We start from the raw sequence: 48,190 nt of genomic DNA, 5'->3' as shown, positions 1-48,190 counted from the left end.
AACGCACGCGTATCCATCGCCGTCACCTTCTGGGCCATGAACCACTCTGGATCCACCCAGCCCGATCAGGTGTACGCGATGTCCCGAGACATACCCCTGTACGCGATGTCCTGAGACTTCACACCGGACTGAGATCCGAATAGCACGCCGAAATCGCGAGTTGGCCGACGTGCAAGGATGGCGTACGTGCGCGTTGCCGTCTTGTCCGTCCACACCTCGCCGCTGGCTCAACCCGGTACCGGCGACGCCGGCGGGATGAACGTCTACGTGCTGCAGACCGCACTGGAGCTGGCGCGCCGCGGCGTCGACGTCGAGATCTTCACCAGGGCGACGACGTCGGCGGACGAACCCGTCGTCCAGGTGGCGCCCGGCGTGCTGGTGCGCAACATCGTGGCGGGCCCCTTCGAGGGGCTCGACAAGAACGACCTGCCGACGCAGCTGTGCGCGTTCACCGCGGGCGTGCTGCGGGCCGAGGCGACGCACGAGCCCGGCTACTACGACGTCGTCCACTCGCACTACTGGTTGTCCGGTCAGGTCGGCTGGCTGGCGCGCGACCGCTGGGCGGTGCCGCTGGTGCACACCGCACACACCCTCGCCGCCGTTAAGAACGCGTCGCTGGCCGAGGGGGACCCGCCTGAGCCACCGCTGCGGTCGGTCGGCGAGCAGCAGGTCGTCGACGAGGCCGACCGGCTGATCGTCAACACCGAATACGAAGCGCACCAACTGGTTTCGCTGCATCGCGCCGACGCGGAGCGCATCGACGTCGCGCACCCGGGCGTCGACCTCGAGACGTTCACCCCCGGCGACCGAACGGCCGCGCGACGGGCCCTCGGGCTCGACCCCGGCGAGCAGGTGGTGGCGTTCATCGGGCGCATCCAACCGCTCAAGGCGCCCGATGTGCTCCTGCGTGCCGCGGCGAAGTTGCCCGACGTGCGGGTCGTGATCGCGGGTGGCCCGTCGGGCAGCGGGCTGGCCAATCCCGACGCGCTTGTTCGACTCGCCGACGATCTGGGTATCAGCGACCGCGTGACGTTCCTACCGCCCCAGACCCGCGACCAGTTGGTGCAGGTCTACCGAGCCGCCGATGTCGTCGCGGTGCCGAGTTACGCGGAGTCCTTCGGGCTGGTCGCGGTGGAGGCGCAGGCGTGCGGCACGCCCGTCGTGGCCGCCGCGGTGGGCGGCTTGCCGGTCGCGGTGAAGGACGGTGTCAGCGGCGTCCTCGTCGACGGACACGATCCCGACGACTGGGCGGCGGCGATCGCCGGAGTGTTCGAGCGCGGCCCGCAGACCATGAGCGCCGCGGCCCATGCGCACGCCGCGACGTTCTCCTGGGCGCACACCGTCGACGCGCTACTCGCGAGCTACGCCCACGCAATCACCGACTACCGCGCCCGCCACCAGCGCGCCGACGTGCCACCGCGCCGGGCTCGCAGGTTCTCGCTGCGGCGGGGAGTGCGCGCGTGATCTCCAGCGAGGAGCCGAAGGCGGATCGCGCATGATCTCCGCGGCCGCCGAGGAGGCGCACCGGCTCATCGAAAGCGCTGTCAAGGAAGCGGAACTCGATTACGCCCTGCACGACAGCGAGCGCAACGGGCTTCCGGGCATCGTCGTCGCGGTGCCCGCCGAGCGCCGGTTCATCACCAACACCGTCTTCACCGTCAGCGTGCACGGGGTGCGCATCGAGGGGTTCGTCTGCCGCAACCCCGAGGAGAACCACGAGGGTGTCTACCGCTACCTGCTGAGGCGCAACCGCAAGCTGTACGGGCTCGCCTACACGCTGGACAACCTCGGCGACATCTACCTGATCGGCCGGATGTCGCTGGAGTCGGTCACGGCAGACGAACTGGACCGCATCTTCGGCCAGGTCGTCGACGCCGTCGACCGGGATTTCAACGCGCTGCTGGAACTCGGTTTCCGCTCGTCCATCCAGAAGGAGTGGAAGTGGCGGGTGAAGCGCGGCGAGTCGCTCAAGAACCTGCAGGCGTTCCAGCACCTCGTCGAGGACGAACAGGACTGAGCCGGAGCACGAAGAAGGGGCACCCGTTTCCGGGTGCCCCTTCTTCGTGGGGTGCGTCAGCGGCCGTTGCCGAAGGTCGACTGGGCCGAGCCGACCGTCGCCTGCTGCTGGATGTCGCTGATCCACTGGTGGTGGGTGACGTCCGCGTTGGCCGGGGCGGCGAGGCCGAACAGGGCGGCCGCGAAACCGGTGGCGATGGCGGTGGTGATTCCGAACTTCTTCATGATGGTCCTCTTTCCTTGCGACTGTTTGTCGTTGTCTGGTGGTGTAAGCAAGCAGGTCAGGCGTTACATTTCCGTCGGCAGCAATTGAGCGACGGCTGGCAGTATCGGCTCGGTTCGACGTTGCCCCGCACCCGTTCGGACGCCGTGAAAGGATGGGCTCATGGCGACGCTGGTGCTGCTCCGTCACGGCGAGAGCGAATGGAACGCGCTGAATCTGTTCACGGGTTGGGTGGACGTCGACCTCACCGACAAGGGCAGGGCGGAAGCCGCCCGCGGCGGTGTGCTGCTCAAGGAGCAGGGCGTGCTGCCCGACGTGCTGTACACGTCGCTGCTGCGCAGGGCGATCAACACCGCGAACCTGGCACTCGACAAGGCCGACCGGCACTGGATCCCGGTGCATCGCGACTGGCGTCTCAACGAGCGGCACTACGGCGCGCTGCAGGGCCTGGACAAGGCCGCCACCAAGGAGAAGTACGGCGAGGAGCAGTTCATGGCGTGGCGTCGCAGCTACGACACCCCGCCGCCGCCCATCGAGAAGGGCAGTGAGTTCAGCCAGGACACCGATCCGCGCTACGCCGACATCGGCGGCGGCCCGCTCACCGAGTGCCTCGCCGACGTCGTCGCGCGGTTCGTCCCCTACTTCGAGCAGACGATCGTTCCCGACCTGGCCGCGGGCAAGACCGTGATGATCGCCGCGCACGGCAACTCGCTGCGCGCTCTGGTCAAGTACCTCGACGGGATGTCCGACGAGGACGTGGTGGGGCTGAACATCCCGACGGGGATCCCGCTCCAGTACGACCTCGACGCGGACCTGAAGCCCACGGTGCCCGGTGGGGTCTACCTCGACCCCGATGCCGCGGCCACGGGCGCCGCTGCTGTGGCCGCCCAGGGCACCAAGCACTGAGACGGGATATGTCCCTGCAGCGAGCGAAGCGACGGGACATGCCCCCGCATAGACGAACAGCGGGTGAACTCCGGTGAACACGGACCAAACTCCTGTGTTTGGATGTGTGACTTGTACCGAAATGGCCGCACGCTGCTGGGATGACGTTCACCGGAAACGTACGATTCGCCCGTGAGTGTGTGGTCCGCACTGCTGCTGACGGCAGTCGTGGCGATTCTCGCGCTGGCGCTCGGCGTCGCCGCTGGAATCGTGCTCAGCCCGCGCCTCACCGAGAGACGTCAGCGCCGCTCCGTCGAGCAGGACGGCATCACGATCTCGCAGATGCTGCAACACGTCGTGTCGCTGTCGCCGGTGGGCATCGCCGTGGTCGACACCTTCCGTGACGTCGTCTACCTCAACGACCGGGCGCGCGAGCTGGGTCTGGTCGGTGACAGGTTGCTCGACGACCGCGCCTGGGCCGCTGCGCAGCGCACGCTGAACACCGGTGCGGACTCCGAATTCGACCTGGTGCCGACGCGGCCGGGGCGCTCCGGGCGGTCCGGCATCTCGGTGCGCGGCCACGTTCGACTGCTCACCGAGGAGGACGGCCGCTTCGCGGTGCTCTTCGTCGACGACCAGTCCGAGCACGCCCGGATGGAGGCCACCCGACGGGACTTCGTCGCGAACGTGAGCCACGAGCTCAAGACGCCGGTCGGCGCCATGGGCGTGCTCGCAGAGGCGCTGCAGGCGTCGACCGACGACCCGGAGACCGTCAGCCGCTTCGCCGACAAGATGCTGATCGAGTCGAAGCGACTCGCGAACATGGTGGGCGAGCTCATCGAGCTGTCCCGGCTGCAGGGCGCCGAGCCGCTGCCCGACCTCGAGGCCGTCGACGTCGACACCGTGGTGGCCGAGGCGCTGTCGCGCTACAAGGTGGCCGCCGACAACGCCGACATCGGCATCACGACCGACGCGCCGACGGGCTACCGCGTCCTCGGCGACCAGTCACTGCTCGTCACCGCGCTGGCCAACCTGGTGGCCAACGCAATCGCCTACTCGCCCAACGGTTCCCCGGTGTCGATCAGCAGACGGCGCCGGGGCGACAACATCGAGATCGCGGTCACCGACCGCGGTATCGGCATCGCCCGCGCCGACCAGGAGCGGGTGTTCGAGCGGTTTTTCCGCGCCGATAAGGCGCGCTCCCGAGCCACCGGCGGCACGGGACTCGGATTGGCCATCGTCAAGCACGTCGCGGCCAATCACAACGGGACCATCCGGCTGTGGAGTCAGCCGGGCACCGGGTCGACCTTCACACTGTCGATCCCGGCTTATCCGGATACCGATGACGAATCGGACTACAAGGAGGCAACCCCTCAATGACCAGTGTGCTGATCGTCGAAGACGAGGAATCCCTCGCGGACCCTCTCGCCTTCCTGCTGCGCAAGGAGGGTTTCGAGGCCACGGTCGTCGCCGACGGCCCCTCGGCACTCGCGGAGTTCGAGCGCGCCGGCGCCGACATCGTCCTGCTCGACCTGATGCTCCCCGGAATGAGCGGAACCGACGTCTGCAAACAGTTGCGGTCTCGTTCGAGCGTGCCTGTGATCATGGTCACGGCGCGGGACAGTGAGATCGACAAGGTGGTCGGCCTGGAGCTCGGCGCCGACGACTACGTCACCAAGCCCTACTCGGCGCGCGAGCTCATCGCTCGCATCCGTGCGGTGCTGCGCCGCGGCGCGGACAACGACGACGCGAACATCGCGGACGGGGTGCTCGAGGCCGGGCCGGTTCGGATGGACGTCGAACGACACATCGTTTCCGTCAACGGTGAGCAGATTACGTTGCCGCTCAAGGAGTTCGACCTCCTGGAGTACCTGATGCGCAACAGCGGGCGGGTCCTGACGCGCGGCCAGCTGATCGATCGGGTGTGGGGGGCGGACTACGTCGGCGACACCAAGACGCTGGACGTTCACGTCAAGCGACTGCGCAGCAAGATCGAAGCCGACCCCGCCAATCCCGTTCATCTCGTCACCGTGCGCGGGTTGGGCTACAAGCTGGAGGGCTGACTCGAAAAAGTTCCTGAGAGTGCAAATCTAGCAACTCTCGCGAACTTAGCCAGAACTTGTTAGTCTGACCGCGCAGCTACGCGTGCAGGCTTCTGTGTTGGCAGTTCCGGCCGCGTGCTCTCGCGTGGACCGTGCCGGTGTCCGCGTTCGTGGACAACGGGAAAGAGCCCGCCGATGCCGTGCCGTGTGTGTGAATCCGACCGCCTGGTGAGCGTGCTGGACCTCGGGGCCACCCCACCCTGCGAGAAGGTCCTGACCGCCGAGGCATTGGACCTGGTAGAACCCACGTATCCACTGCATCTTCGGGTCTGCGAGGAATGCCTGCTGCTGCAGATTCCGGCGCTCATCACGCCGGAGGAGACGTTCACCGAGTACGCCTACTTCTCGTCGTTCTCCGACAGTTGGGTGAAGCACGCTGGCGACTTCGTCACCGACGCCGTCGACCGGCTCGGCCTCGGCGGTAACTCGTTTGTCGTCGAAGTCGCCAGCAACGACGGTTACCTTCTCAAGCACGTCACCGACGCCGGCATCCGCTGCCTGGGCATCGAGCCCTCGGTCAACGTGGGCGCCGCGGCGCGGGAGCGGGGCGTACCGACGCTGACCGCGTTCCTCGACGAGGAGACCGCCGCCGCCGTGCGCGCCGAGCACGGCCCCGCCGATCTGGTCGTCGCCAACAACGTCTACGCCCACATCCCCGACGTGCTCGGGTTCACCAGGGGGCTGCGCGGGCTGGTGGCGGACGACGGCTGGGTGTCGATCGAGGTGCATCACGCGCTGAACCTGATTGAACTCGCCCAGTTCGACACGGTCTACCACGAGCACTTCCAGTACTACACCGTCGCGTCGGCGGCGACGGCGCTGGCGACCGCGGGGCTCAAGGTGGTCGACGTCGAACTGCTCGACACGCACGGCGGGTCGATCCGCGTGTGGGCCCGACCGGAGGCCGTCGCAGGCGTGCCCACCGCGCGCCTCGTCGACACGCTGGCCGCGGAGTCCGACGCCGGGTTGCACGACGTCACCGGCTACGTCGGCATGCAGGCCAGGGTCGACCGTCGGCGCCGCGATCTGCTGCGCTTCCTGCTCGACTGCCGCGCCGAGGGCAAGCGGGTCGTCGGCTACGGGGCGCCGGGCAAGGGCAACACGCTGCTGAACTACTGCGGTATCCGCACCGACCTCATCGAGTACCTCGTCGACCGGAATCCGTACAAGCACGGCATGTTCACGCCGGGCGTCCGCCTGCCGATCCATCCGGTGGACCGGCTCGACAAGGACCGGCCCGACGTCATCGTCGTCCTGCCGTGGAATCTCGAAACCGAGATCACCGAACAGCTGGCCTACACAGCGGAGTGGGGCGCCCAGCTGGCCTACCCGCTCCCCGAACTACACGTCATCCGTCCAGGCGACGGCAATCCGGGTGAAGGGAAGATCCGATGAAGGTCGTATTGTTCTGCGGCGGTTACGGAATGCGCATGCGCAACGGGGACGACGACACGATCCCCAAGCCCATGCAGATGATCGGGTCGCGGCCGTTGATCTGGCACGTGATGCGCTACTACGCGCACTTCGGACACAAGGACTTCATCCTCTGCCTCGGCTACGGCGCCACGCACATCAAGAACTACTTCCTGAACTACCAGGAGTCGGCGTCCAACGACTTCGTGATCCGCGGCGGTCAGGTGGAAATGCTGCAGACCGACATCAGCGACTGGTCGATCACGTTCGTCGACACCGGTCCCGAGTCGCCGATCGGCGAGCGCCTGCGCCGGGTCAAGCAGTACGTCGAAGGCGAGGAGTACTTCCTGGCCAACTACTCCGACGTGCTGACCGACGCCCCGATGAACGACATCATCGACGAGGTCAGGGAATCCGGCGCGAAGGCCTCGATGCTGATCGTGCCGCCGCAGTCGTCGTTTCACTGCGTGGACATCGAGGACTCCGGCAACGTCACGGGCATCACGCCGGTGTCGCATCTGCCCATCTGGGAGAACGGCGGCTACTTCGTGCTGTCGGGCGACGTGCTCGACATGCTCACCGAGGACTGCGATCTGGTCGAGGACGTCTGCGGCAAGCTGGCGAGCCAGGGCAAGCTCCACGGGCACAAGCACCTCGGGTTCTGGAAGCCGGCGGACACGTTCAAGGAGCGCGCGGACATCGAGAACGCGTACAAGCGCGGCGACCGGCCGTGGATGCTGTGGGAGCACGCCAAGGAACCGGTCGCCGACCCATCCCCCGTCGCTTCGCTCGCCTCGTCGTGATCGGGTTGCGTACCGGCGATCTCACCGAGATCGCCGTGCTGGGTGCGCACTGCGACGACATCGCGATCGGGATGGGCGGCACGCTGCTGACGCTGTGCCGGCGCAGGCGCGGACTGCGGGTGCACGCGCTGGTGCTCAGTGGCGGTGGCACGCCGCGGGAGGCCGAGGAGCGAAGCGCGCTGGCGGCGTTCTGCCCGGACGCCGAATTGGCCGTCACGGTCGGTGATCTGCCCGATGGCCGTGCACCGCAGCACTGGGATCGAATCAAGGACGCGCTGAGGACGTTTCGCGCAACCTGCGACCCCGACGTGGTGTTCACCACGCAGCCCCGCGACGCCCACCAGGATCATCGAACGCTGGCCGAGTTGGTGCCCACCGAGTTCCGCGATCACCTGACGCTTGGTTACGAGATCCTCAAGTGGGAGACCGACACCCCGGTGCCGAACGTGTACTCCCCGCTGGACGCGGCCACCGCGGAGGAGAAGGTCAAGCTGCTGCACACGCACTACCCGTCGCAACTGGGGCGCGACTGGTTCGACGACCTGTCGTTCCTCGGGTTGTCCAGGCTTCGCGGTGTCCAGTGCCGCAGTCCGCACGCCGAGGCGTTCGTCGCGGACAAGATGGTCATGAGTTTCGGAGGTGGAGATGAGTAAACGCGTTCTGGTCACCGGTCATCTGGGCTATCTCGGCACCGTGATGGTGCCGATGCTGCGGGAAGCCGGTCACGACGTGGTCGGCTTGGACAACGGCTACTTCGCCGACTGCGTGCTGGGCCCCACCCCCGACGACCCGCCCAACCTGGGCGTCGACCTGCGCGACGTGACGGTCGAGCAGTTGTGCGGATTCGACGCGGTGATCCACCTCGCGGCGTTGTCGAACGACCCGCTGGGAGCGCTGGCGCCCGACCTCACGTTCGACATCAACCACCACGCGTCGGTTCGGCTGGCGAGGCTGGCCAAGGAGGCCGGCGTCTCCCGATTCCTGTACGCGTCGACGTGTTCGGTGTACGGCGCAGCGGGTGACGGACTGGTCGACGAGGACGCCGAGCTGCACCCGATCACGCCGTACGCGATCAGCAAGGTGCGCGTCGAGGGGGACGTGGCCGAGCTGGCCGACGCCGGTTTCGTGCCCGTGTTCCTGCGCAACGCAACGGCCTTCGGCTATTCGCCGCGACTGCGCGCCGACATCGTGCTCAACAACCTGGTGGGTCACGCGGTCCTCACCGGCGTGGTGCGCGTGTTGTCCGACGGCACGCCGTGGCGCCCGCTGGTGCACGCCATCGACATCGCCCGCGCATTCACCGTGTGTCTGGATGCCCCCGCCGAGATCGTGTCGTGCCGGGCGTACAACATCGGCAGCGAGACCAACAACCTCACGGTGGCGCAGATCGCCGACGCGGTCTGTTCGACCGTACCGGGTGTCGAACTGCTCATCACCGGGGAGAGCGGAGCGGACCCGAGGTCCTATCGCGTCGACTTCGCCAGGGCGCGTGCCGAACTCGGCTTCGAGGCCATCTGGACGGTGCCCGAGGGCGCGGCTGAACTATACGCCGGGTACACGGCACTCGGATTGAGCCGCAGCGACTTCGAGCAGCGCTTCACCCGACTGGCCCGGCTCGAGGCACTGCGGTCCTCGGGCGCTTTGGACGAGACGATGCGCCGTGTCAGCGCAACCGTGTGAGAAGGTCCGCCCAACTGCCCGCCGCGCTGTCCCGCGCGGACACCACGCCCGCGGGCAACGGCCAGTCGATGCCCACGTCGGGGTCGTCGTACCGGACGGCGAGATCCTCGCTGGCGTCGTGCGGACGGTCGATGCGGTAGCAGACGTCCGCGGTGTCGGTGAGCGCCTGGAAACCGTGCAGCAGCCCCGGCGGCACGTACAGATGCCGAAAGGCGTTGTCGTCGAGGGTGAACGCCTCGTGCTCACCGAACGTCGGCGACCCCGGCCGCGCGTCGACGAGAACGTCGAGCACGGCGCCGTGAGCGCACCGCACCAGCTTCGCCTCACCGCGGCCGCCCCGGCCGTGCATGCCGCGGATCACCGCTTTCGCCGAACGCGACTGGGAGTCCTGGACGAACGACGCCGACGTGCCGGGAACGCCGATCCACTCGTCGAAGAGGTTCGCGTCGAACGTCCGCGTGAACAGCCCGCGATCGTCGCGGAACGGTTCGGGCGTCAGCACCGCGACGCCGGCCAGCCTGGCCTGCTCGATACGCATCAGGAGATGGTCCCATGACGTGCCGCGCCTGCGGAGCCGCCACCCTGCACCGGGCGCTGGACCTCGGGGCGGTGCCCGCCGCCGACTACTTCCCGCCCGCCGAGCAGCCGGTGCACGCCGACGAGTCGACCCACCCGCTGGCGATGGACCTCTGCGGGACATGCGGTCTGGCCCAGCTCGCCGACGACGACACGGTGACCGAGGAGCCGCGCGGTGTCGAACCGCAGGCGCTCAAGGACCAGGCACGTGACGCCGTCGCCCGCGTCGCCGCGTCGGGCTGGCTGACCGGCGAGACGGTGCGGGAGTTCGGCAGCCCGCACGGCGGCAGCTGGCTGGAGCTTCTGGAACAGTGCGACGTGACGACCGACCGCACGACCGCCGATTCCGGCCAGCTCGTCGCCTCCGCCGACATCGTGCTCGACTGCTTCGGCATCATGCACGAGCCCGATCAGCGAGCCGCATTCGCGGCGCGGGCGGAGGCGACTGCGCGGGGCGGTGTCCTGCTTCTGCAGTATCACTCGTTGGCCGCCATCGTCGAGCAGGGGCAGTGGAACGCGTTGCGGCACGGTCACTTCGCCTACTACTCGCTACCGGCGCTGCAACGGCTGCTGGCGGATGCCGGGATGCGCGCCGCGACGGCGTGGCAGTTCGACCTGTATGGGGGCACGACGCTGGTGGCGGCCGTTCACGCCGACGACCCGCGGCCCACCGAGGCCGTGATCGAGCAGATGTGCGCGGACGACGCCGCGATGACCGAGCCGGCGACGGTGGCGCAGCTGCAGGCCGCCGCGGACGGGCAGGCCGCGGCCCTGCGGTCGTATCTGGAGAGGCAGAGCGCCTCCGGCTTAAGGGTTTTCGCGTACGGTGCCGCGTCGCGGGCGGTTGCGCTCTTCGCGCTGGCGGGGCTTGATCACCGCCTGGTCGGGGCCGTCGCGGACGCGTCGGCTGCCAAACAGGGCAGGCGCATGCCGGGCACCGATATCTCGATCATCTCGCCCGACGAGCTGGTCGCCGCCGGACCCGATCGAGTCGTGCTTACGCTGTCCGACCTGTTGCCGGAGGTGTCTGCCCGGTTGCCGGCGCTTGCGGGTCGCTGGGTGACCGACGACTGGATCGCCACGCCGACCGGCTGATCACGACGCTGCGGCGGGCCTGCATCGTCACCGCGCCGACCCAGCCGATCATGACGTCGGCCCACCCGACCCGCCAACCGCTCTCGCGAACGATCCGCCTGCTGAGCTCGACCTGCTGGCCGAACTGCGATTTGGCCGACGTCAGCGCGGTCGCCGTCTCGGCGCTGATGCGGAAGGCCGCCAGCTGATCCGGCATCCCGACGAAGTCGCCCTTCTGCAGCAGACGTGTCCACAGTTCGAGTTCCATCGGATACAGCAGATCGCCGCGGAACCCGCCGACGGCCTGAAAGTCCTTGCGGCGGAACGTGACCGCCGCGGAAGGGCCGATCGGGTTGCCGCCGCTGCGGACGACGTGCCGGACCACGGTGCGGCCGCTGTGCCTCCCGGTCAGCCTGCGCAGACCCGTCGACCTGCGCAGCGGCTTGCCGACGTCGTCGATCAGATCGGTCTTGCACGACACCAGCGCGACGTCCTGATTGCTCTCCAGGATCTTCACCTGATCGGCGACGCAGTTCTCGTCGATCAGATCGTCGGCGCACAGCAGCTTGACCAACGGTGCGCGGCACATCTCGACGACGCGGTTCCAGTTGTCCGGCATCGAGAGCGTTTCGTCGTTGCGCTCGACGCGTAGCCGCGGGTCGTCGGCCTCCTCCAGGATGCGCCGCGTTCCGTCGGTCGTGTTGTTGTCGAGAACGACTATCTCCATGTCCTCATAGGTCTGCGCGAACGCCGCGTTCAGCGTCTCGCGCAGGTGCTTCTCAGCCTGGTAGGCCGGGATGCACAGCGACACAGCGGGTGTGCCTCGTGCAGGCCTCTCCATCAGAATCCCCCTCCTCATGGCAATCTCATTTACCGGCACCGGTCTTGATCCGTGCCGCGCGTCGGCGGGTGGTCAGGATGGCACCGAGCACGTGGGCGCCGGTGCCGCGCAGCGTGCTGAGCGACTTCTCGACGTCGTCCTTCGCGGTTCCCCCCGCTTCGACCACGAGCAGTGCACCGTCCGAGGCGGCGCTGACGATCGCGGCGTCGGCGGCCTTCAGCACCGGAGCGGCGTACACCACGACGAGGTCGAACTCGCCACGAAGCGACTCGAGCACCTTCGGCAGGTGGCCCGATGCCAGCAGCGCGGTCGCGGTGGTACCGGCCGGCACGACGCCCGCGCCCAGGATGTGGATCGCCGGGCTGTTCCAGGTGGGCAGCCGTTCGGCGATCGAGATCGTCGTCTCCGGTTCGCGCAGCAGGTCGGCCAGTCCGTGGTGGCTCGACGGCACCGTGCCGAAGGTCTGCCCGGTCCGCATGTCGGCGTTCACCAGCAGCAGCCTGCTCCCCGCCTCACCCGCGGCGCGGCTGAGATCGACGGCCGCCGAGAACGCCGCCTCCTGGGAGTCGACTCCGACGACGGTGAGCACGCTGCCGGGTCCGCCGACCGACATGCGCAGTCGGCGGAACGCCTCGACGCGGTCGTCGCCGTCCACCCACGCGGTGGTCGCGCGGTTCGGCGGCTCGCAGAGCACCGGAACGCCTGCGCCTTCGACGTCGTCCGGGGTGTGCACCGTGGAGTCGAGGCGATCGCGCACGATGGCGCCGAGCACGCCGATGACGAGGCCGGCGAACGCACCGAACAGCAGGTTCACCGGGGTGCTCGAGCCGGTCTTGGATGCCTCCTTGGCGGCCTCGACGACGGTGAGGTTGGTGAACGGGTTGTTGGTCTGTCCGGTGTTGCGCAGCTCGACCTCGGCGACCATCTGGACGAACTGGCGCGCTGCGGAGTCGGCCATCCGGCGAGCCTCGTCGGGACTGCGGTCGGTGACCGTGATCTCGATGAGCGCGGTCTCCGGCTCGGCGGTCGCGGTGATCTTGCTGGCGACCTCGCCGGCCGGCTGACCCAGCTGAAGGTCGTCGACCACCCGCTGGGCGAGGACGTCGCTCGTCACCAGGGCCGCGTACGACAGTGCGCGGTCCTTGGTGAACATGCCGCACTGGTAGGCCTGTTCGATCGACCCCTCCGCGCACGTCCCGACGAGAACCCTTGTGGAGCTGCGGTATTCGGGCGGCGTGGCCGCTGACACCGCGCCCGCGCCGAGTAGGCCCAGCAGCATGGCGGCGATGATGACGGGCCAACGACGGGCCACCAGTCGAGCGAAGTCGACGAGACCGGCCTGACTGGTTCCGTCGTCGCCGAGTGAGGTCGGCGACGGCGGGACGAGTTGGCGGTCCCTACTTTCTTCCTTGGCGTGCATGGTCATCTTCGGCACTCTTCCTAATCAATCCGCCGACGCCCTGGTGGGCGTCAGCTCGGCACCACCGAGGCCGTCGAGGTCGACGATCTCGGGCGGATCTTCCAGTCGTAGAACCCTGACTACGAGGGGCACACAGTTGAGGGCCATCGCGGTACAGCCACCGATGGCGGCACCGACGGACCCGTAGAGGTGACCGCCGACTCCGATGGCGGACACGAAGACGACGGCGAAACCGACGCCCACCTTGGCGACGAACTGCTCGCCTCCCTGCGCCTGCAGGATCGCGCCGAGGGCGGCGGCCAGCACGGCGAAGGGGATTCCGATGAAGAGCACCGTCAGCGTCAGGCCCGCGGGGCGGTACTCGGGTCCGTAGAGCAGCTGGCACAGCGGCTCGGCGACGAAGTAGCCGACGGGGCCCGCCAGCAGCAGGATCGCAGGCACCAGCAGGATCAGCCGGACGCCGACGCGGCGGGCCTGGCTCGCGGTCGCCCGTGCCGCCGGGGGCAGCACGGTCGAGGCCAGGGTGCCGGGGATGAGGATCAGCGGGCTGGTGACGCGGGAGGCCGCGGCGTACAACCCGGCACTGTGCGCACCCGAGAACACCGACACCAGGAACGTGTCGAGGGTGGAGATCTGTGCGGTCACGCTGTTGACGAAGAACGCGTACGAGTTCTTCAGCACCGTCCGCCACGGCAGCCGGTTCTCGACCTTCACGACCCTGGTTCGCAGGAAGTACGTGCTCTGCAGGTACCCGACCAGCGCGCCGAGAAGCTGCGCCAGCGCGTACGCCCAGAGCGCCGCGACGCCGGCGATGACGAACCCGACGAACACGATGAACTGGACCCCGCGCCGCAGCAGAATCGACGATGCCGGAACGGCTTTCGACTCGGCCGCGATGGGGACCGACAGTCGGTACTCGACGCAGCGGTCAACGGCCACCGAGAGGATCAGTGCGGTCATCGACAGGGGAATCAGGTGCAGGGCCGACAGCCCGAGCCCGACGCCGAGCGCCGACAGCCCGAACACCCACGTCGTGATGGTGGTCCAGCGCAGTGCCGACGCCACCATGACGTGGTCCTCGCGGGCGTACGACTTGGAGATGAGCGTCGACAGCCCGAAGTCGGTGATCGTGAAGAGCACCATGCAGAACCCGATGATCGCCGACGTCATGCCGATGTCGGAGGGCGAGACCGCCCGCGCGAGCACGATGACGTTGATCGCCTGCAGCACGTTCGCGAGGATGCGCGCCGACAGGATCGAGGCGAACTGCGCGTTCACGTCGTGTGCGCAGCCTGCCTGAGCCGTCGAACCGCGAAGGGCGGCCAACTGGCCGCGGCACCGGCCAGTAGTACGGATTTGGCGACCTTGTTCGAGGCGCCTGCGAGAAGGGACTTGCGGTAGAGGCCGAGGCTGAGGCTCTCGGCGCGGATCTTCATGCGCGTGGGCATGGTGAGGTCGTTGACGAACGCCTGCGGCTCGAGGGTGTCGAGTCCGCACGTGCGCCGGTAGTGATTGCGCACGGCGAGCGCGATGTTCACGCGCAGGGTGATCATGCTCGTCGCGTTGATGCCGCTGTCGGCGAAGGTGTAGTCGAGGACGTGCTGATCGAGGTTCGCGAGCTTGCCGACCTCGGCCATGCGCAGGTACATGTCCCAGTCCTCACCGACCCCGTAATCCCAGTACCCGCCGACGAGGTCGAGCGCGGAGCGCCGGATCACGACGGTGGGATGGCAGATCGCGTGCTGACCCCGCAGGAGAGCGGTGACGATGTCGTCGTGCTCGAGCGGGAGTTGGGACGTGGATTCGGCCTGCCCGTTGATGACCCGGCGGATCTGCCCGCCGACCATGACGACGTCGGGGTGGTCGGCGAGGAACGCCAGCTGCGCCTCGAATCGGTCCGGCATGCTGATGTCGTCGGCGTCCATCCGCGCGATGAACGGAGCCGACGCGTAGGCGATGGCCTCGTTGAGCGACGCGGACAGCCCCTTGTTCGGACGCGAGATGACGCGCACCCGCGGGTCCGCTGCGAGGTCGACGACGGCAGCACGGGTGCCGTCCGTGCTGCCGTCGTCGACGATGATGAGCTCTAGCGCGGCAGAAGTGCCGTTGAGCACGCTTTCCGCAGCGGCACGGACGGTGCCCGCTGCGTTGTAGGCGGGCAGCAGAACACTGAGAACCGGCGATCCCCAAGACGTTTCACGTCCCTGATCGCGATCAGTGTCCACGCAGCACCGCCAGGATGAACCTCGCATTGCCGAACAGGTAGCGGCGCCACAGCCGCTTCGGCTCGGAGCAGAGCCGGTAGAACCACTCGAAGCCGGATCTCTGCACCCACGCCGGGGCCTCGCGAACCGAGCCCGCCACGAAGTCGAATGCCGCGCCCACCCCGATGTAAACGCCGGGGAGCCGCTCGGCGAGCCTTGCCGCGGCGAAGTCCTGCTTGGGGGTGCCCATCCCGATCCAGACGATGTCGGGCCTGGCCTTGGCGATCCGATCGACGCACGCGTCGTCGATGGTCTCCTCGACGGGGCCGAACGGCGGAGCGTAGGAGTCGACGATGTGCAGACCGGGGTAACGCTGGCCGGCCTCGTCGGCGAGCTTGGTGAGGGTGTCGTCGGTGGCGCCGAGCATGAAGTGTCGCAGGCCGGCCTCGCGGCCGCGGTCGAGTACCTCGACGAAGAACGACGGCCCGCGGACGCGGCCGGTCTTCTCGGGATCACGTGCCCGGCTGCGCATGGCCCAGGCCACCGGCGCACCGTCGGGGAAGGTCAGTCCGGGCCCCTGGAAGAGGCTGCGGTACTCGGCGTCTTTGCTGGCCAATGCGACGCAGTAGGCGTTGGACAGCCGCACGGTCAAGCTCGAGCTGACGGGCGCGCTGGCCACGGCGATGACGTCGTCAACCGCCCTGTCCATGTCGGTTACCTCGAAGGGCAGCCCGCCGATGAGGACGCACTCCCGTGCGGTGGCGAGGTCGCCGAGGCTCGGCTCTTTGAAGTCTGTCACGTCTGTATCCAGTGATCCCATTTGCTGCATTATTTACCTGCAAATTAATTCAGAGTGTGAAGTGGTGTACCGCTTCAGAGCCTCGGCCGGGGCGCCAGTGACGCCGTTTGACTGTGTCTTGGAAGATCCCATGGCTTGAATCCCTCCGGTTCGGGCCACTTCGCAGTGCATCTAACGGATCTTTCTACACCATCCCGCACGTTCCGTAAATCGGGGGAAGAGTATTTTTCTTGTGATCCAGCCCACCGGAGTGGTCTCGTACTTCCGCTGGCATACGTGTTTCTAGCAAACTTTTGATATGGTGCGGAAACAGTTCTTCAGAAATCTGGTGCCGTGCCGGGCGCTGGGCAGCACGAAATCCGCCCCGGTCCATGTCAGGAGAGGGGTGGGAGGTGACCGTTGACTATCTGCGGCGTCTCTCGCCCGGCGACTGCGGTTGCCGCACCGCGTCAGCGACGCGGGGAAGGCGGCGGCGTCGGTGGCGTGTACGGCGCGGACACGAACCAGCCGGTCACGCCCCGAATCGCGTGCCGAACGGATCCGTCCGTCGTATCGCGCAGTACCGCGGTGCTGCCGACGACCGGCGGAATCGCGAAGTCGCGGTCACTCGCGCTGCGCCTGCCGGGTCCGGAGAGCACCTTGGTGGCGACCCCCTCGGCGCCGACGATCGCGGGCAGCACCGACGGCTCGTCGAGGGCGAGCGCCAGGGAGAACTGGCCCTTGCTCGCGTTGAACACACCCTCGGGTTGGGTTCGGCCCGCCGAGGTGATGAATCGGTCGACCTCGAAGCCGGAACTGGCGTTGACGACGAGCCTGCCGGAATCCGGCCCCTGCTCGACCGCGGTCCCGTACTGCGTCCACCGGGAACTGGTGAAGGTCAGGCCGTCGCCGCGTACGAAGCGGACCGACACCGGTCCCTTCGCCGTCCGCAGGAACCGGCAGCCGCTGAACGTGATCGCCGCGGGTCCCGTCTTCGCATCACCGACCACGATGTCCTCGCCGCGGATCCGCTCGAAGTTCACCCCGTGAAACGACAGCGACCTGCTGTCGTTGCCGAACAGCAGCACCCCCCGGCCGCACTGCGAGAAATCGCCGCCGACCCACTCCATGGTCTCGAGCGCGTTGTCGACGAGCACCGCGACGTCACACTCGACCGCGCTGCAGTTGCGCAGGCCGACCGGCGACGACGGGGCGAAATCGGTAGTGGGGAACCGCCAGCCGGTTCCGCACTCCGTGACGCTGACGCCGTCGTAGCCGCAGTCCCAGCCCGACTCGTGTCGCACGCCGATGCCGTATCCCGTGACGGTCACATCACGCACCGAGAAGCGGTGCGCGAGTGTGACGCTGAGCGCGACCTGATCCGGCTGACGCCTCGCACTGGTGATGCTGAGGCCGGTCAGCTCCCAGTCCGCCATCCACTCGGTGCCGCCGGGCACGCCGTGCGCCGTCACCGCCGGGTCACCGCTCTCGTTGCGCAGCACCGTGACGCCGCGACCCGCGCCGCGCACGCTCACGCCGCCCGCGGTGGGCAGGGTCATGCCGTTGAAGCCGAACTCGCCACCGGGGAGCACCACGTCGGCTCCCGTCTTCGTCGACTCGGTGATGGCGTTGTCGAGTGCGTCGGTGTTGGCTTTCGCGTCGGCCGAGCCCGACAGTTCGGGCTGAATGCTGCGGGCGCTGACGGAGACCTGAACCGTGGCCGGCTTCTGACAGGCGGTGGCCGTAGCCGCGACACCCGCGCCGACGACCGCCGCGGTGAGCAGGCCGCGACGTCGGAGCGACGTGCGCTGCGGGGCGTCGTCCCGGCGCGACGGATCGGCGTCGGAGGAGGCTTCGGTCACGCGGGTTCCTTCGGTCTCGTGTCGAATCCGAACACGCTGTGGGCGCGCCGATCGGCACCGGGCACGACGCCCGTGTCACCAGAGCGACATGTTAACGGCTGGGACGCCCCCAGCCGGATGAACCGGGGTTGGGTGGCGATTTGATACGCATTCGTAGTGTGATTCCAGCGGCTCTGGCCGTCGGGTTGGCAGTGGGTGTCGGTGCGGCGGTCGCCGTGGATCCGCGGTTCCTCGCGGTCGTGGCAGTGCTGGCGTTGACGTTGGTCGCGGTGCTGTTCCCGAACGGCAGGTGGCAGCTCGCCCCACTGCTGGTGATCGTGGTCTCGCCGTCGATATTCGTTGACGCTCTTGGTAATCCGCTGCCGAACGGCGACGCCGTGCAGAAGACCCTGCTGCTGTTGGCGCTGATGTGCCTGGCGATCACGGCGGGTCTGCGCTGGTCGGCGATCGGCGGCATCGCGCTCGCGGCAATCTCAGCGGCGGGCCTGGTGTCGATCCTGAACATCGGCGGTGCGATCGACGTCACCGATGAGTTGGCCCTGCGCGCGCTGCTCGGGTACGCGCTGCCCTGGCTGTTCCTGTTCGTCGACTGGCGCCGCATCGGGCTGTCGCGCGGCCTGGGGTTCCTCGGCACGCTGCCGCTGTGGTGCGTGGGTGCCGGTGTCGTCCTCCAGATCGCCGGGATCTCGACGGTGCTGCGCGTCGACGAGGACAGCGGGGTGCCGCGCCTGCAGGGTGCGTCGATCCCCGCGCACCTGGCGATGCTCGCGCTCGTCGGCATCGCTTCGGGGCTCTGCCTGGTGAGCATGCGGGGGGTGGATCGCAATCCCCGCACCTACCTGTGGGTCGGACTGAACCTGGTGATCCTGGTCGCCACCGCGACCCGAGGCGCACTCGTCGTGGGCGCCGCCATGGTGCTGGCCTTCATCGTGCACGCCCTGCTGGTGAATCGCAGGGTCTCCCGACGCGCCCGCAGCACGGCGTGGCTGCTGTCGGGGATCGGCATCGTCGCGATGGTGGTGGCGCTGCCCGAACTGATCCGGCGCAGTATGGGAAACAGCTACGAGGGCGCGTTCAACACGTCCGGCCGGGACCAGGCGTGGGAGTTCTTCTTTCGCTTGGCGAGCCAGAACCCGTACACCGGAAAGGGTTTGGGCTTCGCCACCGTGGCCGTCGAGTTGTACGCACCTCCGCATGTGCAGAAGCAGTTCGTGGCACCGCACAACGAGTACATTCACCTGGTGCTGGATGGCGGGATATTCCTCCTGATCGGACTGCTCGTGGCGATGCTCGCCGCGTTCTACGCGGCGGCGCGTGCGCAGCGCGGCACGGTGCGGTGGGTCATCGCGGCCTTCGGCGCCGCATTCGTCTTCTGGTCCTCGATCGACAACACCTTCTCCACGCCCCAGTTCACCGTGCTGCTGGTGATCACCCTCGGACTGCTCGCGGCTCATCCGGCGCAGGCGCCGCCGCGCGCGACGCCTCTCGAGGCGCACGGGGAGCGGGTCCTCGTTCCGGCGGGCGCACCGTGACGGAGCCGTCGTTCGAGCGGTCCCGCGAACTGCAGAACCGTCTGCACGAGGTGGTGCCCGGTGGGGCGCACACCTACGCCCGAGGTGCCGACCAGTATCCGGAGTTCATGCCCCCGGTCATCGCACGCGGCAGCGGCTGCCGGGTGTGGGACGTCGACGGCAACGTCTACGTCGAGTACGGCATGGGGCTGCGTTCGGTCACGCTGGGGCACGGCTACGGTCCGGTGATCGACGCGGTCACCCGCACGATCGTCGACGGTGTCAACTTCAGCAGGCCGTCGGCGCTGGAACTCGCTGCGGCAGAGGACTTCCTGGGGCTGGTGCCCGCCGCCGACATGGTGAAGTTCGCCAAGAACGGCTCCGACGTCACCACCGCCGCGGTGAAGCTGGCTCGCGCGGTCACCGGTCGCGAGAAGGTCGCAGCCTGCCGGCAGCCGTTCTTCTCCACCGACGACTGGTTCATCGGCACGACCGAGATGAACAGCGGCATTCCCGCGTCGGCCGTCGCCTCGACCGTGCGCTTCACCTACAACGACCTCGACTCGGTGCGAGCCGCGCTGGCGGCCGACGACGTCGCGTGTGTGATCTTGGAGGCCGCCACCGGCACCGCCGAACCCGCGCCCGGATTCCTGGAAGGCGTTCGCGCGCTGTGCGATTCGCACGGGACGCTGCTGGTGTTCGACGAGATGATCACGGGCTTCCGATGGTCGTCGGGCGGGGCGCAGGCGGTGTACGGCGTGGCGCCGGACCTGTCCTGCTGGGGCAAGGCGATGGCCAACGGCTTCCCACTGTCGGCACTCGCGGGAAAGCGCGAGTACATGGAACTCGGCGGGTTGCGAACCGACCGCGACCGCGTCTTCCTGCTGTCGACGACGCACGGCCCGGAGACGGCGTCGCTCGCGGCGTTCCGCGCCGTCGTGCACGCGTATCGCACCGGCGATCCCGTCGGCCGGATGGAGCACGCGGGCCGGCTGCTCGCACACGGCGTCGGCGAGGTCGTCGCCGAGGCGGGGATGGGAGACTTCGTCGACGTCACGGGCCGCGCGTCGTGCATGGTGTTCAGCACCCGCGGGCCGGATCGCCAACCGTCTCAGGCCTATCGGACGCTGTTCCTGCAGGAGCTGCTGCGCCGGGGCGTGCTTGGCCAGTCGTTCGTCACCTCGGCCGCACACGGAGCCGTCGACGTCGACCTGACCGTGGCCGCCGTCCGCGACGCGATGCCGATCTACCGCAGGGCAATCGAGCAGGGCTCGGTCGACGGGCTGCTCGAGGGTCGGCCCGTCGCGCCCGCGATCCGACGCGCTGCGGACCCGCGGTTCATCCTGCCGGTCTCGAGCTGAGCCGGTTACTGCGCCGCGCGGGTCGCGGGGTGGATGGCGATGAGCCCCAGCGAGCTGCGTTGCCTGCACAGTGCGGCGAGTTCGGCGTAGGCCTTCTCGCCGAGGAGTTCGGTGAGCTCCGGTCCGTACGACTGCCACACCTGACGCGCCCCGATGTGCGTCGCCGGATCGCCGGTGCAGTACCAGTGCAGGTCGGCGCCGCCCTCACCCCAGCCGCGCCGGTCGTACTCGGTGATCACCGTGCGCAGGATCTGGGTGTCGTCCGGCCGGGTGACCCACTCCTGGGTCCGGCGGATCGGCAGCTGCCAGCACACCTCGGGTTTCATGGTCAGCGGCTCGACGCCGAGCTTGAGCGCCTTGCTGTGAAGTGCGCACCCGATGCCGCCGGCGAACCCCGGACGGTTCAGGAAGATGCACGCGCCCTTGTACTTCCGGGTCCGGTAGTTCGGCTTGCCGTCGTACTCGTCCATCTCGAGGTAGCCCTTGCGGCCGAGGCCCTTCTCGCGATACTGCCAGTCCTCGTCGGTGAGCTGCTTGACCGAGTCGTCGAGCTTCGCGATGTCGTCGTCGTCCGACATGAACGCGCCGTGGCTGCAGCAGCCGTCGTCGGGTCTGTTCTCGACGGTGCCCTGGCAGGCGGGCGTACCGAATACGCACGTCCACCGCGACAGCAGCCACGTCATGTCCGCCGCGATCAGGTGCTCGGGGTTCTCGGGGTCGTAGAACTCGACCCATTCGCGCGCGAAGTCGAGTTCCACTTCGCCAGGGTGCGATGCGCTCACGGAAGACAACGGTAGACCCGTTACCGTGGGTTGCGTGCGATTGGGCGTGCTCGATGTGGGCAGCAACACGGTGCATCTACTTGTGGTGGATGCGCGGCGTGGCGGTCATCCGACTCCGATGAGTTCGACCAAGGCGTCCCTGCGCCTCGCCGAGGCGATCGACGGCTCCGGAAAGCTGACCCGCAAGGGTGCCGACAAACTGGTCGACACCGTGGACGAGTTCGCCAAGATCGCCACCAGTTCGGGCTGCGCCGAGTTGATGGCGTTCGCTACGTCGGCCGTTCGCGACGCGACCAACTCCGAGGACGTGCTGGCCAGAGTGAAGTCGGAGACCGGCGTGGCGCTGCGCGTGCTGTCCGGGGTCGACGAATCGCGGCTCACGTTCCTGGCCGTGCGGCGGTGGTACGGCTGGAGTGCGGGCCGCATCATCAACATCGACATCGGCGGCGGATCGCTGGAGCTGTCCAGCGGCGTCGACGAGGAGCCCGAGGTGGCGCTGTCGCTGCCGCTCGGCGCGGGCAGGCTCACCAGGGAATGGCTGCCCGAGGACCCGCCGGGACGGCGTCGTGTCGCGATGCTGCGGGACTGGCTGGCCACCGAGATGGCGGATGCGGGCAAGAAGGTGCTGGATGCGGGTGCCCCGGACCTGACCGTCGCGACGTCGAAGACGTTCCGGTCGCTGGCGCGACTCACCGGTGCGGCGCCTTCCGGCGCTGGACCCCGTGTGAAGAGGACACTGACAGCTGCGGGTCTAAGGCAGCTCATAGCCTTCATCTCTAGGATGACCGCGGCGGACCGAGCCGAGTTGGAAGGGGTGAGCGCTGAGCGGGCGCCACAGATCGTGGCGGGCGCCTTGGTAGCTGAAGCGAGTATGAAAGCCCTCTCCATCGATACCGTGGACATTTGCCCATGGGCGTTGCGGGAGGGGTTGATTTTGCGGAAACTCGACAGTGAGGCCGACGGAACCGCGTTGGTTCAGGCATCGGCCGGCTTGCCAAGGGCCAGAGGCAACAGACCATGACAGATTCAGAAGACCACACCAGCACACGGCCGATCTCGGTCGCCGAATTGCTCGCCCGCAACGGCAGCATCGGCGCTCCGCCCGTCGGCGGCCGACGCCGTCGCCGCCGCGGCAACACCGACTCGGTGACCGTCGCCGAACTCACCGGCGAGATCCCGATCATCACCGATGACACGCCCGCGCCCAAAGCGGAGCCGGCGCCCGAGCCCGAGCCTGAACCCGAGCCGGAGCCCGCGACGAACGGCGTTGCGCCGCAAGCCGATACCGTCGAGTCGATCGAGCAGGAAGACGAGGCCGAGCAGGTAGACGAGGCCGAGTCGGTTGACGAGGCCGAGTCGGTTGACGAGGCCGAGCCGCCCGTCGCCGAGGCCGAGGAGGTCGCCGAGGCCGAGGAGCAGGTCGTAACCGCCGAACCGGTGACCGCCGCCGAGGACGACTACGAGGCCTTCCTCGAGTTGCGCGACGCCGACGACGCACCCGTGGAGTTCGCGCCGCCGCCGCCGCGTCGGCCCAAGGCGGCGTCGCCCCCCGGCTTCTCCGCGCCCGCCGGCGGTGCCGAGGGCATGAGCCCCGACCCGCTCGGCGACGTGGACGACGACCGACCCGAACTCGATCTCAACTCGCTGGACTTCGACACGGAGGCCGACGACGAGGCGCTGGACGAGTCGGACACGTCCGGCGTCCCGTCGTATCTGCATTCGAGTGCCGACACGCTGTTCGGCGGCGGCCAGTCGATGGCCGACGATCTGGCCCGTCGGAAGGCCGCTCCCACGCCGGAGGACATCGACCTCGGTGAGGACCCGCGGCGCGACGGCGACGACATCGACACCGAGGCGCACACCGGATCGGCGTTCCTGCGCGGCGTCTGGGTGGTCGTGCAGTGCATCCTCGCCGTGGCCTTCGGCGCCGGCCTCTTCATCGCCTTCGACCTGCTGTGGAAGTGGAACACGATCGTGGCTCTGGTACTGGCCGTGCTCGTCATCCTCGGCCTGGTCGCGGGGGTGCGGGTGGTGCGCAGGACCGAGGACATCGCCAGCACGCTGATCGCGGTGGCGGTCGGGGCGCTGGTCGCGTTCGGACCCCTGGCGCTGCTGCAGTCGCACTGACGCGCCAAGATATCTCCTCAGTGCGCCCTGCTATCAAGGTCGGTCTGTCGACGGCCTCGGTCTATCCCCTGCGGACCGAGGCTGCTTTCGAGTACGCGGCGCGCCTCGGGTACGACGGCGTCGAGCTGATGGTGTGGGCCGAAGCGGCCAGCCAGGACGTCAAGGCCATCGCGAAGCTGTCGGCCGACTACGACGTGCCGGTGCTCAGCGTGCACGCGCCCTGCCTGCTGATCTCGCAGCGCGTGTGGGGCGCCAACCCCATCCCCAAGCTGGAGCGCAGCGTGCGCGCCGCCGAGGAACTGGGCGCCCAGACCGTCGTCGTGCATCCGCCGTTCCGGTGGCAGCGCCGGTACGCGGAGGGGTTCGGCGATCAAGTGGCCGAGCTCGAGTCGAGCAGCGACGTCATGGTCGCCGTGGAGAACATGTTCCCGTTCCGCGCGGACCGGATCTGGGGCACCGGGCAGCCGTCGATCGAGCGGATGCGGAAACGCGGCGGCAGCCCCGGCCCGGCCATCTCGGCGTTCGCGCCGTCGTACGACCCGCTCGACGGCGGGCACGCGCACTACACCCTCGACCTGTCGCATTCGGCGACCGCGGGCACCGACGCCATCGAGATGGCGCAGCGGATGGGCGACGGGTTGGTGCACCTGCACCTGTGCGACGGCAGCGGCGCGTCCACCGACGAACACCTGGTGCCCGGCCGCGGCTCGCAGCCGGCCGTCGAGATCTGTCAGATGCTGGCCGCCAGCGATTTCGCGGGCCACGTGATCCTGGAGGTCACCACCTCGCGGGCGCGCAACGCCGCCGAACGCGAGGAACTGCTCGTCGAATCGCTCGAGTTCGCTCGAGCCCACCTGTTGCGTTAGTGGCGAAATCACGGAGGGGAGCTATGAACTCGACCCGATTCGACGACGCGATGGCGCTGACCGAGGTGTCGGCCGAGGAGCGGGACGGTACCACGTACGCGGTCTTCGAAGGCGTCCTCAACGAGCACTGGACCATCGGCGAGAAGGTGCACGGCGGCGCGATGCTGGCGCTGATGGCGAAGGCGGCCAGAGCGTCGCTCGGCGGGCAGGAGCGCAGCGACCGGGGGATCGATGGAGCTCAGCCCGGCGTCGAACCGATCGCGGTGTCGGGCAGCTTCCTGTGGGCGCCCGACCCCGGCGCCCTGCGGGTGGTCTGCACGGTCCGCAAGCGAGGCCGCCGGGTGAACCTGGTCGACGTCGAACTCAACCAGCGTGAGAAGACCGCCGTCCGCGCGGTGATCACGCTCGCGCAACCCGAGGGCCACACGGATCCGCTGCTATCGGTCAACCCGGTGATCAACCTCATGACGCCGGATCCGCCGCCCGGCCTGGAGCCGATCGGGCCGGGGCATCCGATGGCCGACATCGTGCACCTGGCCCACGGCTGTGACATCCGGCCGTCGCTGTCGACCATGGCGCCCAGGGCCGACGGTGGGCCGCCGATGATCGAGTACTGGGTCCGGCCGAGGGAGGGCGCCCCGGACGTGCTGTTCGCACTGCTGTGCGGCGACGTGTCGGCTCCGGTGACGTTCGGGGTGAACAGGTTCGGGTGGGCGCCCACGGTGCAGCTGACGGCGTATCTACGCGGCATTCCGGCCGACGGGTGGCTGCGGGTGATCGCGACGACGACACAGATCGGCCAGGAGTGGTTCGACGAGGATCACGTCGTCGTGGACTGTGAGGGTCGCATCATCGTGCAGTCGCGGCAGTTGGCGTTGGTGCCCGCCCCCGCCTGACGCCCGAGGCGTCGATTCAACCGGAGCCGCCCGTCCGAACCGGAGCCGTCGTGCAATGCTTGGCGCGTGGCGAGAATCGCGATCATCGGTGGTGGAAGCATCGGGGAGGCACTGCTTTCCGGGCTCCTGCGAGCGGGGCGGCAGGCGAAGGACATCGCCGTCGCCGAGAAGAACCCGGAGCGGGCGAGGTTCCTGTCGGAGAAGTACTCGGTGCTGCAGACGTCGGTCGCCGACGCGGCGGAGAACGCGACCTACATCGTGATCGCCGTCAAGCCGTCGGACGTGGCGACGGCCCTGGTCGACATCGCCGAGGGCGCGACGCAGGCCGAGAACAACAGCGCCGAGCAGGTTTTCGTCTCCGTGGCCGCCGGCGTCAGCACGGCCTACTACGAGGCGAAGCTGCCCGCCGGTGCGCCGGTGGTTCGGGTGATGCCGAATACGCCCGCGCTGGTCGGTGCGGGCGTGAGCGCGATGGCCCCCGGCAGGTTCGCGACCCCCGAGCAGGTCAAGGAGGTGGCCGCGATATTCAAGGCCGTCGGCGGCGTGCTCGAGGTTCCGGAGAGTCAGATGGACGTCGTGACCGCGGTATCGGGGTCCGGGCCCGCGTACTTCTTCCTGATGATCGAGGCGCTCGTCGACGCCGGCGTAGCCGAGGGTCTGCCTCGCGAGGTCGCCACCGATCTGGTGGTCCAGACGATGGACGGCTCGGCCGCGATGCTGCTGCAGCGCATGGACGCGCAGAAGCAGGGCGACGACACCGTGGTCGACACCAGCGCGGCGCAGCTGCGAGCACAGGTCACGTCGCCTGGCGGAACCACTGCCGCTGGGCTGCGGGAACTGGAGCGCGGGGGGCTGCGCGCGGCGGTCGCGGATGCGGTGTCAGCTGCGAAAACACGCTCTGAGCAGCTAGGAATTACATCAGAGTAGTTAATGAATTTCCAACGGATTCGTCCACACCCGTCGCAATAACCCCACCTGCCACGCTATTCTCCTCGTGTATGCACGCTTCTGCGTCAGCGGTGGGGAAGCCGCTGACGTCGGCGTGCCTGATGGATTGGGTTGCGATGACGTCTATGAACGGGCCATCGGGGCGCGATTCCGGTAAGCCGGCGCGTGACGCCGCTGCCGGCGGAGCTGGCGAAGGCCAGGCCCCCCGAGCTCAATTTCTCACCGTCGCCGAGGTGGCCAGCCTCATGCGGGTGAGCAAGATGACCGTTTATCGACTGGTCCACAACGGCGAACTGCCCGCGGTGCGGGTGGGGCGGTCGTTCCGCGTGCACGCCAAGGCGGTTCACGACCTGCTGGAGACGTCGTACTTCGACGCGGGCTGACAGCCGCCCCGTCGGGTGGGCGGGTCGGGCCATTTCAGTCCGTGGCCCGTCCTCCGGTAGGGTGGCCGGGTTAAGTCGTGTCAAGCAACGTGCTGAGAACGCGTCAGTATCGCGTCTCGCCGTGCAGTCGGTAGGTAGGTAGCGGAGTACATGGGTTCAGTCATCAAGAAGCGTCGCAAGCGCATGTCGAAGAAGAAGCACCGCAAGCTGCTTCGTCGCACGCGGGTGCAGCGCAGAAAACTCGGCAAGTAACCTCGCGCCACTGCCGCTAGGCTGTCCCGATGGATGCAGACGGGCGCTCGGGGGTTCGGCCACCGCAGGGCTCGAATGCCGGCGGTGCGAACGATTCTCAGGACACCGTGCACTACCCGAAGGTGGTGCTGGTCACCGGCGCGTGCCGGTTCCTCGGCGGCTACCTGACGGCTCGGCTGGCGCAGGACCCGCTGATCAACCACGTCATCGCGGTCGATGCCATCGCGCCGAGCAAGGACCTGCTCCGGCGAATGGGCCGGGCCGAGTTCGTGCGTGCGGACATCCGGAATCCGTTCATCGCCAAGGTGATTCGCAACGGCGACGTCGACACGGTGGTGCACGCGTCGGCGGCCTCCTACGCGCCGCGGTCCGGCGGACGGGCCGCGCTCAAGGAACTCAACGTGATGGGCGCGATGCAGTTGTTCGCCGCCTGTCAGAAGGCGCCGTCGGTACGCCGGGTGGTGTTGAAGTCCACGTCGGAGGTCTACGGCTCCAGCGCTCGCGACCCCGTGCTGTTCACCGAGGACGGGTCGTCGCGGCGGCCGCCGGGTGAGGGTTTCGCCCGCGACAGCATCGACATCGAGGGATACGCGCGCGGCCTGGCGCGCCGCCGGCCGGATATCGCGGTGACGATCCTGCGGCTCGCCAACATGATCGGGCCGGGGATGGACACGGCGCTGTCGCGCTACCTCTCGGGTCCGGTGGTGCCGTCGGTGCTCGGGCACGACGCGCGGCTGCAGCTGCTGCACGAGCAGGACGCCCTCGGCGCTCTGGCACGGGCCACCGTCGCGGGTCGCGCGGGCACGTTCAACATCGGCGCCTCGGGCGTGATCATGATGTCGCAGGCGATCCGGCGATCGGGTCGGATCCAGCTGCCGGTGCCGGGTCCGGCGCTGTCCGCCGTGGATTCGCTGAGGCGTGCAACGAAGTACACTGAACTCGATCGCGAGCAGTTGAACTACCTGAGCTACGGCCGAGTGATGGACACCGCGAGGATGCGGAAGGACCTCGGTTATAGCCCGAAGTGGACGACTGCGGAGGCTTTCGACGATTACGTGCGTGGTCGTGGATTGACGCCGATCATCGACCCGAAATGGGTACGCTCACTGGAGAGCCGCGCCGTCGCGGCGGCGCAGCGCTGGGGACGGTAGTCCGGTTGTGGTCGGGGTGGAGGAAGGTGGCGACGTGGCGGGTGAGTCGAAGGCGAAAGTCATTCCACTGCACTCGAATTCGAGCCGAGGTTCGGCTCAGCGGCGGGCCGCCGCGCGGGCCGAGAGTTCACGCAGGCACCCGTCGGTCCTCGCCGATCCGGGAACCAGGGCGTCGGCCGATCAGATCGCGGCCGTCGTCCGCGAGATCGACCAGGCGCGCGCCGGCGGTGGCCTCGGCGGCGCCGCCGACGACGACCCGAACGAACTCGCGCAGCGGATCGCCGCGGTCGCCGAGTTCGTGCGCAAGCGGATGGCCGGCGACTACACCGTCGACGAATTCGGCTTCGACCAACACCTCAACGAGTCGATCTTCCTGCCTTTGCTGAGAGGCCTCTTCCGGCACTGGTTCCGGGTCGAGGTCAGCGGCATCGAGAACCTTCCCGTCGAGGGCGCGGGGCTCGTCGTGGCGAACCACGCCGGGGTCCTGCCGATCGACGGTCTGATGACTCAGGTCGCCGTGCACGACGAGCATCCGGCGCACCGGAACCTGCGTCTGCTCGCCGCGGATCTGGTGTTCGACATGCCGGTGCTCGGGCAGGCGGCACGCAAGGCCGGACACACGATGGCGTGCACGGCCGACGCCCACCGGCTGCTCGGAGCGGGCGAGCTCACGGCGGTGTTCCCCGAGGGTTACAAGGGCCTCGGCAAGCAGTTCCGCGACCGCTACAAGCTGCAGCGGTTCGGCCGTGGCGGGTTCGTCGCCGCGGCGTTGCAGGCAAAGGCGCCGATCATCCCGTGCTCGATCGTCGGCTCCGAGGAGATCTACCCGATGATCGCCGACGTGAAGCTGCTGGCGAGATTGCTGGGGCTGCCGTACTTCCCGGTGACGCCGCTGTTCCCGCTCGCAGGCCCGGCGGGTCTGATCCCGCTGCCGTCGAAGTGGCACATCCAGTTCGGCGAGCCGATCCCCACCGACGGCTACGACGAGTACGCCGCCGAGGATCCGATGGTGACGTTCGAGCTGACCGACCAGGTCCGCGAGACCATCCAGCAGACGCTCTACCAGCTGCTGGCCAACCGCCGGAACATGTTCCTCGGCTAGCGACTTCGGGCCTAGTTCTTCTGCTTCTCGACCATCCGCTTGATCGCGGCGTCGCGCGCCGCGGCGATCTGGGCTGACATCTCGTCGACCTCACCCTCGTGCTCGGCCTCGCCCATCACGGTGACGATGCTGGTGAGCACCGGTTCGCCGTTGTCGTCGGTGACCTCGCCGCGGATCTCGGTGAGGATCGCGCCGTGCGACTCGATGACCGAGTCCAGGTACGAGTCGAACCAGAGTTTGTCCCCGGCGAGGATCGGGCGGTGGAAGACCAGCTTCTGGTCGCGATGCAGCACCCGCTCCATGTTGATCGGCACGTCGAACTGATTGAAGATCTCGGCCTGCACGCGACGGCCCGCGACCGCGACGAACGTCAGCGACGCCACGATCGCGTCGTAGCCGACCTCCTTGGCGGCGTCTTCGGAGTAGTGCGCGGGATGCTCGTCCTTGACGGCCTTCGCGAACTCCCGGATCTTCTCCCGGTCGACCTCGAAGTAGTCCGGGTACCGGTAGTGGGTTCCCACGATGTTGTCGGCGATGCCCATTGCGTGCCTTACTCCCCGATCACTGTCTCAAGCTGTTGGCGGGCGAGCCTACCCGCCGCTCTGCCGCCGAGAAACCACGGCCGCGAGCGCTCCACCTGCGGCGCCGAGCGCCAGCGCCGACGGAACGCCGATGCGCGCGGCCTTGCGGGCGGTGCGGAAGTCGCGGATCTCCCAGCCGCGATCACGGGCGACGTTGCGCAGCGCGGCATCCGGATTGATCGCCACCGCGGTGCCGACGAGCGACAGCATCGGCACGTCGTTGAAGCTGTCGGAGTACGCGGTGCAGCGTCGGAGGTTGAGCCCCTCGCGGATCGCCAGCGAGCGCACTGCGTGCGCCTTTCCGACGCCGTGCAGGATGTCGCCGACCAGGCGGCCGGTGAAGACGCCGTCGACGGATTCGGCGACGGTGCCCAGCGCGCCGGTCAGGCCGAGCTTGCTCGCGATGGTGGCCGCGAGTTCGTATGGGGTTGCTGTGACGAGCCACACCTGCTGGCCGGCGTCGAGGTGCATCTGCGTCAGCGCGCGGGTGCCCTGCCAGATCTTGTCGGCGATGATCTCGTCGTAGATCTCCTCGCCCAGTGTGGCCAGCTCCGACGTCGGCCTGCCCTCGATGAAGGAGAGCGCCTTGCGCCTGCCCGCGGCGACGTCGTCGCTGTTCTCCTTGCCGGTGAGCTGGAACTTGGCCTGCGCGTAGCCGAATCGCAGCAGGTCGCCGTAGGTGAAGTAGTTGCGCGCCGCCAGCCCGCGGGCGAAGTGCACCAGGGAGGACCCCTGCACCAGCGTGTTGTCGACGTCGAAGAACGCCGCGGCGGTCAGATCGGGTGGGGGCGGCGGAGACGGGGTCGCCTCCGCGATGACGCCGTGCTCGTCTGCGAGCTGATCAGCCTCGGCACCGGACTCGGACACGTATCAACATTAGGTCACGGGATACTCGTCACCGTGCGCCACGAGGTGATGTTGCTAACCCGAGCCGGATGCAGCCTGTGCGAGAAGGCGAGAGCGCAGCTGGCTGGCCTCGCCGACGAGCTCGGCTTCGACCTGTCGACCACCGACGTGGACGCCGCCGCGGAGGCGGGCGACGCCGGGCTGCGCGTCGAGTACGGCGATCGGCTGCCGGTGGTGCTCCTGGACGGCCGCGAACACAGCTACTGGGAGGTCGACGAAGGGCGGCTGCGGGCCGATGTGAGTGCTGGGTGAGTGCATCCGGGGCGAGCGAAGCGACGGGGAAAGGCCTGCACATCGCACCGGCGGAATTTGGTAGGCGGGCTGGTGAGCGGCTACCTTAGCCAGGTGGTGATGATGCCGTGAGCGTGTTGCTCTTCGGGGTTTCGCACCGCAGTGCGCCGGTGTCCGTGCTCGAGCAGTTGAGCACCGACGAGTCCGAGCAAGCCAAGATCATCCACGAGATCCTGCAGTCGTCGCTGGTGACCGAGGCCATGGTGCTGTCGACGTGCAACCGCGTCGAGGTCTACGCCGTGGTCGAGGCGTTCCACGGCGCCCTCTCCGTCATCGGCTCGGTGCTCTCGGAGCACTCCGGGATGTCGCTGGGCGACCTCACGAAGTACGCCTACGTGCGCTACGCCGAGGCCGCCGTCGAGCACCTGTTCTCCGTGACCGGCGGACTGGATTCGCTGGTGATCGGCGAGCAGCAGGTGCTCGGCCAGGTGCGCCGGGCGTACGCGTCGGCCGAAGCCCATCACACCGTGGGCCGCACCCTGCACGAACTCGCGCAGCGCTCCCTCGCCGTCGGCAAGCGCGTGCACGCCGAGACCGGGATCGATGCCGCGGGGGCGTCGGTGGTGTCGGTGGCGCTGGAGATGGCGGCACCCAAGGTCGACGGGCTGGCCGGCCGCACCGCGGTCGTGATCGGCGCCGGTTCGATGGGAGCGCTGGCCGCCTCGCATCTGGTGCGGGCGGGAATCGGCCGCGTCCACGTCGTGAACCGCTCGCTGCCGCGTGCGGAGCGCCTGGTCCAGAACCTGCGCGAGCAGGGCGTCGACGCCCACGCGTTCCCGTTCGACCACCTGCCGCCCGTGCTGACCGACGCCGACGTCGTGGTGTCCTGCACCGGGGCCGTCCGCCCGGTCGTGTCGCTCGCGGACGTGCACCGCGGTCTGGCGCACGGCGAGCAGACCAAGCAGCTGGTGATCTGCGATCTGGGCATGCCGCGTGACGTCGACCCCGCCGTGGCAGGGCTGCCCGGCGTCTACGTCGTCGACATGGAGCGCATTCAGCGCGAACCCGCCGCCAGGGCCGCGGCGTCCGACGCCGATGCCGCACGGGCCATCGTCGCAGCAGAGGTCGCCAACTACCTGGCGGGCCAGCGCATGGCCGAGGTCACCCCGACGGTGACGGCGTTGCGGCAGCGTGCCGCCGACGTCGTGGAGGCCGAGCTGCTGCGACTGGACAACCGGTTGCCCACGCTGGACGCCACGCATCGCGACGAGGTCGCCCGCACGGTCCGGCGCGTCGTCGACAAGCTGCTGCACGCCCCGACGGTGCGGGTCAAGCAGCTGGCGAGTGCACCGGGTGGGGACAGCTACGCCGAGGCGCTTCGCGAGCTGTTCGAACTCGACCAGCAGGCCGTCGACGCCGTCGCGGGAAGCGAATTGCCTTACACCGCAACGGATTCTGACGGGACCGATTAGCTCTGTCGAAAAGTGATATCGGTTCGGTGATCCGCATCGGCACCAGGGGCAGTCTGCTGGCCACCACCCAGGCGGGCGTCATCAGGGACGCGCTGAACGCCAACGGACACGCCGCCGAACTCGTCATCGTCAGCACCGACGGGGATCGGTCCGACGCCCCGATCGCCGAAATCGGCGTCGGCGTGTTCACCGCGGCACTGCGCGAGGCCATCGCCGACGGTTCCGTGGACATGGCCGTGCACTCGTACAAGGATTTGCCGACCGCACCGGACCCGAGGTTCGTTATCGCCGCGATTCCCCGACGCGAGGACTCCCGCGACGCGCTCGTCGCCCGCGACGGTCTGGTGCTGGGGGAGTTGCCGACGGGTTCGGTGCTCGGCACGTCGAGCCCGCGGCGGGCGGCGCAGCTTAGAGCACTGGGTCTCGGTTTGGAAATCCGCCCCCTACGAGGCAACCTAGACACCAGGTTGAACAGGGTGAGCAACGGTGATCTCGACGGTGTCGTCGTCGCTCGGGCGGGCTTGGCTCGCATCGGGCGTCTCGGCGATATCACCGAGACTCTGGAGCCGGTGCAGATGTTGCCAGCACCGGCACAGGGAGCTCTCGCGGTCGAGTGCCGCGCGAGTGACACGGAGCTCGCGGCGCTGCTGGCGGAGATGGACGACGCCGACACCCGCGCCGCAGTCACCGCGGAGCGCATCCTGCTCGCCGAGCTCGAGGCGGGGTGCTCCGCGCCGGTGGGAGCGATCGCGGAAGTGGTCGAGTCCATCGACGAGGAGGGCAACATCTTCGAGGAGCTGTCGCTACGCGGTTGCGTGGCGGCACTGGACGGATCCGACGTGATCCGTGCGTCCGGAATCGGGACTCCCGACCGTGCCGCAGAGCTGGGGCTCTCGGTCGCGGCGGAGTTGTTCGAACTGGGAGCGCGGGAATTACTGGTGGATTCCAAAGCGGGACCGACAGAGCGGGAGTGAAGGATGACGACCCGAGTGCGTAAGCACAAGCCCGGCCGCATCACGTTCATCGGCGCGGGCCCTGGTGATCCAGGCCTGCTGACGACACGGGCGCGTGCGGTGCTGTCGCACGCCGCCCTGGTGTTCACCGATGCCGATGTGCCCGAGGCTGTACTGGCCATCGCCGGTTCGGAGCTGCCGCCCCCGTCGGGGCCGACCGAGCCCGCGAAGCCGACCGCCGTCGGCGGCGACACCGCCGACGAGAAGGCACCCGCAACGCAGCTGCCCGCAGGCGCCGAGATCAGGCCCGCCCTCGGCGAGCCCACCGAGGTGGCGAGGCTGCTCGTCAACGAGGCGAAGACCGGAGTCGACGTCGTGCGACTGGTCGCGGGTGACCCGCTGTCCGACGACGCCGTGATCACCGAGGTGTCGGCTGTCGCCCGCGCGCACGGGCAGTTCGAGATCGTGCCGGGTCTGCCCGCGGGCACGGCGGTGCCCACCTACGCGGGTCTGCCGCTGGGCTCGTCGCACACCGTCGCCGACGTGCGCGGCGACGTCGACTGGGGCGCGCTGGCCGCGGCTCCGGGTCCGTTGATCCTGCACGCGACCGCATCGCATCTGCCCGACGCGGCCCGCACGCTCGTCGAGTACGGACTGACGGACACGACGCCGTGTGTGATCACCGCCAACGGCACCACCTGCCAGCAGCGGTCGGTCGAGTCCACCCTCGCGGGACTGCTGGACAAGGCGACGCTCGCAGGCAGCGAGCCGGCGGGTCCGCTGGCCGGTCCGCTGGTCGTGACCATCGGCAAGACGGTTGCCAACCGCGCCAAGCTGAACTGGTGGGAGAGCCGTTCGCTGTACGGCTGGACCGTGCTGGTGCCGCGGACCAAGGACCAGGCCGGCGAGATGAGCGACCGGCTGGTGAGCCACGGTGCGCTGCCCGTCGAGGTGCCGACCATCGCCGTCGAGCCGCCGCGCAGCCCCGCCCAGATGGAGCGGGCGGTCAAGGGCCTGGTCGACGGACGCTTCCAGTGGGTCGTGTTCACGTCGACCAACGCGGTGCGCGCGGTGTGGGAGAAGTTCAACGAGTTCGGTCTCGACGCCCGCGCGTTCTCGGGTGTGAAGATCGCGTGCGTCGGGCAGGCGACCGCGGATGCGGTGCGCGCCTTCGGAATCAACCCGGAGCTGGTTCCCAGCGGCGAACAGAGCTCGCTGGGGCTGCTCGACGAGTTCCCGCCGTACGACGACATCTTCGACCCGGTGAACCGGGTGCTGCTGCCTCGCGCCGACATCGCCACCGAGACGCTGGCCGAGGGGCTGCGCGAACGCGGTTGGGAGATCGAGGACGTCACGGCGTACCGCACGGTGCGCGCCGCGCCGCCGCCCGCGCAGACCCGCGAGATGATCAAGACCGGCGGGTTCGACGCGGTCTGCTTCACCTCGAGCTCGACGGTGCGCAACCTCGTCGGCATCGCCGGTAAGCCGCACGCGCGGACCATCGTCGCGTGCATCGGGCCGAAAACCGCCGAGACCGCAGCGGAATTCGGGCTGCGGGTCGATGTTCAGCCGGAGACCGCTCAGGTGGGTCCGCTGGTCGAGGCGCTCGCCGAGCACGCCGCCCGGCTGCGTGCCGAGGGGGCCCTACCGCCGCCGCGCAAGAAGAGCCGTCGTCGCTAGGCTGGCGACGTGTCCTTCCCCCAGCACCGGCCGCGCCGTCTGCGGACCACCCCGGCGATGCGTCGGCTGGTCGCGGAAACCTCCTTGGAGCCAAGGCATCTGGTGCTGCCGATGTTCATCGCAGACGGCTTGACGGAACCTCGAGCCATCACCTCGATGCCGGGCGTCGTCCAGCACACGCGGGAGTCGTTGCGGCGGGCCGCCGTTGCGGCCGTCGATGCCGGGGTGGGCGGGCTCATGCTGTTCGGGGTGCCGCGCGACGACGACAAGGACGCCACGGGCTCGGTCGGGATCGCCGATGACGGCGTGCTCAACGTGGCGCTGCGCGACCTGGCCGCTGAGCTCGGCGACGCCACCGTCCTGATGGCCGACACGTGCCTCGACGAGTTCACCGATCACGGTCACTGCGGCGTGCTCGACGACGAGGGCCGGGTCGACAACGACGCGACCAACGCGCGCTATGTGGAACTCGCCGTGGCACAGGCGAATTCCGGTGCCCACGTCATCGGGCCCAGCGGCATGATGGACGGACAGGTCACTGCAATCCGCGACGGCCTCGACGCCGCGGGTCACCAGGACGTCGCCGTCCTGGCCTATGCGGCGAAGTTCGCGTCGGGCTTCTACGGGCCGTTCCGCGAGGCGGTGGCCTCGAGCCTGGAGGGCGATCGCCGCACCTACCAACAGGATCCGGGCAACGCGCGGGAGGCGCTGCACGAGATCGAACTGGACATCGCCGAGGGTGCCGACATGGTGATGGTCAAGCCCGCGATGGCGTACCTCGACGTGGTGCGCGCTGCCGCCGACATCTCACCCGTACCCGTCGCGGCGTACCAGGTGTCCGGCGAGTACGCGATGATCAGCGCCGCCGCGGCCAACGGGTGGATCGACATGCGGACCGTGGCGCTCGAAACGCTGACGGGGATCCGGCGTGCGGGCGCCGACATCGTGTTGACCTACTGGGCGGCCGACGTCGCCGGCTGGCTGGCGTGAGCGCGGCGTTGCCACACCAGGAACCCGGCAGCGCGCCGACCGGTAGCCCCGACGCGAGGCCCGAGGACGTCGTCACCGGGTTCTGGTTGTGGGCCGTCGCGCTACCGCTGATGGTGACGGGCTACGTGACCGCGAGCCTCAACGCTCCCGACCCGGCCCCGTCGTGGATCGTCCTCACCTCGACCGCCGTCGTCGCCGTCAACCTCACCGCGGTCGTCATCACCCTGTTGGTCCTGCTGCGCGAGGGCTATCGGTGGGCGCGCACGCTGCTGACCGGAGGCGGTGCCGCGTCGGTGGTGTACGCGGTGACCGGAGTGCTCGGTTACGAGGGGCCCGACGCCGCCGCCGTGGTCCTCGCGATCACGTCGATCGTCGGATCCGTGCTGATCGCGGGCGGCATCTACCTGCTACACCGCAAGGACGCCGGTGAATTCTTCACCCGTTAGGCTGACCCGACGATGACCGACAACGCGCTGCCCACCGGTCGGCCCCGTACCGTCGCCGCCGCCTACTACAGCTGGATGGTGGCCGCGATCGTGATCGCGGCGATGGGCCTGCTGATGCTCACGTACCCGGTGCTGGCCTACAAGCTCGTCGGGGTGCTGCTGCTCGCCGTCGGCCTGGGTCTCGGGTTCCTGGCGGGGCGGGCGCGCAAACGCGATCCGCGCTTCGGCCGCGCCGCCATGGCGCTCGCGATGGCCTCCGTCGCGTTCCTCGGTCTGCTCGTGCTGTTCCTGCCGGTCCCGATCGGGGTGCTTGGGTTGATGGTCATCGCCGTCGTCGCGTTGATCGCCGGTTCCGCGCTCAATCAGCGGCCGGCGTCGATCTCCTGGTACTACCCGGATGGTGACAAGTGACGGCACCGCAGCCGGAGATCCTGTTCCACGAGCCAGGCGCGACCTGGTGGTGGGCGCTCGCGGGTCCCGTAGCAGCCGGCGCGATGGCGGCGATCCAGATCTCCACCGGCTACGGCTTCCAGCCGATCGTGCCCGGCATCTTCCTGGTGTTGGTGACCGGCTTCCTGGCGATTCAGATCAAGGCTGCGCGCATCCACACGTCGGTCGAGCTGACCGCGGTGGCGCTGCGGCAGGGCGCCGAGACCATCCGGATCGAGGAGATCGTCAGGATCTTCCCGCCCGCGAGCGGTCCCGAGGTGCCCAGGTGGCAGTCCTATCGCGCGCTCGGCGAGTTGACCGGGGTGCCGCGCGGCCGAACCGGGATCGGGCTCAAGCTGACCGCCGACCGGTCGGCGCAGGCCTGGGCGCGCAAGCACGCGAAACTGCGGGAGGCGCTGACCGCTCTGGTCGACGGTGCCGAGTCGTGACCGACCGCAGGCTCGGACTGGCCCAGCTCGTCGTCGCCGCCGCGGCGCTGGTGGGAGCCGTGCTGAGCTGGTTGGCGTCGGCGTCGATCGCGGTGGTGCCGCCGGTCGTCGACGGTGAGCCCGCCATGTCCTCAACGGTCTACGACCCGTCGCTGGTCCTGTTGGCGCTGGTGCTCGGCGCGGTGGCGGGGACGGCCGCGGTGGCCGGCGTGGCCCGGTTGCGTCGCTGAGTTCCCCCACGTCCTCCCGCGAGCAGACGCAGAATCCCCTCAATTGCGTGGATCGAGGGGATTTCGCGTCTGCTCGCGCGTTGGGGTGACCCCGCTCACAGGGCTATTGGTACAAAGTGCGAAATCTGTAACACTGTGTCCATGACGGAACTGGCGGAGAACCCTCAGCAGGTCGACGCACTGCCCCTGGGCCCGGAATCGCTGGTGTGGAAGTACTTCGGCGACAACCGGATGTACCTCATCGGACCGCGGCCGGCGGTGCTGCAGAACATGCTCGCCGAACTGGGGCAGGGCGTGCTCGACCACTCGGTGTTCTTCTCCGACACCGCCGCCAGGGTCAAGCGGTCGCTGCCGCCGATCTTCATGACGGTTTACGGTTCGGATGACGACAACCGCGGCATCCAGGTCCGCGACTTCCACAAGGACATAAAAGGGGACATGCCGGACGGGCAGCGCTATCACGCGCTCGACCCGGAGACCTACTTCTGGGCGCACGCCACGTTCGTCGAGCAGGTGCTCTACTTCGCCGACACGTTCGTGAAGCGGCTGACCGAGGCGGAGAAGGAGCAGATCTACCTCGAGTCGAAGACGTGGTACCGGCGCTACGGCGTCAGCGATCGGGTCATGCCCGCCGATTACGCGGAGTTCCAACGCTATTGGGATCGCATGATGGACGAGATCGTCGTCGCGCATCCGACCGCCAAGTACGGCGTCGGATACGTCACCAAGGGCTTCCCCTGCCCCAAGGGGGTGCCGCCGCTGGCGTGGAAGCTCATCGCCCCGCTGTTCAACCCGATGGCAGCGTTCCTGACCACCGGTGGAATGCCGCCCCGCGGGCGTGACCTGCTCGGCCTGCCGTGGAGCGACCGCAAGGAGAAGGCCTATCAGGCGTTCGCGGCGCTGTGGCGGACCAAGCCGGTGAACTGGGCGTGGGATCGGCTACCGATGTCGGTGCGTTACAACACCTTTGCGCAGCAGGGCTATGCCCGCGGCTGATCACGCCACGGAGGCGATCCTCGACGCCGCGCTGGTCGAGTTCGAGCGGCACGGTGTGCACCGCGTCGCGCTCGACGACGTGGCGCGGCGCGCAGGCGTCAGCCGCACCACGATCTACCGCCGCTTCGCCAACCGCGACGAACTGGTCGAGGCCGTCATCGAGCGCGAGAACGTCGCCCTGTTCGCCGATATCGCCGAGGAGCTGAAGAACGCGGGGCCGCAGGCGAATTACTACGTCGAGGCGTTCACGCTGTCGATCCTGCGGTTCCGCCGTCACCGGGTGCTCGACCAGATGATCACCGAGGAGCCGGCGGTGGTGCTAGCCCAGGCCAAGCGGCACTACCCGAAGGCGATCGAGCGGATGGCGGAGGCGCTGCACGTGATCTTCCCCGCGGGCTTCGCCGAACGCATCGGTGAGGAGGCCGTCACCGAGCTGGCGGACACCATCCTGCGCTACGTGGCGATGGCGCTGATGCTGCCGAGCACGCAGCCGCTCGACACCGCCGACGAGATCCGCGCGTTCGCCGAACGGCACTTCCTTCCGAGCCTGCCGGCGGCGCTGCGGGTGCCCGTCCGGGCCTGACGCACCTGAGATTCGTGTTTCGTAGGTCACACTTTCGGGCACGCCGTCGGGCATGGCAGACAACGAGCAGGGAACCATTCCGAAGCCGGAAGTGACCGACGAGCACCGCGAGAAGGCCAAGGAGATGGCTAAGACCATCGACGAGGACCGGCCCACCGTGGCGATGCCGGGGACGAGCAACACGGTGACCGGCACGGCCGTGAACGACTGGCTCGACGACGACGGCACCCCGAAGTTCGGCGAGGTCGCCGAGGGCGGAATCAAGCGCGAGGACGTCATGGGCGAGCGACACAACACGATGAGCGAGGACGAAACCGACGCCGAGACGAAGTAGCCGCCTAGGCTGGCCGGGTGACATCGCTCGATCGCATCGCCCCGGCGTTCGTCGACATGGCCCACTCGATCGTGTGGGCCTCGGTGACGACCGTCGACCGCGACGGGAAGCCGCGCAGCCGAATCCTGCATCCGATCTGGGAGTGGGACGGTGTCGACCTGGTGGGCTGGGTCGCCACCGTTCCCACGCCGGTGAAGCGCGCTCACCTCGACGCCAATCCCGAAGTTGCCGTGAGCTACTGGACCACGAACCAGGACACCTGCAGTGCCGAGTGCACCGCGCAGTGGTACACCGACGACGACACTCGCAAAGCCGTGTGGGACAAGTTCGCCAACGGACCGGAACCCGTGGGTTACGACCCGTACATCATCCCGATGTGGGCCGACGGGCCGACGTCCGAGCAGTTCGCGGCACTGCGGTTGACGCCGTATCGCCTGCGCGTGATGGCGGGCACGGTGATGACCAAGGGCGAGGGGGCACCGCTGACTTGGCACCACGAGGACGCCGCGGGCCTGCGTCCGCCGAGCTAGCCTCCGGCGGAGTCGCTGAGTGGCTTCCGAGACGCGCTCGATGAATCGCGCGAACCGTTGCGGTGCCCGCACGGGCCGATCAAACTCGTACTTGATGGCCTACCTCAAACCCCCGTGGTTCACCGCCCGCGTGTTCAACCGGTTGGCGATGTCATTCGGTATCGGCGGTTGTCGAACGCTGACCGTCACTACGCGCAGCACCAAGCGCGAACAGCGGATTCCCGTCGTCGTCCCGGAGATCGACGGCGTCGCCTACCTGGTCTCCACTCGAGGTGAGTCGGAGTGGGTGCGCAACGTGCGCGCCGATCCGAATGTGACGCTGGACGACCGCCGATACGTGGCGACCGAGCTCCCCACCGCCGACCGTGCGCCCGTCATCGCGGCGTATCGGCCGTTGGCGGGCAAGGTGGTCGAGGCGTACTGGCGGCAGCTTCCCGACGACGCGGACCATCCGGTGTTCGCGCTGACCCCAGCCCCGTAGGCCATGGTCGATTCCACGACTACCACGCGCAACGTCCGCGATCTGCCGCTCGTCCCGCGCAATCCGCTACCGATCCTGCGGCTCATCCAGGCGGTGCGCACGCTGGACACCGGGCAGGAGGTCATCCGGGCGGCGGGGGGTTCGGTCACCCGCGTCAGCTTCGGACCGTCGTGGTTGGTGCCGTCGCTGGTGTCGGTGATGTCACCCGATGCCATTCGCGACGTGCTGGGCCGCAACGACGCCCTCGCGGAGCGCTGCATCGTGCACGACGAGGTGCGCCACCTGGCGGGCGACAGCCTCTTCGTCCTGCCCAACGAACCCTGGCGGCCCAGAAAGCGCGCACTGGCGCCGGTGTTCACCAAGGTCAACGTGCGCAAGTACAGCGGCCACATGTCGCGGGCGGCGCAGGCGTTCGCCGATCAGTGGCGCGACGGCGGCGACGTCGACCTCGATGCCGCGTGCCGCACGGTGACCATGCGCTCGCTGGGCCGGTCGGTGCTCGGCATCGATCTGAACGACAGCGCCGCCGCGATCGCCGAGCACATGCACGTCGCGTCGGGCTACACCGCGGACCGGGCGCTGCGGCCGCTGCGCGCACCGCGGTGGTTGCCGACGCCAGCCCGTCGCCGGGCTCGAGCCGCCGTCGCGGCCATGCTCGAGGTCACAGCCGGCATCCTGACCGCGTGCCGCGCCGACCAGGGGATCGACGCGCCGCTGGTGCACGCGCTGATCGGCGCGACGGACCCGGAGACGGGAAAACCGTTGTCGGACAGCGATATCTGCAACGACCTGCTGATCTTCATGCTGGCCGGTCACGACACCACCGCGACGGCGCTGACCTACGCGCTGTGGGCGCTCGGCCACCATCCCGAGGTGCAGGACCGCGTCGCCGCCGAAGCCGCTGCGCTCGGTGACCGGGAGCTGACGGCCGAGGACGTGGCCCACCTGGGCTACACCACCCAGGTGCTGCGCGAGGGGCTTCGGCTGTGCCCGCCCGCCGCGGGCGTCGGCCGGCTGGCGCTGCGCGACATCGAGGTCGACGGGTACCGGGTGAAGAAGGGCACGCTGATCGCGGTCGGCATCTACGCCCTGCATCGCGACCCGCAGCTGTGGCCGGATCCGACGGCGTTCGACCCCGACCGGTTCACGCCCGAGCGCATGCGGGCCCGTGAGCGCTGGCAGTTCCTCCCGTTCGCGGGCGGTGCGCGGTCGTGCATCGGCGAGCACTTCGCGATGCTCGAGACGACGCTGGCCCTCGCGACGATCGTGCGGGCGATCCGGCTGCGCTCCCGCGACGACGAGTTCCCCGTCGACGTGCCGTTCACGACCGTGGCGCGCGGACCGATCACGGCGCACGTCGAGGCCAGGTAGCGCCCTTCTCGCCGGAATAGCATTCCTGGTCGTCAACGCGCGCGAGTGACAGCCGGGAACGCCGTTCCGGCGAAGTGGGGTGCGACCACTACACCCTGTAGTTGACGCATCGGGGGCGGCTGGGACACTGGGGCCATGCGGGTAGACAAGTCGGGAGCTGCGGGCCGGAGCGCAGCGACCAGGGAATCAGCACGGCTGTTCGCCGAGGCGTCGCGTGTGATTCCCGGCGGGGTGAACTCGCCGGTCCGCGCCTTCAACTCGGTGGGCGGTACGCCGCGCTTCATCACTAAGGCCTCGGGCTACCTGCTGACCGACGCCGACGCCAACACCTACGTCGACCTGGTGTGCTCCTGGGGGCCGATGCTGCTGGGGCACGCGCACCCGGCGATCGTCGAAGCGGTCCAGCGGGTCGCCGCCGACGGGCTGAGCTTCGGCGCCCCGACGCCCGCCGAGACGGAGTTGGCGCGCGAGATCATCGACCGCGTCGCGCCCGTGGAGTTGCTGCGCTTCGTGAACTCCGGCACCGAGGCCACCATGAGCGCGATCAGGCTGGCCCGCGGCTTCACCGGACGACCGAAGATCGTGAAGTTCTCCGGCTGCTACCACGGTCACAGCGACGCGCTGCTCGCCGACGCCGGCTCCGGTGTCGCGACGCTCGGCCTGCCGTCGTCGCCCGGTGTCACCGGCGCCGCGGCGGCCGACACCATCGTGCTGCCCTTCAACGACGTGGCCGCCGTCGAAGCGCTGTTCGCCGAACACGGCGACCAGATCGCCTGCGTCATCAGCGAGGCCGCCGCAGGCAACATGGGTACGGTCGCGCCGGCGCCCGGCTACAACGCGGCGCTGCGCCGCATCACCGCCGAGCACGGCGCGCTGCTGATCCTCGACGAGGTCATGACGGGCTTCCGGGTCAGCAGGTCCGGGTGGTTCGGGGTCGACGGTGTCGCAGCCGACCTGGTGACGTTCGGCAAGGTGATGAGCGGCGGCCTGCCAGCCGCCGCGTTCGGAGGCCGGGCCGAGGTCATGCAACGGCTCGCCCCGCTCGGCCCGGTGTATCAAGCGGGCACCCTGTCGGGTAACCCCGTTGCGATGGCCGCCGGGCTGGCCACGCTGCGCGCCGCCGACGACGCGGCGTACGCCACCGTCGACGCGAACGCCGACAAGCTGGCCGACCTGCTCACCTCCGCGCTCACCGAAGCATCGGTGGCGCACCGGGTTTCGCGAGCGGGCAACATGCTCAGCGTCTTCTTCTCGGATGCACCGGTCACCGATTACGCGTCGGCGAAGGCCACCGACACGTGGCGCTTCCCGCCGTTCTTCCACGCCCTGCTCGCCGCCGGGGTCTACCCGCCGTGCAGCGCCTACGAGACGTGGTTCGTCTCGGCCGCGTTGGACGACAACGCGTTCGACCGGATCGCCGCCGCCCTGCCCGCCGCTGCGAAGGCGGCCGCCGAAGCCGAGAAGCTCGCATGACCGACACGACGACCGTGCACGTGATGCGGCACGGCGAGGTGCACAACCCCGAGGGGGTGCTCTACGGCCGGCTGCCCGACTACCACCTGTCCGACCGGGGCCGGTTGCAGGCGCAGTCGGCGGCGGAGTGGTTGGCGCACAACGACATCGTCTACGTGGTGGCCTCGCCGCTGGAACGCGCGCAGGAGACGGCCGCACCCATGGCGGCGTCGCACGGCCTCGCCGTCGACACCGACCGCGATCTCATCGAGTCGTGGAACGAGTTCGAGGGCGAGAAGGTCGCCCCCGGTGACGGCGCGCTGCGCGATCCGCGGAACTGGCCCAAGCTGCGCAACCCGCGCAAGCCGTCATGGGGCGAGCCGTACGACGAGGTCGCGGAGCGGATGACCGCCGCGTTGCACCGGGCCCGGCTCAAGGCGGTCGGCCACGAGGCCGTCTGCGTGAGCCACCAGTTGCCGGTGGAAACCCTGCGCCGGGCGATGACGGGCCGCAAGCTGGCTCATCTTCCGTTGCCGCACAGCAGGTTGTGCAATCTGTCGTCGATCACGTCGTTCACGTTCGCCGGCGATCAGCTGGTGCGATGGGGCTACTCCGAGCCCTGGGGCGTGTAGTGAAACCGGTCGCGGTGAAACACGGTGTCGCTCGGCTGCTCTCGGTGGCGCTTCTCGTGCTGCTCGCCGGCTGCTCCACCGGTAAGGACGCGGTCGCCCAGGGCGGCACGTTCGAATTCGTCGCGCCCGGCGGTAAGACCGACATCCTCTACGATCCGCCCGACACCCGCGGCAAGCCCGGCCCGATCTCCGGTCCCGACCTCATGGATCCCGACAGGACGCTGTCGCTCGACGACTACGCGAACAAGGTCGTCGTCATCAACGTGTGGGGGCAGTGGTGCGGGCCCTGCCGCACCGAGATCAGCGAGCTGCAGAAGGTGTACGAGGCAACCAGGTCGCAGGGCGTCCAGTTCCTCGGCATCGACGTGCGCGACAACAATCGGGACGCCGCAGTCGATTTCATCGTGGATCGCAAGATCACCTTCCCGTCGATCTACGACCCGCCGATGCGCACCCTGATCGCGTTCGGCGGCCGCTATCCGACGACGGTGGTCCCGTCGACGGTGGTGCTGGACCGTCAGCACCGCGTCGCCGCGGTGTTCCTTCGCGAACTGCTGGCCGACGATCTGCGCCCCGTCGTCGAACGGCTGGCCTCCGAAGAGGCGCAGGCGAAATGATCATCGCGGCAACCCTGGACGAGGTCGATCAGTTGATGTCGACGGGGCCGCTGGCGCTCGCGGTGCTGGTGGCCATCGCCGCCGGATTCATCTCGTTCGCGTCGCCGTGTGTCGTGCCGCTGGTGCCCGGTTACCTGTCCTACCTCGCCGCGGTCGTCGGCGTCGACGATCGGAACCCCGACGGCGCGGTGGCCGTCAAAGCCGCCCGGTTGCGAGTCGCCGGTGCCGCCGCGCTCTTCGTGGCCGGCTTCACCGTGGTCTTCGTCGTCGGCACCGTCGCGGTGCTCGGGCTCACCACCGCGCTGATCGCCAATCAGCTTCTGCTGCAACGGATCGGCGGGGTGATCACCATCGCCATGGGCCTGGTCTTCATCGGTCTCATCCCCGCGCTGCAGCGCGAGGTGCGGTTCGCACCGCGCCTCCTCTCGACGCTGGGCGGTGCGCCGCTGCTGGGTGCGGTGTTCGCGCTGGGCTGGACGCCGTGCCTCGGCCCGACGCTGACGGCCGTCATCGCGGTGGCGTCGGCGACGGACGGGGGGACCGTCGTTCGCGGTGTGGTTCTGGTGATCGCCTACTGCCTCGGACTCGGAATCCCGTTCGTGCTGTTGGCGTTCGGTTCCGCCAAGGCGGTTCGGGGCCTGGACTGGTTGCGTCGCAACACCCGTGCCATTCAGTTGTTCGGCGGTGCGCTGATGATCCTGGTCGGCGTCGCACTCGTCACCGGGCTGTGGAACGAGTTCATCTCCTGGGTGCGCGACGCCTTCGTGAGCGACTACCGGTTGCCGCTGTGAAGCTCATCGCATACGCGCGCAACACCTGGCGCACGCTGACGTCGATGGGGACGGCGCTGGTGCTGCTCTTCCTGCTGGCGCTCGCCGCGATCCCCGGAGCCCTGCTGCCGCAACGCAGTCTGAACGAGTCGAAGGTCGACCAGTACCTCGCCGAACACCCGGTGCTCGGCCCGTGGCTCGACCGCCTGCAGGCCTTCGACGTGTTCGCCAGCTTCTGGTTCACCGCGATCTACATCCTGCTGTTCATCTCGCTGGTGGGCTGCCTGACGCCTCGCCTGCTCGAGCACGTCCGCAGCATGCGTGCGACGCCGGTTCCGGCTCCCCGCAACCTGTCCCGGCTGCCCAAGCACCACGAGGCCGAATGCGCGGGTGACGCAGCGCAATTCGCCGAGCAGGTCACCGGCCGGCTGAAGGGCTGGCGCACGGTCACGCGGCTGAACGGCGACACCGCCGGAGCCGCCCCGGCGGCGACATCCAGCTACGAGATCTCGGCCGAGAAGGGCTATCTGCGCGAGTTCGGCAACATCGTCTTCCACTTCTCGCTGCTCGGACTGCTCGTCGCCATCGCCGTCGGCAAGCTCTTCGGGTACGAGGGCAACGTCATCGTCGTCGCCGACGGCGGGCCGGGGTTCTGCTCGGCGTCGCCTGCGGCGTTCGACTCGTTCCGGGCCGGCAACACCGTGGACGGCACGTCGCTCAATCCGATCTGTGTGAAGGTCGACGACTTCAGCGCGGACTACCTGCCGTCCGGGCAGGCGCTGTCGTTCGCCGCGAACATCCAGTACCAGTCCGGCGAGGACCTGGTGACGAACACGTGGCGCGACTACCTGCTGCGGGTCAACCACCCGCTGCGCCTCGGCGGTGACCGGATCTATCTGCAGGGCCACGGTTACGCGCCGACGTTCACCGTCAGGTTCCCCGATGGGAAGATCCGGACGCAGACCGTGCAGTTCCAACCCGAGGTGCTGGAGACGCTGCTGTCGTCGGGCGTCGTGCGGATCGACCCGCCGGGCGGCACCTATCCCGACGAGGCGCAGCGGCGGAAGAACCAGCTCGCGATCGTCGGTCTGTTCGCCCCGACGAAGCAACTCGACGGCACGCTGCTGTCGTCCAGCTTCCCCGCGCTCAACGACCCGGCGGTCGCCGTCGACATCTACCGGGGCGACGCCGGCCTCGACTCCGGGCGGCCGCAGTCGATCTTCGCGCTCGACGAGCGGCTCATCGGCCAAGGCCGGCTGACCAAGGAGGTCAGGGTCAACCTGGCGGCGGGGGAGTCGACGCGGCTGGCGGACGGGACGACGGTGACGTTCGACGGCGCCGTGCCGTTCGTCAACCTGCAGGTGTCGCACGACCCGGCGCAGGTGTGGGTGCTCATCTGGTCGCTGACGATGATGGGCGGGCTGCTGGTGTCGTTGGTGGTGCGCAGACGGCGCGTTTGGGTTCGTGTCAGCCCCGCGGCGGCGGGTACCGTGAGCGTCGAACTGGGTGGCCTCGCCCGCACCGACAACTCGGGGTGGGGCGACGAGTTCGAACGGCTGACCGCGCGGCTCCTGGATGCCGATCACGCGGGAGAGAAGGGCTAGATGAACCCGAACATTGATCTGAGCCTCGCGAGTTACTCGGACTGGGCGTTCACGACGTCCGTCGTGGTGCTCGTCGGCGCGCTGCTGCTGCTCGCGGTCGAACTCGCGTACTCCCGCAGCCGCCGCGTCGAGAGCCGCGAGACCGTCAGCGCGGGCGTGGCCGCCGGCGACGGCAGGCCGGGTCTGGTGGTGGACGCGCCGCGGTCGTTCGACGAGCGGGTCGGCGGCGCCGGGCTGGCGATGGTCTACGTCGGCATCGCGACGCTGTTGGTGTCCATCGTGCTGCGCGGTCTGGCCACCTCACGGGTTCCGTGGGGCAACATGTACGAGTTCATCAACCTGACGAGTTTCTGCGGCCTCGTCGCGGCGGCGATCGTGTTGCGCAAGCCGCAGTACCGGGCGTTGTGGGTGTTCGTGCTCACGCCGGTGCTGATCCTGCTGACGGTGTCGGGGAAGTGGCTGTACACGCACGCCGCGCCGGTGATGCCCGCGCTGCAGTCGTACTGGCTGCCGATCCACGTGTCGGTCGTCAGCCTCGGTTCGGGGGTGTTCCTGGTCGCCGGCGTCGCGAGCCTGCTGTTCCTGCTGAAGATGTCGAAGTTCGGGTCGGCCGAGGGGGACGGTGTGGTGGCCCGCGTGATTCAGCGGCTGCCCGACGCGCAGACCCTGGACCGCATCGCCTACCGCACCACGATCTTCGCGTTCCCGATCTTCGGCTTCGGCGTCATCTTCGGCGCGATCTGGGCCGAGGAGGCGTGGGGCCGCTACTGGGGCTGGGATCCGAAGGAGACGGTGTCCTTCATCGCGTGGGTCGTCTACGCCGCCTACCTGCACGCCCGCTCGACCGCGGGGTGGCGCGACAAGAAGGCTGCGTGGATCAACGTCGTGGGCTTCGTCGCGATGGTCTTCAACCTGTTCTTCATCAACCTGGTGACCGTCGGCCTGCACTCCTATGCAGGGGTGGGCTGAGGTTGGTGCGCCCTCCGGCAGCTGAGGGACCGTCCTCGTTCCGATCGCAGCAGCGGTTCAGCGATCCCGCGCAGTCGATACCCCCGGAGTGGACCGCGCCGACGCCGCCGCACGGCATCCCCGTGGTGAACCCGGATACGACCGGCCCGATCGCGGTCCTCGAGCAGCCGTACCTGGACCTGTCCACGGTGGCGCTGCTCGGGCAGCCGAAGCGCAAGCCGACGAAGG

General features: G+C 68.8%; 54 protein-coding genes (1 of these 54 only partly in view). 43 read left to right on the top strand and 11 right to left on the bottom strand.

Annotation, left to right across the window (positions count from 1 at the left end):
* The first annotated feature begins 177 nt into the window (after positions 1–177).
* Both mshA and NM203_RS19085 read left to right on the top strand, forming a co-directional pair.
* Positions 178–1,464, top strand: a complete 1,287-nt coding sequence (mshA, locus tag NM203_RS19090; RefSeq protein WP_255061702.1) for a D-inositol-3-phosphate glycosyltransferase — start codon at positions 178–180, stop codon at positions 1,462–1,464.
* A 31-nt stretch (positions 1,465–1,495) separates the two neighbouring features.
* Positions 1,496–2,017 carry a type III secretion system chaperone family protein gene (locus NM203_RS19085; protein WP_255061701.1) on the top strand — a complete coding sequence of 174 codons (522 nt, stop codon included), beginning with the start codon at positions 1,496–1,498 and terminating at the stop codon, positions 2,015–2,017.
* 56 nt (positions 2,018–2,073) lie between these two features.
* On the opposite strand, the gene NM203_RS19080 is transcribed toward NM203_RS19085, so the two are convergent.
* On the bottom strand, positions 2,074–2,241 hold the full coding sequence (locus NM203_RS19080) for a hypothetical protein (RefSeq protein ID WP_255061700.1): 168 nt from the start codon (positions 2,239–2,241) through the stop codon (positions 2,074–2,076).
* Between the two features lie 160 nt (positions 2,242–2,401).
* On the opposite strand from NM203_RS19080, the gene NM203_RS19075 reads away from it, so the two are divergent.
* The 7 genes from NM203_RS19075 to NM203_RS19045 all read left to right on the top strand — a co-directional run bounded on the left by NM203_RS19075 (position 2,402) and on the right by NM203_RS19045 (position 9,122).
* A complete protein-coding gene (locus NM203_RS19075) occupies positions 2,402–3,145 on the top strand; it encodes a phosphoglyceromutase (RefSeq protein ID WP_255061699.1) in 744 nt (247 codons plus the stop codon).
* 171 nt (positions 3,146–3,316) lie between these two features.
* Positions 3,317–4,504, top strand: a complete 1,188-nt coding sequence (locus tag NM203_RS19070; RefSeq protein ID WP_255061698.1) for a sensor histidine kinase — start codon at positions 3,317–3,319, stop codon at positions 4,502–4,504.
* Entirely contained in the window at positions 4,501–5,187 is a 687-nt protein-coding gene (gene regX, locus NM203_RS19065; protein WP_255061696.1) for a two-component sensory transduction protein RegX, read from the top strand. The genes NM203_RS19070 and regX overlap by 4 nt, the downstream gene beginning before the upstream one ends.
* 174 nt (positions 5,188–5,361) lie before the next feature.
* On the top strand, positions 5,362–6,621 hold the full coding sequence (locus NM203_RS19060; protein WP_255061695.1) for a class I SAM-dependent methyltransferase: 1,260 nt from the start codon (positions 5,362–5,364) through the stop codon (positions 6,619–6,621).
* Positions 6,618–7,442: a glycosyltransferase family protein gene (locus tag NM203_RS19055; protein ID WP_255061693.1), complete on the top strand. Its 825-nt coding sequence runs from the start codon at positions 6,618–6,620 to the stop codon at positions 7,440–7,442. The genes NM203_RS19060 and NM203_RS19055 overlap by 4 nt, the downstream gene beginning before the upstream one ends.
* On the top strand, positions 7,439–8,095 hold the full coding sequence (locus NM203_RS19050) for a PIG-L deacetylase family protein (protein WP_255061690.1): 657 nt from the start codon (positions 7,439–7,441) through the stop codon (positions 8,093–8,095). Before NM203_RS19055 ends, NM203_RS19050 begins: the two co-directional genes overlap by 4 nt.
* The gene (locus NM203_RS19045) at positions 8,088–9,122 is read left to right on the top strand and encodes an NAD-dependent epimerase/dehydratase family protein (protein WP_255061688.1); all 1,035 of its coding nucleotides are present in this window, start codon (positions 8,088–8,090) and stop codon (positions 9,120–9,122) included. Before NM203_RS19050 ends, NM203_RS19045 begins: the two co-directional genes overlap by 8 nt.
* Here the strand turns inward: NM203_RS19045 and NM203_RS19040 are convergent.
* The gene (locus NM203_RS19040; RefSeq protein WP_255061686.1) at positions 9,106–9,660 is read right to left on the bottom strand and encodes a dTDP-4-dehydrorhamnose 3,5-epimerase family protein; all 555 of its coding nucleotides are present in this window, start codon (positions 9,658–9,660) and stop codon (positions 9,106–9,108) included. The two genes, NM203_RS19045 and NM203_RS19040, sit on opposite strands and share 17 nt — an antisense overlap.
* 14 nt (positions 9,661–9,674) lie before the next feature.
* Here NM203_RS19040 and NM203_RS19035 point away from each other — a divergent pair, with 14 nt between their 5' ends.
* Positions 9,675–10,793 (top strand): class I SAM-dependent methyltransferase, encoded by a 1,119-nt coding sequence (locus tag NM203_RS19035; protein ID WP_255061683.1) that lies wholly within the window; start codon positions 9,675–9,677, stop codon positions 10,791–10,793.
* On the opposite strand, the gene NM203_RS19030 is transcribed toward NM203_RS19035, so the two are convergent.
* The 6 genes from NM203_RS19030 to NM203_RS19005 all read right to left on the bottom strand — a co-directional run bounded on the left by NM203_RS19030 (position 10,696) and on the right by NM203_RS19005 (position 17,877).
* The gene (locus tag NM203_RS19030) at positions 10,696–11,613 is read right to left on the bottom strand and encodes a glycosyltransferase family 2 protein (protein WP_255061680.1); all 918 of its coding nucleotides are present in this window, start codon (positions 11,611–11,613) and stop codon (positions 10,696–10,698) included. The two genes, NM203_RS19035 and NM203_RS19030, sit on opposite strands and share 98 nt — an antisense overlap.
* A gap of 25 nt (positions 11,614–11,638) precedes the next feature.
* A complete protein-coding gene (locus NM203_RS19025) occupies positions 11,639–13,039 on the bottom strand; it encodes a tyrosine-protein kinase domain-containing protein (protein ID WP_255061679.1) in 1,401 nt (466 codons plus the stop codon).
* 18 nt (positions 13,040–13,057) lie between these two features.
* Entirely contained in the window at positions 13,058–14,311 is a 1,254-nt protein-coding gene (locus tag NM203_RS19020; protein ID WP_255061673.1) for an oligosaccharide flippase family protein, read from the bottom strand.
* Positions 14,308–15,258, bottom strand: a complete 951-nt coding sequence (locus NM203_RS19015; protein ID WP_255061672.1) for a glycosyltransferase family 2 protein — start codon at positions 15,256–15,258, stop codon at positions 14,308–14,310. Before NM203_RS19015 ends, NM203_RS19020 begins: the two co-directional genes overlap by 4 nt.
* Positions 15,248–16,036: a WecB/TagA/CpsF family glycosyltransferase gene (locus NM203_RS19010; RefSeq protein WP_255061671.1), complete on the bottom strand. Its 789-nt coding sequence runs from the start codon at positions 16,034–16,036 to the stop codon at positions 15,248–15,250. The genes NM203_RS19015 and NM203_RS19010 overlap by 11 nt, the downstream gene beginning before the upstream one ends.
* Before the next feature lie 449 nt (positions 16,037–16,485).
* Positions 16,486–17,877, bottom strand: a complete 1,392-nt coding sequence (locus NM203_RS19005) for a hypothetical protein (RefSeq protein ID WP_255061669.1) — start codon at positions 17,875–17,877, stop codon at positions 16,486–16,488.
* Positions 17,878–18,035: 158 nt separating this feature from the next.
* Between NM203_RS19005 and NM203_RS33355 the strand changes: the two genes are divergently transcribed.
* Both NM203_RS33355 and NM203_RS18995 read left to right on the top strand, forming a co-directional pair.
* A complete protein-coding gene (locus NM203_RS33355) occupies positions 18,036–19,409 on the top strand; it encodes an O-antigen ligase family protein (RefSeq protein ID WP_255061666.1) in 1,374 nt (457 codons plus the stop codon).
* Complete coding sequence (locus NM203_RS18995; protein ID WP_255061664.1) at positions 19,406–20,749, top strand: glutamate-1-semialdehyde 2,1-aminomutase; 1,344 nt, start codon at positions 19,406–19,408, stop codon at positions 20,747–20,749. Before NM203_RS33355 ends, NM203_RS18995 begins: the two co-directional genes overlap by 4 nt.
* A gap of 5 nt (positions 20,750–20,754) precedes the next feature.
* Here NM203_RS18995 and NM203_RS18990 read toward each other — a convergent pair whose 3' ends face one another.
* On the bottom strand, positions 20,755–21,531 hold the full coding sequence (locus NM203_RS18990) for a DUF3109 family protein (RefSeq protein ID WP_255061659.1): 777 nt from the start codon (positions 21,529–21,531) through the stop codon (positions 20,755–20,757).
* Between the two features lie 34 nt (positions 21,532–21,565).
* On the opposite strand from NM203_RS18990, the gene NM203_RS18985 reads away from it, so the two are divergent.
* The 9 genes from NM203_RS18985 to NM203_RS18945 all read left to right on the top strand — a co-directional run bounded on the left by NM203_RS18985 (position 21,566) and on the right by NM203_RS18945 (position 29,256).
* On the top strand, positions 21,566–22,552 hold the full coding sequence (locus tag NM203_RS18985) for a Ppx/GppA family phosphatase (RefSeq protein WP_255061658.1): 987 nt from the start codon (positions 21,566–21,568) through the stop codon (positions 22,550–22,552).
* Positions 22,549–23,658 (top strand): Rv0497 family membrane protein, encoded by a 1,110-nt coding sequence (locus tag NM203_RS18980; protein ID WP_255061656.1) that lies wholly within the window; start codon positions 22,549–22,551, stop codon positions 23,656–23,658. Before NM203_RS18985 ends, NM203_RS18980 begins: the two co-directional genes overlap by 4 nt.
* Before the next feature lie 20 nt (positions 23,659–23,678).
* Entirely contained in the window at positions 23,679–24,524 is an 846-nt protein-coding gene (locus NM203_RS18975; RefSeq protein ID WP_255061655.1) for a sugar phosphate isomerase/epimerase family protein, read from the top strand.
* A gap of 23 nt (positions 24,525–24,547) precedes the next feature.
* Positions 24,548–25,420: a thioesterase family protein gene (locus NM203_RS18970; RefSeq protein ID WP_408633373.1), complete on the top strand. Its 873-nt coding sequence runs from the start codon at positions 24,548–24,550 to the stop codon at positions 25,418–25,420.
* 66 nt (positions 25,421–25,486) lie between these two features.
* Entirely contained in the window at positions 25,487–26,347 is an 861-nt protein-coding gene (gene proC / locus NM203_RS18965) for a pyrroline-5-carboxylate reductase (RefSeq protein WP_255061654.1), read from the top strand.
* 137 nt (positions 26,348–26,484) lie between these two features.
* A complete protein-coding gene (locus NM203_RS18960) occupies positions 26,485–26,751 on the top strand; it encodes a helix-turn-helix domain-containing protein (RefSeq protein ID WP_255061651.1) in 267 nt (88 codons plus the stop codon).
* A gap of 150 nt (positions 26,752–26,901) precedes the next feature.
* Positions 26,902–27,003, top strand: a complete 102-nt coding sequence (locus NM203_RS18955) for a 30S ribosomal protein bS22 (RefSeq protein ID WP_003402602.1) — start codon at positions 26,902–26,904, stop codon at positions 27,001–27,003.
* A 29-nt stretch (positions 27,004–27,032) separates the two neighbouring features.
* Complete coding sequence (locus NM203_RS18950) at positions 27,033–28,154, top strand: SDR family oxidoreductase (protein ID WP_255061650.1); 1,122 nt, start codon at positions 27,033–27,035, stop codon at positions 28,152–28,154.
* 34 nt (positions 28,155–28,188) lie between these two features.
* The gene (locus tag NM203_RS18945) at positions 28,189–29,256 is read left to right on the top strand and encodes a lysophospholipid acyltransferase family protein (RefSeq protein WP_255061649.1); all 1,068 of its coding nucleotides are present in this window, start codon (positions 28,189–28,191) and stop codon (positions 29,254–29,256) included.
* A gap of 11 nt (positions 29,257–29,267) precedes the next feature.
* Here the strand turns inward: NM203_RS18945 and NM203_RS18940 are convergent, their stop codons facing one another.
* Positions 29,268–29,798 (bottom strand): FAS1-like dehydratase domain-containing protein, encoded by a 531-nt coding sequence (locus NM203_RS18940; protein WP_255061648.1) that lies wholly within the window; start codon positions 29,796–29,798, stop codon positions 29,268–29,270.
* A 48-nt stretch (positions 29,799–29,846) separates the two neighbouring features.
* Positions 29,847–30,704 (bottom strand): HAD family hydrolase, encoded by an 858-nt coding sequence (locus tag NM203_RS18935; RefSeq protein ID WP_255061647.1) that lies wholly within the window; start codon positions 30,702–30,704, stop codon positions 29,847–29,849.
* A 48-nt stretch (positions 30,705–30,752) separates the two neighbouring features.
* On the opposite strand from NM203_RS18935, the gene NM203_RS18930 reads away from it, so the two are divergent.
* From NM203_RS18930 to NM203_RS18825, 22 genes are all read left to right on the top strand, one after another.
* The gene (locus NM203_RS18930; RefSeq protein WP_255061736.1) at positions 30,753–30,995 is read left to right on the top strand and encodes a glutaredoxin family protein; all 243 of its coding nucleotides are present in this window, start codon (positions 30,753–30,755) and stop codon (positions 30,993–30,995) included.
* Positions 30,996–31,102: 107 nt separating this feature from the next.
* Positions 31,103–32,446: a glutamyl-tRNA reductase gene (locus NM203_RS18925; protein WP_255061646.1), complete on the top strand. Its 1,344-nt coding sequence runs from the start codon at positions 31,103–31,105 to the stop codon at positions 32,444–32,446.
* A gap of 26 nt (positions 32,447–32,472) precedes the next feature.
* On the top strand, positions 32,473–33,420 hold the full coding sequence (gene hemC / locus NM203_RS18920) for a hydroxymethylbilane synthase (protein ID WP_255061645.1): 948 nt from the start codon (positions 32,473–32,475) through the stop codon (positions 33,418–33,420).
* Positions 33,421–33,423: 3 nt separating this feature from the next.
* A complete protein-coding gene (locus NM203_RS18915; RefSeq protein ID WP_255061641.1) occupies positions 33,424–35,079 on the top strand; it encodes a bifunctional uroporphyrinogen-III C-methyltransferase/uroporphyrinogen-III synthase in 1,656 nt (551 codons plus the stop codon).
* 57 nt (positions 35,080–35,136) lie between these two features.
* On the top strand, positions 35,137–36,069 hold the full coding sequence (hemB, locus tag NM203_RS18910; protein WP_255061735.1) for a porphobilinogen synthase: 933 nt from the start codon (positions 35,137–35,139) through the stop codon (positions 36,067–36,069).
* Positions 36,066–36,515 carry a hypothetical protein gene (locus tag NM203_RS18905; RefSeq protein WP_255061639.1) on the top strand — a complete coding sequence of 150 codons (450 nt, stop codon included), beginning with the start codon at positions 36,066–36,068 and terminating at the stop codon, positions 36,513–36,515. Before hemB ends, NM203_RS18905 begins: the two co-directional genes overlap by 4 nt.
* A gap of 12 nt (positions 36,516–36,527) precedes the next feature.
* Entirely contained in the window at positions 36,528–36,926 is a 399-nt protein-coding gene (locus NM203_RS18900) for a hypothetical protein (RefSeq protein WP_255061635.1), read from the top strand.
* On the top strand, positions 36,923–37,393 hold the full coding sequence (locus tag NM203_RS18895; RefSeq protein ID WP_255061633.1) for a transport-regulating membrane protein Mce1N: 471 nt from the start codon (positions 36,923–36,925) through the stop codon (positions 37,391–37,393). Before NM203_RS18900 ends, NM203_RS18895 begins: the two co-directional genes overlap by 4 nt.
* Positions 37,390–37,623 carry a hypothetical protein gene (locus NM203_RS18890; protein ID WP_255061631.1) on the top strand — a complete coding sequence of 78 codons (234 nt, stop codon included), beginning with the start codon at positions 37,390–37,392 and terminating at the stop codon, positions 37,621–37,623. The genes NM203_RS18895 and NM203_RS18890 overlap by 4 nt, the downstream gene beginning before the upstream one ends.
* Before the next feature lie 141 nt (positions 37,624–37,764).
* On the top strand, positions 37,765–38,619 hold the full coding sequence (locus NM203_RS18885; protein ID WP_255061630.1) for an oxygenase MpaB family protein: 855 nt from the start codon (positions 37,765–37,767) through the stop codon (positions 38,617–38,619).
* Complete coding sequence (locus NM203_RS18880; protein ID WP_255061629.1) at positions 38,606–39,202, top strand: TetR/AcrR family transcriptional regulator; 597 nt, start codon at positions 38,606–38,608, stop codon at positions 39,200–39,202. Before NM203_RS18885 ends, NM203_RS18880 begins: the two co-directional genes overlap by 14 nt.
* A gap of 52 nt (positions 39,203–39,254) precedes the next feature.
* The gene (locus NM203_RS18875) at positions 39,255–39,536 is read left to right on the top strand and encodes a hypothetical protein (RefSeq protein ID WP_255061628.1); all 282 of its coding nucleotides are present in this window, start codon (positions 39,255–39,257) and stop codon (positions 39,534–39,536) included.
* 17 nt (positions 39,537–39,553) lie between these two features.
* Complete coding sequence (locus tag NM203_RS18870; protein WP_255061627.1) at positions 39,554–40,066, top strand: pyridoxamine 5'-phosphate oxidase family protein; 513 nt, start codon at positions 39,554–39,556, stop codon at positions 40,064–40,066.
* A 94-nt stretch (positions 40,067–40,160) separates the two neighbouring features.
* A complete protein-coding gene (locus NM203_RS18865) occupies positions 40,161–40,547 on the top strand; it encodes a nitroreductase/quinone reductase family protein (protein WP_255061624.1) in 387 nt (128 codons plus the stop codon).
* A 3-nt stretch (positions 40,548–40,550) separates the two neighbouring features.
* Positions 40,551–41,918 carry a cytochrome P450 gene (locus NM203_RS18860; RefSeq protein WP_255061621.1) on the top strand — a complete coding sequence of 456 codons (1,368 nt, stop codon included), beginning with the start codon at positions 40,551–40,553 and terminating at the stop codon, positions 41,916–41,918.
* Between the two features lie 135 nt (positions 41,919–42,053).
* On the top strand, positions 42,054–43,391 hold the full coding sequence (gene hemL / locus NM203_RS18855) for a glutamate-1-semialdehyde 2,1-aminomutase (protein ID WP_255061620.1): 1,338 nt from the start codon (positions 42,054–42,056) through the stop codon (positions 43,389–43,391).
* A complete protein-coding gene (locus tag NM203_RS18850; protein WP_255061619.1) occupies positions 43,388–44,002 on the top strand; it encodes a histidine phosphatase family protein in 615 nt (204 codons plus the stop codon). The genes hemL and NM203_RS18850 overlap by 4 nt, the downstream gene beginning before the upstream one ends.
* Positions 43,972–44,619, top strand: a complete 648-nt coding sequence (locus tag NM203_RS18845; protein ID WP_255061618.1) for a TlpA disulfide reductase family protein — start codon at positions 43,972–43,974, stop codon at positions 44,617–44,619. The genes NM203_RS18850 and NM203_RS18845 overlap by 31 nt, the downstream gene beginning before the upstream one ends.
* 35 nt (positions 44,620–44,654) lie before the next feature.
* On the top strand, positions 44,655–45,410 hold the full coding sequence (locus tag NM203_RS18840; protein ID WP_408633377.1) for a cytochrome c biogenesis CcdA family protein: 756 nt from the start codon (positions 44,655–44,657) through the stop codon (positions 45,408–45,410).
* Between the two features lie 44 nt (positions 45,411–45,454).
* Positions 45,455–46,993 (top strand): cytochrome c biogenesis protein ResB, encoded by a 1,539-nt coding sequence (gene resB, locus NM203_RS18835; RefSeq protein WP_255061734.1) that lies wholly within the window; start codon positions 45,455–45,457, stop codon positions 46,991–46,993.
* Positions 46,994–47,962: a c-type cytochrome biogenesis protein CcsB gene (ccsB, locus tag NM203_RS18830; RefSeq protein ID WP_255061613.1), complete on the top strand. Its 969-nt coding sequence runs from the start codon at positions 46,994–46,996 to the stop codon at positions 47,960–47,962.
* Positions 47,959–48,190, top strand: the 5' portion of a protein-coding gene (locus NM203_RS18825; protein WP_408633376.1) for a MinD/ParA family ATP-binding protein. Its footprint extends 860 nt past the window's final position; 232 of the gene's 1,092 nt are visible here — the first part of the coding sequence; the start codon lies at positions 47,959–47,961; its stop codon lies off the right edge, out of view. Before ccsB ends, NM203_RS18825 begins: the two co-directional genes overlap by 4 nt.

Source organism: Mycolicibacterium arenosum, assembly GCF_024320865.1.
Lineage (GTDB): Bacteria > Actinomycetota > Actinomycetes > Mycobacteriales > Mycobacteriaceae > Mycobacterium > Mycobacterium arenosum.
The sequence above is the reverse complement of the archived record's forward strand: the minus strand, read 5'-3'. Positions and strand labels throughout refer to the sequence as shown.

Coding starts and splice junctions, on each gene's coding strand:
- mshA (WP_255061702.1), top strand. CDS start 178: ATGGCGTACGTGCGCGTTGCCGTCTTGTCCGTCCACACCTCGCCGCTG.
- NM203_RS19085 (WP_255061701.1), top strand. CDS start 1,496: ATGATCTCCGCGGCCGCCGAGGAGGCGCACCGGCTCATCGAAAGCGCT.
- NM203_RS19080 (WP_255061700.1), bottom strand. CDS start 2,241: ATGAAGAAGTTCGGAATCACCACCGCCATCGCCACCGGTTTCGCGGCC.
- NM203_RS19075 (WP_255061699.1), top strand. CDS start 2,402: ATGGCGACGCTGGTGCTGCTCCGTCACGGCGAGAGCGAATGGAACGCG.
- regX (WP_255061696.1), top strand. CDS start 4,501: ATGACCAGTGTGCTGATCGTCGAAGACGAGGAATCCCTCGCGGACCCT.
- NM203_RS19060 (WP_255061695.1), top strand. CDS start 5,362: ATGCCGTGCCGTGTGTGTGAATCCGACCGCCTGGTGAGCGTGCTGGAC.
- NM203_RS19055 (WP_255061693.1), top strand. CDS start 6,618: ATGAAGGTCGTATTGTTCTGCGGCGGTTACGGAATGCGCATGCGCAAC.
- NM203_RS19045 (WP_255061688.1), top strand. CDS start 8,088: ATGAGTAAACGCGTTCTGGTCACCGGTCATCTGGGCTATCTCGGCACC.
- NM203_RS19040 (WP_255061686.1), bottom strand. CDS start 9,660: ATGCGTATCGAGCAGGCCAGGCTGGCCGGCGTCGCGGTGCTGACGCCC.
- NM203_RS19035 (WP_255061683.1), top strand. CDS start 9,675: ATGACGTGCCGCGCCTGCGGAGCCGCCACCCTGCACCGGGCGCTGGAC.
- NM203_RS19030 (WP_255061680.1), bottom strand. CDS start 11,613: ATGGAGAGGCCTGCACGAGGCACACCCGCTGTGTCGCTGTGCATCCCG.
- NM203_RS19025 (WP_255061679.1), bottom strand. CDS start 13,039: ATGACCATGCACGCCAAGGAAGAAAGTAGGGACCGCCAACTCGTCCCG.
- NM203_RS18980 (WP_255061656.1), top strand. CDS start 22,549: ATGACAGATTCAGAAGACCACACCAGCACACGGCCGATCTCGGTCGCC.
- NM203_RS18970 (WP_408633373.1), top strand. CDS start 24,548: ATGAACTCGACCCGATTCGACGACGCGATGGCGCTGACCGAGGTGTCG.
- NM203_RS18960 (WP_255061651.1), top strand. CDS start 26,485: ATGACGTCTATGAACGGGCCATCGGGGCGCGATTCCGGTAAGCCGGCG.
- NM203_RS18955 (WP_003402602.1), top strand. CDS start 26,902: ATGGGTTCAGTCATCAAGAAGCGTCGCAAGCGCATGTCGAAGAAGAAG.
- NM203_RS18950 (WP_255061650.1), top strand. CDS start 27,033: ATGGATGCAGACGGGCGCTCGGGGGTTCGGCCACCGCAGGGCTCGAAT.
- NM203_RS18940 (WP_255061648.1), bottom strand. CDS start 29,798: ATGGGCATCGCCGACAACATCGTGGGAACCCACTACCGGTACCCGGAC.
- NM203_RS18930 (WP_255061736.1), top strand. CDS start 30,753: ATGTTGCTAACCCGAGCCGGATGCAGCCTGTGCGAGAAGGCGAGAGCG.
- NM203_RS18915 (WP_255061641.1), top strand. CDS start 33,424: ATGACGACCCGAGTGCGTAAGCACAAGCCCGGCCGCATCACGTTCATC.
- hemB (WP_255061735.1), top strand. CDS start 35,137: ATGCGTCGGCTGGTCGCGGAAACCTCCTTGGAGCCAAGGCATCTGGTG.
- NM203_RS18900 (WP_255061635.1), top strand. CDS start 36,528: ATGACCGACAACGCGCTGCCCACCGGTCGGCCCCGTACCGTCGCCGCC.
- NM203_RS18885 (WP_255061630.1), top strand. CDS start 37,765: ATGACGGAACTGGCGGAGAACCCTCAGCAGGTCGACGCACTGCCCCTG.
- NM203_RS18880 (WP_255061629.1), top strand. CDS start 38,606: ATGCCCGCGGCTGATCACGCCACGGAGGCGATCCTCGACGCCGCGCTG.
- NM203_RS18875 (WP_255061628.1), top strand. CDS start 39,255: ATGGCAGACAACGAGCAGGGAACCATTCCGAAGCCGGAAGTGACCGAC.
- NM203_RS18865 (WP_255061624.1), top strand. CDS start 40,161: ATGGCCTACCTCAAACCCCCGTGGTTCACCGCCCGCGTGTTCAACCGG.
- NM203_RS18860 (WP_255061621.1), top strand. CDS start 40,551: ATGGTCGATTCCACGACTACCACGCGCAACGTCCGCGATCTGCCGCTC.
- hemL (WP_255061620.1), top strand. CDS start 42,054: ATGCGGGTAGACAAGTCGGGAGCTGCGGGCCGGAGCGCAGCGACCAGG.
- NM203_RS18850 (WP_255061619.1), top strand. CDS start 43,388: ATGACCGACACGACGACCGTGCACGTGATGCGGCACGGCGAGGTGCAC.
- NM203_RS18845 (WP_255061618.1), top strand. CDS start 43,972: ATGGGGCTACTCCGAGCCCTGGGGCGTGTAGTGAAACCGGTCGCGGTG.
- NM203_RS18840 (WP_408633377.1), top strand. CDS start 44,655: ATGTCGACGGGGCCGCTGGCGCTCGCGGTGCTGGTGGCCATCGCCGCC.
- resB (WP_255061734.1), top strand. CDS start 45,455: ATGGGGACGGCGCTGGTGCTGCTCTTCCTGCTGGCGCTCGCCGCGATC.
- ccsB (WP_255061613.1), top strand. CDS start 46,994: ATGAACCCGAACATTGATCTGAGCCTCGCGAGTTACTCGGACTGGGCG.